The organism is Cyclobacterium plantarum (assembly GCF_011290685.1).
Lineage (GTDB): Bacteria > Bacteroidota > Bacteroidia > Cytophagales > Cyclobacteriaceae > Cyclobacterium > Cyclobacterium plantarum.
This window is the reverse complement of record NZ_JAANYN010000001.1, coordinates 231,325-288,995: the sequence shown is the minus strand read 5'-3', so window position 1 is coordinate 288,995 and position 57,671 is coordinate 231,325. Positions and strand designations below refer to the sequence as shown.

Genomic DNA, 57,671 nt, shown 5'->3' with positions numbered 1-57,671 from the left:
GTAAGAAAAGACACATGATCAGCAAATTATCCGAAATAAACAAAAATGCCCGGTTGGGGGATAACGTCTCAGTTGAAGCTTTTTCTTCCATCCATTCTGATGTGGAAATCGGAGCAGGTACATGGATTGGCTCAAACGTCACCATTTATCCAGGTGCAAGAATTGGAGAAAACTGCAGAATTTTTCCAGGTGCCGTTATTGCAGCCATTCCTCAAGACCTGAAATACAAAGGTGAGGACTCTCTTGTAGAAATCGGTAACAATACGACCATCAGGGAATTTGTAACCATAAACAGGGGAACGGCGGATAAAAAGACCACCAAGATTGGCAATGACTGCCTTTTAATGGCTTATGTACATATTGCCCATGATTGCCTGATACATGACCGGGTAATCATCGCCAATTCGGTGCAGGTAGCGGGACATGTCAATATTGATGATTGGGCATTTGTTGGTGGCAGCAGTGCCATACACCAGTTTGTTAAAATAGGAATGCACAGCATGATTTCGGGCGGTTCCCTGGTCCGGAAAGATGTTCCTCCTTTTACAAAAGCCGCCAGAGAACCTTTGAGTTATGCCGGAGTCAATTCCCTGGGACTAAGAAGAAGGGGATTTGAAGGCAAAACGATCAGTGAAATCCAGGAGGTCTACCGGTATTTGTTTTTAAACAGCTGGAACAACAGCAAAGCTCTGGAGGAAATTGAAATCAACCTTCCTGCCACAAAAGAGCGGGATGAAATTGTCAACTTCATACGCTCATCTGAGAGAGGCGTAATGAAAGGTTATATTCAGTGATATGCTGTCCGTTGAGCTAAAACAGGCTGGGAAAAAATTTCAAAGAGATTGGATTTTTAAAAAACTGGACCTGAGCTTGAAAAGCGGAATGAGAATGGCCATTACCGGAAATAATGGCTCTGGAAAGTCTACCCTGATCAAATGTCTGTCGGCACAGATGCCTCTTACGGAAGGAAATTTGGTATTTTCAAAGGACCAGAATGAAATTTCTCCCGAAGATATATACAAATACCTGGTCATCAGCGCCCCCTACCTGGAGTTACCCGAAGAATTCACCCTCAATGAGTTTTTGAATTTTCATTTTCAATTCAAAAAACCGGAAGGAAATATCGGTACAACAGCACTTTTGAACCTACTTTATCTGGAAAACGCCATTGATAAACCTATTTCTTTCTTTTCATCAGGAATGAAGCAAAGGCTGAAATTAGGAATCTGCTTTTTTTCACAGGCCCCTTTTGTGCTTCTGGATGAACCCACCTCAAATCTTGACGAAAAAGGAATACAATGGTATAGGAAAATGATCACCCGGTTTGGAAAGGATAAATGTATTGTCATCGCCTCCAATGATCCCAGAGAATATGATTTCTGTGAACAAATTCTTCGTCTGGAGGATTATAAAAGGCAAGGTATTATTTGATAAACCCTGGAATTGATTAAATTTACTCCTCTAGTTTGAAAAGTATGAAAGCATTGATGAATTATTTTTGGGTCTTCCTGCTCCTTATGGGATTTATAGCTTGTAATGGAGGAGAAAACGGGGAACCCGAAAAGACAGCCGAAGAGCAAGCCATAGAAAGGCTTACTGGCCCCTCGGGAAGTCAGACATGGACAGTTAGCAACGGAGGTTCAGTCACCAAAGATGGCACAGCGCAAACGAATGAATTTGCTGATTTTGAAATCCGTTTTATTGCCAACAATACAGGAAAATCTTACATTACCGAAAACAGCAATCTGCTGTTTGACACGAATGGGAATTGGGCCTTCGAAGGGGAAAACCTTGATAAGATTATCCTTTCGGGAATCCAGCCTGCTGCCAATAAAGAAATTTCCTTTACCAGAAACCAAAATAACCTGAGATTGGAATGGGTGGTGCCTGCACCACAGAATGCAAGGGTGACAGCCCTGGCAGGATTCTATGTGTTCGATCTTATTTTAATGGAATAACCCAATAAATTAATTTACCCGATAAACCCATGCTCAAATACCTGTTTCTTACTTGCTTCTTTTCATCATCTTTGCTATTTGCCCAGAACAAACACCAGGCTGCTGTAGAGAATGCCGTTTCCGAATTGACTTCAGCCATGGTAGATGCCGATGAATCCCAACTCCAAAAACTGACCCATCCTCAATTGACTTATGGGCATTCCAATGGATTGATTGAAGATCAATCCGCTTTTATTCAAGCACTTACATCCGGAGTATCCAATTTTACCGAAATCAATATTGAGAACCAAACAGTGGATATTTCAGGCAATACCGCATTGGTCAGACATTTCCTGATCGGCCGGACAGACAACAAAGACAGTGAACCCGCCCCTGTCAACCTGGGGGTGTTGACCGTATGGAAGAAAAAGGGCAAAAGCTGGGTTCTTATTGCCCGGCAAGCTTACAAAAGATAAGGATCTGATCAATTTGATGGAAAAAATTATTGTTTGAGCTGCACCAGGGTCACTCCAGACCCACCCCTGTCTGCATGTTCGTCGGAAAAACTGGTAACGGATGACATTTTCCTGATAAGGTTTCTGGTAAGGTCCCTCAAAATGCCGTCCCCTTTGCCGTGGATGACTTTAAGTTCATCCATACCCAACATGTATCCTTCGTCTATAAAGTTCTGAACCAGCTGGAGGACTTCTTCTCCCCTTTTTCCCCTGATGTCCAGATTGGGCGAGAATGCTGCCATTTTACTGGTCGTATCATAAGTTGCCCGTTTCCCCATGGCCTTTTTTTCCTTCTTTAAAGAAGTATTGGAAATTTTTTCCAACCGGCTAATTTTCACATTGGACTTCAGATCCCCCATTAGTATGGAAGCTTGTTTTCCCTTGATCTCCATCACTTCGGCCAGGGCACCGTTGTCCTTTAGCCTTACCTGGTCCCCAACCCCGATGGACCCTCCCAATACCTGTATCGTCTTTGGTTGCGAAACCGCCGGCTTTTCCGGTTGGATGGCAACTTTATGCGCATCAAGATCTTTTCTCAATTGCCGGGTGGCTTCCTGATCTGCCTGAGACTCCTTTATAGATCGGATGGTATGCTCAATTTTTTTATTGGCTTCATCCATCAATAATTTGGCTTGGGTCTTTGCCTCGTTGATGATGTTCTTTTGTTGTTCGTCTAAAGTAGATTTCAGGGAATTGTACTCCTGGAGCCGCTGCCCCAAAAGCCGTTCTTTCCGCTGCGTCTCTGCCATCAGGTTTTCGTATTTATTCTTCTCACTTTCTACCTTCAGTAACAGTTTTTCATACCTTACCCTTGTTTCCCCGACCTGGGCTTTGGCGTGCAGGATTATCTCCGTTGGAATGCCTATTTTACCAGCTATCTCAAATGCAAACGAACTTCCCGGTTTGCCAATCTCCAGCTCATACAAAGGCTCTAACCTATCCACATCATAGCGCATGGCACCGTTTACCATGCCCGGGCTTTTTGAAGCCAGTTGTTTGAGGTTGCCGTAATGCGTAGTGACGATTCCAAAGGCAGCTGACTTATTTAGGGCGATCAGGATGGCTTCAGCTATGGCCCCTCCAAATTGAGGTTCGGTTCCGGTGCCAAATTCATCGATAAAAAACAAGGTGTTTTTATTGGCATGAAGGGTGAAGTACTTCATGTTCATCAGGTGAGAACTGTAGGTACTCAGATCATTCTCTATGTTTTGCTCATCGCCAATGTCGATAAAGATCTGGTCAAATAGGCAGCATTTGGAGTTGGGTTCCATGGGAACCAAAAGACCACATTGATACATGTACTGCACCAATGCCACCGTTTTTAGGGTTACGGATTTACCACCGGCATTGGGCCCTGAGATCACCAGTAGTCTATGATTCGGATCAAGCTTGATAGAGACCGGCACTATGGTCTTTTGCTGTTGCAACAGCGCCATTTCCAAAAGTGGGTGCCTGGCTTTAACCCATGACAGGTCCTTTTCTTTACCCATTGCCGGGTTAACAGCATTGATTTTCAATGCAAACCTGGCCTTGGCACGGATAAAGTCTATCATGCCGAGAAAATAAAATGCCCGCCTGAGTACAGGAATGTACGCCCGGAGTTCATCGGTTAATCTGGTAAGGATTTTCTGCACCTCTCTCCGTTCCATATACTCCAGGTCCTTGATTTCATTGTTGATATCCAAAACCTCTGCCGGCTCCAAATATACGGTCTGACCTGTAGCTGATTCATCATGGATAAAACCCTTGATCCGCTTTTTGTATTCCGCAAGAACAGGGATTACCATCCTACCTCCCCTGACGGTTACAGAGGCATCCTCGGGAGTAAAGCCCTGGGCCTTGACAGATCGGTAAATATGGTCCAAAACTTTCCTAATCCTGTTTTCCTCATAGGCAAGTTGGGTGCGTATAAGGTTCAGCTCCTGAGAAGCATTGTTTTTTATTTTTCCTTTCTCATCAATTACCTTTGCGATACTTTTTTCCAAAGGGATATTTTCCTCCACCATGCCCAACAATTGGTGCAATTGGGGATATTCTTCTTGGTACTTGTAAAAAAAAGAAACGCATCCATCCAGGGTTTTAAGGCCCAGCCTGATCTCATGAAACTCATCCTCAAAAAGAAAAGTCCCCTCTATTTTCGCCTTTTCCAGATAAGGGTAAATGTTGATGAAATTTGATGCGGGAAAAGGGTCTCCGGAAACAAGTATTTGCCTGAATTCGTCGGTTTGTTCCAAAAGTTTGGTTAACAATTTTCTGTCCCTGGAAAAACTTACTTTCCCGACAAAATCAACGCCCAAACTACTGGTACATTCTTCTCTGATCAATTCCTTGATTTTATCAAAATTGATCTTTTCTTCCATGTTTGAAGGATATAATTTCATCTATTCCTGAAAATTTTTCTCTCTTACGGTCAGTGAATCGATAGTCCGTTCGTATAAATACTCCATTTTGGACACGTCTCTCAAATAGTATTCCAGGCTTTCGATATAAACACTATCAGGTATACCATATTTCTCGAAGATTTGTTTTTCCAGAATCGGATACAATACTTTGGAGGAATCGTAAGGAATGGAAAGCGATTGGACAAACCCCTCTGTTAAATGAATATCCACCAAAATATTCACCATCTGATCTTCTGACAAAATGTTTTCGGGTACATCCTTTTCCTGGCAGGAAGCAATAGCAAAAATAAAAGCAAAAGCTAGATAAGTATATTTCACAATCCAAAATTACCTATTTCCTTTTAAAATTGACAATAAGTATAGGCAAAGTCGTTTTATTATTCAATAGAGACTGCTAAATTAGGCCTCTCATTGAGACCGAAAAATGAACCAGCTAATAAAAAAACTCAGAAGGTACGAAATCACCATGAGAAAAGTGGCCAATAGTCACCTTCAGGGTGATCACCAATCCATTTTTAAAGGTGCTGGGTTGGAATTTGACGACCTTCGCCCTTATCAATACGGGGATGACATCAGAACAATTGAATGGAAAGTTTCTGCAAAAGGACACGGCACCTTTGTCAAAACCTTTAAGGAAGACAAAGACCAGGCGGTTTATTTTCTATTGGATATCAGTGGATCACAGGATATAGGTAGCAAAGAAAGGAAGAAAATAGATCTGGGACGGGAAATAGCCGGAGTTTTAACACTAGCTGGTATCCATGAAGGCTCACAAGTGGGGTTAATAAGCTATTCAGACGAAAAAGAAAAAATCATTTTGCCGGGCAAAGGAAGCAGACAGGCCGTTAAAATTATCAAGGGAATCTTTAACCACAAGAATAGATCTTTAGGAACTGACCTTTACGGAATGTTTACTTTTTGTCTGAATCTGATAAAGAAAAGAAGCGTCATCATTGTCATCTCTGATTTTATCGACGAAAATTATGAAAAACCGTTAAAAGCTTTGGCCAATAAGCACGATCTGGTCGTGCTACAAATGACAGACCCTATCGAATCTGCACTTCCATCACTTGGAATCATTCCGGTATTTGATAAAGAAGGAGGAAAAACAACCTGGGTAAACACTGCTTTCGGCGGGTTTTCAAGGAAAATATCCACTTCCTTTTCCAGTGACCGAGTAAAACTAAAAGATTTTTGTAAAAAAAACCAAATCAATTACCTGCAAATAGACACCCAACAAGACATTGTTCTACCTTTAATGGAATTATTTAAGTTGAGAAATAAAACCATGAAGCGTGGATAAAATAACAAAAGTATTTTTCCAGGTGTTTTTTTTGCTGATGCTTGCTGCCGGTGTTAAGGGACAGGATGTAGCGGTAGAAAGCTATTTCCTTCAGGATTCAGCCATGCTGGGTGAACGGGTGGGTTATGTTTTAAAAGCACGGTACCCAAGCGACCTTCCCCTACTTTTTCCCGATTCAACGTATAATTTTGGGGAATTTGAATTTCTGGAGAAACAAACCTTTGCTTCGCTGACCACCGATAGTACGACTCTGGATAGCGCGGTGTACTGGCTGTCCAATTTTTCTTTGGATTCCCTTCAACTTTTCCGCCTGCCGGTTTTTGAAGTCTTGAAATATGACAGTATCAGCCATTTTGCGGAGGCGGCACCTCTTGCATTAAAACTCACCATAGACGAAATGCCGGAAGACCTGGCTTTCCAGCAAAATGACAGCTACCTGAGTATCCCTACGGCCTTTAACTATCCCTACCTGATCATTGGTTTGCTGGCATTGGTGATTTTGGCGGTTTTGGCAGTATATTTCTTTGGAGGAGGCATCAGAAAACGCTGGAAAATTTATCGGGAAAATAAGAAATGGAAACATTTTCTCAACAACTGGGAGCAATCCATGCAAACTTTGGTAGATCAACCCGAAATCCAGGAGGCTGACGAACTTTTGGGACTTTGGAAAGGTTACCTGGAAAATCTTACCGGATTGCCTTACAAGGAATGGACAGCCACAGAAATATCGGAATACCTTGAAAATCCGGACATTGTCAAAGATTTCAGAAAAATAGAACTGATCATTTATGCCAACAGGATAGACGAGCATATCCGGGAGGCCTGTGACAGCCTGCTTGAAGTATCCAGGCAGCAACTGGAAGAAAAAATAGAAAATATTCGACAGCATGGATGACATCTCTTCCTATATCTCATGGACCTGGTTTACGCAGGAAACATTCCGTTCATATGAATGGGAAAATTTTTTCCTGTTGCACCTTATCTGGGCCATACCGCTCATTCTTTTGATAAGAAAATTTATCAAACTGCTTAAAAAACCGGTCCTGGAACTTTCTCTTCCTAAAATGATCTCCAGAAATAATCCATGGACCTACCTGAGACTGATACCATCCTTATTCTTTCTACTGGCGCTATGGATGGTGGTCATTGCGCTTGCCAGGCCGCAGCGCACCAATGAAAAAGTGGAGCAGTATACGGAGGGAATAGACATCATGCTTGTTTTGGATATTTCTGAATCTATGGATTTACAGGATTTTACACCAAACCGCCTGGAAGCCGCCAAAGAAACCGCCATCGAATTTATCAATGGCAGGGTAGCAGACAGGATAGGAATGGTTATTTTTTCAGGAGAGGCCTTTTCCCTTGCCCCGCTGACCACAGATTACGAACTTTTAACAGATCTGGTAGAAAGCATTACCTTTAATATGATGGATGCCAAAGGAACAGCTATTGGCAGTGCCGTTTCCACCGCTACCAACAGAATGAGGGAATCAGAGGCAAAATCCAAGGTAATGGTCCTTTTGAGTGATGGGGATAACAATGCAGGAAATGTAGACCCTGTATTTGCCGCCCAATTGGCGGAGGCAATGGGGATTAAAACCTATACCATTGCTGTTGGAAAGGATGGAATGGTACCTTACGGCACAGATTTTTTCGGAAGACCCCAAATGATCGAAAGTTACCTGAATGAAGAAACCCTGAGAAATATCGCCAGAATAACAGATGGAGAGTTTTTCCGGGCTTCAGATGATCAGGCCCTGGAGAATATTTTTGCCAGGATTGACGAATTGGAAAAAGCTGAAATCATAGAATCCAGATACAAGGAGACCATGGACTATTACCGGCCTTACCTTTTTTGGGGGATCGTATTTTTCTTCTTTTGGATGATTTTAAAAAGTACCTTTTTCAATAATTTCCTATTGGATTAACGGGACATTCCGATACAGGCTCATAGAGAAATCCCGTGCATTTAATGTACGGGATTTCCTTTTGGTGGCTCAATCAACTCATCTCCCAACCAGACCGTACCGGTTCGCTGATGTAAGTATCTGCTTCATCCAAACCTGTAGCTTTCAGGTTGGCTGCATCCCAATGGATTTTCTGGCCTTTCATTCTCAGTGATAAAACACCCAGCAAGGTGATTTCTGTCAAATGGGCCCCGTATTCAAAATTGGCACTGGCAGCAGGACCACCTTTGATAGCATCTACCCAATCCCTGAAATGTCCATTTGACCTGGGGATGGTTTCATCAGGTTTTTTCATACTTTCAGCCAGACTTTCGGGGAAAACATGCGGGACCCGGTCACCACCATTCACGATAACACCCTTATCCCCAACAAATAAAGTCCCACGGGAAGGCCACTGATAGCCAACAGGCAGAGATGGGTGCAAGGGAGGTTTTACTCCTCCTGAATACCAGGTCAAATGAATGGGTTTACCGGTATTGTTGTCTGGAAAATGATAATACCCAATCTCCCCGTAAGGAGCAATGTCCTGATTGCTAAAACCTGCTGGAAAAACCTCTATGGTGTCTGGATAGCCCAGTTCAAAAGCCCAGGTGGCAGCATCCATATCGTGACAGCCAAAATCCCCTAACGCTCCACAGCCAAAATCCCAAAAATCTCTCCAGGTTACGGGGGAATACCATTCATGATAAGGCCTGTCCGCGGATGGTCCCAGCCACAAATCCCAATCAAATCCATGCGGTTTTGGTGTGGCTGAAGTAGGTAAAGCTTTCATTTCAGGTATCCACCGGGAAGCAGGAACCCAGGAATGCGTTTCTTTCACTTCTCCAATGACCCCAGCCCTCAGGTATTCTACCGTTTGCCGGATTCCATCGGTACTATGTCCCACATTTCCCATTTGCGTGGCCAGTCCCGTCTCTTCTGTCAACTTTTTGATCATCCTGGCTTCCCTGATATTATGGGTTAGGGGCTTCTCACAATAAACATGCTTTCCCAGCTTCATAGAAGCATAAGTCACAACAGCATGGGTATTATCAGGGGTGGAACAGCATATGGCATCCAGGCCTTGTTCCTTTTCGAGCATCTCCCGGAAATCCAGATATTCGTTTAGTTTGTAGTTTTTGGTTCTGTCTTCATAAAAATCCTCAACCATTCTTTTCACAGGGCCTCTTCCAGCTATGGACCTGTAGTAAAAGTTGGCCAAATCCCAATACTCTCCCGGATCTGCGATAGCTGTGATCTGCACATCATCCAGTTTCATCAAGTCCAGTGCATTTTGCCGCCCTTTTCCTCCAACGCCTATCATACCTACATTGACCTTGTCACTAGGTGCCACATGGCCCTTACCTCCAAGTACAAACCTGGGGACAATAAAAAATCCTGCCGCACTAAGGGTGGAAGATTTAAGGAAACTCCTTCTGGAATCAGTGTTCTCTACTTTATTTGGTTTATCAAGCATACTCAATTATTCTTTTGTGGATTAAATTTAAAAATCAATCCCTATTCTTCCTAAATTATTTGGTATTCAATAAGAAAATCACCTGAAATCAGAAGCAAGGGCCTAAATCCTGTAGACCAATTCCGCGTTACTGTGAAACAGTTTCCTTTTTTCTTCCATTGACAATGCCTTGGAAAGCGCATAAAAAGAAGTTATCCAACGGTGCAGCGTTTCGGCCCGAAGAAGCACCGGCCAGTCCCCTCCATACATAATTCTATCCGGACCAAAAACCTCCATCACAGTATCGAAATAAGGCTGAATATCCGGCAATTCCCAGTTCCAAGATGTCCGTGTAAGTATTCCTGACACTTTGCAATAAACTCGGTCCTGGGAAGCAAAAGGCATTAAAGCTTTCTCCCATGTATTCCAATCCTGATTACGGATATCCGGATTGACCATATGGTCCAGAATAAAAACCTGCTCCGGAAACTTTTTTACCATATCAAGAAAGTCTCCCAGCTGCTCGTGACCGATATTCACTTCACATACCCAGTGAAAGTTTTTCATCAAGGCTATCCCCTGGAAATAACCGCTATTTCCAGGCATAAAAGACTTTCTAATGCCCCTGACGATATTCCTTTCTGCCATTTTCTCCATGTCTTCCTGAGCAGCCGCTCCTTTTTCCAGGGGAAAATAGGCTACCATGCCTGCAATCTCCGGATTTTTCCCGGATAGCCCCTGTACCCAATCCACCTCCTGCAGGTACTGCTCAGGAGCCCTGCCGCATTCGACGAATACCATTTTTGATACAGGGAAACCTTTTGTAGCCTTTCGGTAATCTGCCAATGAATAATTCTTTTCCAATGGCAGACCTTTTCCCTTTAACCAGGGATAATCCATTTCCGACAGGTCCCAAAGGTGAAGGTGTGTATCCACTACAGGGATATGGGAAGAAAAACTCCTTGCTCCCTCAAAAGAAAAAAGGGATGAGGGCCCCACCGCCAGAGTAGCAGATGCCAGAATCCCTTTCCTAATAAATGCTCTTTTATTCATGCTCCTTCAACACCTAACCAACCGGTATGGTAGGCGTCCCCAATTTAGCAATGGAGGCATCTATTTCCTCCTGGCTCAATTCATGCTGCCTGATTTTACCGGCGAAATAATCATCATAAGCCTTCATGTCAAAATTCCCATGGCCACAAAGGTTGAATAAGATCGTTTTGGAAACCCCTTCCTCTTTACACTTGTTGGCTTCCCGGATAGCAGTGGCTATTCCGTGGTTGGCCTCGGGAGCGGGTATAATCCCCTCTGCCCTGGCAAAAAGCACGCCTGCCTCAAAAATCTCCAGATTGTCATGGGCCTGGGCTTCAATAAGCTGGTCTTTTAGCAATTGACTTACAATCACCCCAGCTCCATGATAGCGTAAACCTCCGGCATGAATAGGTGCGGGGATAAAATCATGTCCAAGGGTGTACATGGGCAAAAGAGGCGTCATGCCTGCCGTATCCCCAAAATCATACCTGAACACACCTCTGGTTAACTTGGGACAAGAGGAAGGCTCACTGGCAATACAGCGGATTTTTTTTCCAGATTCCAGGTTTAACCTCAAAAATGGAAAGGACAATCCGGCAAAATTGGATCCCCCTCCAAATGGAGCTATCACAATATCGGGCAGGTCGCTTCCTGCTTTTTCCATTTGTTTGATGGCTTCCATGCCAATGATGGTCTGGTGAAGTTTGACATGATTTAAAACGCTGCCCAAGGCATATTTTGTATCCGCTCTGGTGGCTGCCATTTCCACTGCCTCGGATATGGCTATACCCAAACTTCCCGGCGAATCCGGATCTGCGGCAAGTACCCTGCGGCCAGCCTCCGTCCTGTCAGACGGGGAAGGATAGACGTTTGCTCCCCAGGTATTCATCATCATTTTCCTGTAAGGCTTGTCATTATAGGAAAGCCTGACCATGTAAACATCACATTCGATTCCGAAGTGCTGGCAAGCAAAGCTAAGGGCACTTCCCCACTGGCCTGCACCGGTTTCAGTGGTAATTCTCTTGATACCCTCCTGCTTGTTGTAATAGGCCTGGGGAATTGCCGTATTGGGTTTGTGAGATCCTGAAGGGCTCACTCCTTCGTATTTATAGTAAATTTTGGCAGGGGTATCCAATGCCTTTTCCAATCCATAGGCCCGGTACATGGGGGTAGGTCTCCAGATGCTGTACATGTTGCGTACCTCGTCTGGAATAGGCACCCATTTATCAGTAGTCACTTCCTGCCTGATCAATGCATCCGGAAACAGGGGTGCCAACGCATCCGGCCCTATGGGTTCCAATGTACCCGGGTGAAGGGGCGGCAAAGGCTTATTGGGCATATCCGCTATAATATTGTACCAATTTTCTGGTATTTCGTTTTCCTCTAAATTAATTTTTCTGATTTTCATTCAATAGTTGTCGTTTTGGATTATTTATTTTGATTGGAAAGACTCTTTATTGGTTTATTTCCAAGGGTACGGTTAAGCAAGTAGGCCGAAACACCCTGATTGTTGATACCCACCAAAAGAATTTTAAGATAAGAAAGATCAATTATTTCCATGGATTTTACATCTCCAATAAAAGACAATCCCGATTCAGTAGAGCTCACATAGGTAAAACCTCCATTTCCATCACCTCTGAATAACTGGCCAAAATTGGCATCCATTACACCCAGCCTCAACCGGGTAGTGTTTTGATTGCCTCCCAAAATAAAATCCAGGTTGCCATCGTCATCAAAATCAAAAATAGAAATGGCCTCAACTGGCGCATATTGTGCTGTTATGGGTAAGTCCCTGACCAGAAACTTCCCATTACTATTCTCAAGATAAACTGTTTTTAGTTCACTTATTATCAATTGGTTAGCACTTTTCAACTGCTCACTTGAAATAATATCATCGATTTTAGCTTCCGAAAAAGAAGCGTAATCGGTAAACTTACTGCGCATACCATACATTTGGTCCAGGAGTTCATCCCTACTCATAAAAGGGTAGGCTGTACCGTTAATGTAATGATTTAAAATCGGATCCACAGACCCATTTCCATCAAAATCCCCATAAACAAGACTCAATGGTTCTTGCTCACTCGCTTTAAGTTGGCTGTTCAGCCCAAAATTACCCACAACCAAATCGAGATCTCCATCATTATCAAAATCCGCAGCTTTGACAGCAGCCCATTTACCTGTTAGAGGCAAATCAAAATAGGCATTGGTAGCATTCTCAAAACCCTCTCCCTGTTGGTTGAGAAAAACACTTATAGGCATCCAATCACCTACCAGTACCAGGTCTTCCCACCCATCTTCATCCAAGTCGATGACCTGGGCATCAGTTATCATCCCGATTGTACTTAGTTCCGGAAAAAGGGTCTCGGTTTTATCCTCAAAATTCCCCAAACCATCATTAAGCAAAATAAATGAATCAGCAGCCTTGGGATATTGACCTGCAACGGCCCTTCCTCCTATGAAAAGATCCAAATCACCATCATTGTCCACATCCATTGCTTTCACAACTGAGCCACTACTGCGAAGTACGGGAAGGGCAGTAGTATTCTTTTTAAAGTTCCCTCCACCCTGGTTGATGTAAAGCCTGTCTTGTAATTCAGGGGAATCCCTTGTAAAATCGTGATAACCCCCATTCACGATATATAAATCAGGCCTTCCATCTCCATTGGCATCAAAAAACAAAGCGTCAGAGGGAGCACTACCACTGTCCTCAGTCAAATCCAAGCCTTGGGATTCTATAAAATTACCATTGGATACCTGAAAAAATAATTTTCCTGGCATACCTTCGGCTCCTCCCACAAAGACATCCATAAAACCATTATTATTTACATCAGCCAATGCCAATACAGGTCCTGTAGGGGAAAGCATATGACTAAGTAAAGGCTGCCGCTTGAAGTCATTGTAACCAGGCTCTGAATGTTCAAAATTGATAGGCGAAACAATGGGAGTAAAGATAGCAGGTTTTTTTTCTGCAACTTGAACAGTCCTGGTTTGAGCCTCTTTTTCATATAAAACCAACAATTTATTGGCAGCAATTCCCCTTACCCACTGTTCCTTGCCCAAGGGCCAAACAATATGTAGGGAATCCACCTGGTCTTTTTGCCCCAAGCCCACATGTATTTTATGGCTGACAGAAGACTGAAATCCTCGGGTGGGTTGCTGCTCAAAATATTGTTGTTCCTGATTCGAATAAACAGTGATTTTTGCTCCTATTCCTGAGGTATTCATTCCCTCTCCCCGAAGCAAAATTTGAAGAAAGTTTGGTGCTTTATTACTCGAAGCAAGTTTGTTTTTGAAGATGCCCGCCGGCCCGTTGAGGTGATTGACAACAAGGTCCAGTGCACCATCATTGTCCAAATCCGCATAAGCCGCACCATTTGAAAAAACCGGATCATCAAACCCCCATTCTGCTGACAAGTCCCTGAAAATGGTCCCTCCGTCATTTTTATACAAATAGTCATGGACCGGTGTGGACTGCATGCTGGTCACCAGGTGCAGTGTATCCGCTTTTTCCCCGTCTCTTGCTTTGCTGAAATAATAATCTCCTTTGTATTTTAAAAAATCCCGGTTGGTATAGTCCCTGAAATACCCATTGCTCACAAAAAGATCCTTCCAGCCATCATTGTCAAAATCAGCAAAAAAAGCCGCCCAACTCCAATCCGTATTGGAAATTCCGGCCAATTGTCCGACTTCACTGAATAATCCTGAACCTTGGTTTACATGCAACATGTTTCGCATGTTTTGGTGATAGAAACCCTCCATAACCATCAACGCATATTGCTCATAATTTTCAGGTCCATACAATAATTTTTGCCGCTTGTTGTCCTCTGGCAACATATCCAAGGTAAAGATATCGGCTTGTCCGTCATTATTGATGTCACTGATGTCAGAGCCCATGGAAAAATAGGAAATGTGTTGCAAATAATCGGTCAGGCTTTCGGAGAAAGTACCATCTCCGTTATTGATATACAGGTAATCGGGTTCAATATAGTCATTGGACACGTAAAGATCAGGATAGCCGTTTCCTGTAATGTCTGAAGCGGCTATCCCCAGACCGAAACCCATGGAATTCCCTATTATGCCTGCCTGTTCGCTAATATCTTTAAAAAAGCCATCGTCATTCCTAAACAATTTGTCACCGGAAAGCTCATTTCGATCTTTTCTTTTTGCATCAAAATCAATTTCATTGATCACCTGGGTATTGTGGTTGAGCAGGTACATGTCCAAATCCCCGTCCAGGTCAAAATCAAAAAATAAAGCTTGTATACTATTGGCAGGATCTGCCAATCCATATGCCTCGGCTGATTCCACAAATGTCCCATCCCTTTTATTGATGAACAATTGGTTTTTCCTGGTTTCAGCTGAGCCCTTACCCGAATAACACACATAAATATCCAGGAAGCCGTCCCCATTGATATCGGCCATGCTTGTACCAGTAGTCCAGGCCTCTTTTCCACCGATTCCCGCAATACGGGTAATATCTTGGAATTTAAAGTCTCCCTGGTTCAAATATAGCCTGTTGGAGGTCATGTTTCCTGTAAAAAAAATATCTTCCAGTCCATCATTATTGATGTCCCCAATTGCCACACCCCCACCATTATAAAAATATTCGTAAGTTAGGATGTTAGAAAATTGATCTTCCTTCAGGTCATTTCGAAATTTGACTCCTGTTTTTCTGCCCGGCAACTTTTCAAAACCCTGGGATAAGGCTCCCATGACAGGTAAAATAATCAACAACAAAATCCCTAAAACCTGTTTTGAACGGTTTTCCATTTTCTCTCTATTGAGTAGTAATGCATTCTCTTTGAGACCAAAGCTGATCCTCATCTTGTAAGTAAATCTACATTTTTTCAGCCGTTAACACAATAGAAGTTGGAGTTGTCAGCCAATTTTCTTTCATCATCCTTGCTCCATGGAACATCTCCTTTGGATTAAGAATTATTCCCAATATTATTTATATTGAGTAGAATTAAGCACATTTTTAACCGATAAAATGAATAATTACAATCCCTTATTCGAAGGTTTCATTTATTTGATAGCCTTTATTACCTGTACTGTATTTTCCTGCCAGGAAAAAGATAAAAGTGAATTGGTTTGGGAAGCCAGTTTTCCGGTCATTGGATCCCAATCCTCTCCCCGTACAGTAGATTTAAACAGAGATGGGGTTTTGGATGTTGTAATGGGTGCCGGGAAAAATGAATTCGAACACAGTGATTATGGTATATTGGCCATAAATGGTGATAATGGAGAACTGCTTTGGAATGCGTCCACAGTGGATCAGGTATATGGGTCAGCCACTTTTCATGATGTTAACAAAGACGGCATTCCTGACATTTTCATAGGCGGCAGGGGACCACACCTCAAAGGTATCGACGGGCAAACGGGAGACCTGATATGGGAGTACGATAGCAGCAATTACCTGGATCACCCCATCTTGAAACACGCCAGGTTTAATTTCAACAACAGTGTATTGGTCCCAGATCAAAATGGAAATGGCATCCCTGAATTACTCATTAGCAATGGAGGCAATGCCAGAGCTGCACCCTTTGAAACAGTGGGACGATATCCAGGAGTCCTGATGGTTATAGACGCGCTATCGGGAAGAATTTTGGCTGCGGACAGCATGCCAGATGGAAAAGAAACCTATATGTCGCCTTTGTTATTGGACAAAGTGGGAAATAATGAAACAATGGTGGTCTTTGGAACCGGTGGAGAAACTATTTCCGGAAGCCTTTTTATCGCAAAGCTGAAAGATTTGATGAACAATGATCTTTCAAATGCCAGGGTCCTGGTGACAGAACAAAACAATGGATTCATCGCCCCCCCTGTCCTGGCTGATTTGGATCGGGATGGTATTTTGGATATCGTCGCCATTTCCCATGCCAGTACCATCACTGCCTTTTCAGGGAAATCATTTGAGGTCCTTTGGCAACAACAAATTTCCGGTACCGAAAGCAGCAATAGCCTGGCGGTAGGTCAATTTACTGCCGATAATATTCCCGATTTGTTTACTTTTGTAAGCAAAGGCGTATGGCCAGAAAATACCGGCTCTATTCAAGTGTTGATAGATGGAAAAACAGGCGCTTTGATAAATAAAAAAGAATTGGGCTGTACCGGCTTTTCTTCTCCGATAGCCTATGACTTGAATAAAGACGGCAGAGATGAGGTGATTTTCAGTATTAATGAATATGATTGTGACCGCGCCATTGATGATAAATCTGCATTTCTTATTGAAAACAAGTTGCTCTTAATGGATTTTAAATCCGGTGAAATTCATATTTTAGACCAATCCAAAGGTTTTAAAAACATATTTTCCACCCCCTGGCTGGGGGATTTGGACGGGGATGGATACCTGGATTTGATTCATTGTCAATATTTCAGTCATACCGATATCTTATCCTTTCTTGGCATGAAAATCAAGAGGATTGATCTCCCTATCACGATCAGGAATAAACCAGATTGGGGAGCCTTTATGGGGTCAGAAGGAAACGGTATCTATCCAAAATAAAGGGGTGTCCGACTGGACACCCCTTAAAATTTATAGATTCTGTTTTCCGTTAACTGTATCAATCAGCTGTGTCCCACCACACCCTGGTGGTGAAAATATCGGGCAATGTAGCCCCAGACTGAAAGTTCTCATTTGTGGCGACTTCCGCTGCAGGATACCTTAGCTTCCTCATGATCTGTCCCTGAGTGACATTTCCGGGATAATTTGTCGGTGTTAATTGAGGATATCCGGTCCTTCTCCAGTCTGACCAGGCCTCCCACCAATTGAAAAACTTACTCACCCACATTTGTTCGCCAATCATTTCCAGGGCAGGCTTTTCCGTACCATAAGGATGTCTGCTAAGATATGCTGCTACTTCAGCATCCGAAATGGCCAGGGACTCATCAAAGGGGGTGTACATCTGCATGGCCCCTTTTACTCCCTCATTGTAATGAGCTTCCGCAGTGCCGGAAATACCTGATCCAATGCCCCTTTCCAATGCTTCCGCCTGTAAAAAGGCGGATTCCGCAAAATTCATCAACATATAAGGGCTGTCTCGCTGCAGCATCAGGTAATTGATTCTGGAATAGGTTTCAACCTGATTAATCGGACCTCCCTCAATTTCCTCCAGGCCAGCAGCATCATATCCATTGGGCATACCTTTTTGTTCCAGAGGATTGGTATTATAGGGTGTCCAGGCCACGGCTGACCAATCAGCAATTCCTCCGCTGATTACCATCAGTCTGGGATCCACCTCGTCTGCTGAAGTGGCATCACCTTTTAACCAATCCACCAAGGTTTCACTTAAATAGCCGGGTTGTCCACCGTCTCCTGGGTAAAATGCCCTGGAGATCCCGTTTTGATTGATCCATAGACTTGGTCCTTCGGACATGGGTACCCAGGCATTGTCATCATTACTTTCCATTACTCCACCGGAAATGGCTTTGGTCACATATTCATTGGCCAACTGCGGAGCCACGTCAGAAACCCTCATGGCCAAACGCAACATCAGTGAATAACCAAACCGCTTCCATTTGTCAATGTCACCGTCATAGATAATATCCGCCCTGGCAAAGCCATCATCAGGATTGGATGTGCTTATGGCTGCTGTAGCCTCTTCCAATTCCTGCAACAGGTGGGGATATATCTCAGACTGGGGATCGTATTCCGGAAAGAATACCCCATCCATACCCTGCAATGCACCAAAATAGGGGATATTTCCGTAAAAATCCGTCAGCCGGTGGAAATTAAGCACCCGCATGATCCTTGCGGCATTTCTGGTATTGATTTTATTCCCTTCATCGTATCCGCCGGGACCTGTCTGCCGGATCACTTCTGAAATATTCTTCAATGCGTCTCCATAGAAAAATTCAAATGGTGCATTGTTGGATTCGAAATTTTCCTGGTATTTATCTCCCGGAGCAATTCCTCCACCCGCATTGGCCAGATGCTGTATAAGGTAAGCGGTCATACCGATGTTGGTCCGCCAGTCAATGTAACGGTTATCACCAGCAGAGCCTCCTGAAGCGGATCCAAGTTGGGCCGCGGTGAACATAAAATTCAGGTCAATTTCATTTACTGCCTGAGGATTGATGTTCAAATCATGCAGATCATCCGTATCACAACCAAAGAGCGTGATACTGACTGCCAAACCAAAAAAGAGAACTTTATTTATAATTTTCATGGTATTTTCCTTTAATGATTAAAACGTTGCCCTAACATTGAATCCAAATGTCCTGGTCTGAGGCATTCCGAAATAATCCAGACCCTGACCATTTCCTGATGAATATCCTGATTCAGGATCTATGTTTTCCACATTTTTCCAAAGTATCGACAGGTTTCTGCCAACAAAGGATAAACTCAAGTTGGTAAATGGCGTTTTACTCATAATTCTTCTTGGGAAATTGTATCCGAAAGTCACTTGCCTTAGCTTAGCAAACGAACCGTCATAGACAAAGTAGTCCTGCACCCTGTTCCCCATCTGATTCCAGTAATTATTGGCTTCACCGGGAGAGAGTGTTTTGGAAAAGGATTCATATATCGGTTGTCCATCTGCTGTGGTACCAGACTGGATCACACCGGAAACGCTGAGTGGCTCCTCTCCTGCCCTTCCCTGTAAGGTCTGCTTGTGCAGTCCCCATTGGGTAAGCCTGACATTGGTACCGGAATACAAATCACCCCCGATTCTGAAATCGACTAAAGCTGAAAGATTAAAACCCTTGAAAGTAATACTATTGTTTATGCCTCCTGTCCAGTCAGGAATACCGTTTCCGATAACTTCCATTTGGTCAGATTGCACCGGGGCTCCATTTTCTTCAAAGACTGGCTGTCCGTCAGGCGATTTTTTTTGCACCCATCCTGCCAGTACACCAAAGGGATAACCGGTTCGGTGTTGCACAAAAACAGTCCTTGTTCTGGGTTCTTCCACATTCAGGATATCGCTTCCCTCTATCAATGAAATTACCTTATTCCTGTTTCTGGCCACATTGAAGGACACATCCCAATTGAAATTATTGGTTCGAATAGGCGAACCTGTGAGTAGAATCTCTACTCCTTTGTTCTCCATTTCCCCCAGGTTAACCAATGTAGAGCCAAATCCTGAAGACCTGGAAACCTGGGCATTCAATTGATCATCCGTACTGCGCTGGTGATAATAGGTGAAATCCAACCCTAACCTGTTTTGAAAAAATCGAACATCAAAACCCACTTCGACCTCCGTCGATAACAAGGGCTTTAAAAACCTGTTTGGAATCGTACCTGCATTGTTTCCCGCTGTGGCAAAAGAGGCCATGGCTACCTGATTACCACCAAAATCAATGGCAGGTGCTCCTAAGAGTGAGTATACATTCTGAATTTGGTAAGGACCCACAGTGGAGTTACCTACTCTGGCCCAGGAACCTCTGATTTTGCCGAAACTCAACCATGAAGGTAGTTCTGTCATGGCATCGGAGAACACGAAACTACCCCCTATAGAAGGATAGGTAATGTCATTAAACTGAGGATCCAAAACCGAGAACCAATCTGTTCGACCGGTCGCTGTTAAGAATAGGATGTTTTTGTAACTGACCTCTGCAGAGCCAAAGACAGAGTTGATTCCCCAGCCGGAATAACCATAGCCAAAATTCCGGGTCACTGTATTGTTGATCGCATGGAAAAAAGGAACATTAAAACCCTGCCCATTGGCCGAGATGGTTTCATCCTCTCTTCTCATCCTATTGGCTCCAATAAATGCATTCAGTCCAAAATCGCCAAATTCCCTGTTGTAGCCCAACATGGCCTCCAGGTTGATTTCATTGACCCTTCGCTCGCTTTCGCTCATACTGCCATTTCTGTCATAGCCGGTTCCCTGAGGGGTCAAAGTGGTACCTCTTCTGGTAAACCAGTCCATTCCCGCCCTTCCTGATAGATACAGGTGATCAGTGATATCGTACCGCAAGGATCCTGAAGTAATGATCCTGTCTCTGGTATCGTCGATAGACAGTTGATGGGTGGAAAAATAGGGATTCTGTCCCCAGGGATCATTCTTCATCAGATATTCCTCCTGCTCGGCGAAACCCCAGGTACTCAGCAAAGCGGGATCGGTACCCACGGGTATGGTTCCTAACCTGTTGGGATCTCCCTTACCCCACTCTACATTGACATTTGGCGGCAGCGAAAAGATGGACTGAAAGGCATTTCCCGGAGAATCCGATAATCTGGGTCTGTTTTTCGTTCTCTCATTGGAGTAGAGTACCTTGGCATCGAAAGTAAGTTTTTTACCAAACTTACCATTCGTGGCTATGGACATATTCAAACGGTCAAAGCCTGCATTGGGGACCACGGAGCTACTCCTCATGTCTGTGGCATTGAAGCGAAAGGTCTGCGCTTCGCTTCCACCGGAAAGTGAAATACTGTTGGTATAGGCAGCACCGGTTTCGTAAAAGCGGTTCCAGTTATCTCCTGCATACACATATGGGCGTTCAACCCCATCAAAATGCATGGAGGTACCTGTGCCCAATCGCTCTCCCCATGCTTGTGCGCCCCAGTCATACCCCTGCCGCACCGTAGTAGGCCTTACAGCGGCACCTGTTATCTGGTCGCCCTGGAACCTACCTGAACCAAACTGGGTCTGTAAATCTGTTTGGTTATTTATCCTTTCAAAGACCACATTGGAGTTGATTTCCACACCAATACCTCTTTGGGCAGTCCCCCTTTTGGTAGTGATCAATATCACACCATTTGCGGCCCTGGACCCATATAGGGCTGCAGCACTCGCCCCCTTCAGTACGGACATGGATTCAATATCATCTGGGTTTACACTGGTCATACCATCTCCCTGGTCCGCTCCTCCCCAGACACCGGCCTGACCAAAATTGGTATTGTCCATGGGAATACCATCAATTACATACAAAGGCTGGTTACCTCCCTGAAGAGAAGTATTTCCCCGGATGATTACCCGGGAGGAACCTGCTGGTCCCGAAGCCACGTTGCTCACATTTACCCCAGCAACCCTGCCGGCCAACTGATTGGCAATGTTGTTTTCACGGGCCTGTGTAAACTCCTCTCCTCCTACTTCAGTGATCGAATATTGTAGTGCCCGGACATTTCTCTCAATTCCCAAAGCGGTAACCACTACTTCAGATAATTCTGCAGCATCTTCTGCAAGGCTAATGTTAATGGTGCTACGGTTACCAACTGTTTCCTCAACAGTTTGAAATCCCAGAAAGGAAAAGACGAGCACCGTCTCAGCACCAGGAACATTCACGCTGTAATTTCCATCCACATCGGTAGCAGTACCGGTAGAGGTTCCTTTAATCAATACCGATACACCAGGAAGCGGCATCCCATCTGTTTGATCGGTCACCGTTCCGGATACGGTTTGTGCCAGAACATTGCCGCTTAAAACGGCCAGCATGCTCAGGCAGACAATAAGTAATAGGTTTTTCATAAACTGATGATTTTGGATTTAAAATGACAATTACTCAAATAGTCACAGCCAAGGTGGTTTATACCAGTGGATATCCCTGAAAATCCATGACTTACAAAATTCAGAATCCGATCTTTTTGTATTCACGGAATTTTCTGTGATCACAGGCAATAACATTTGACAAACACTTAAAATGAGCAATATTTATCGGAAATGTATTATAATTCAGTAAATAATAAAAGAATTGTCATGAATATTTTTTTAGGTATAGAGTTAACAAAAATTACATAAACGGTCATTCAATACTGCTTATGTGTATTTTACCAGTATGGGTAAAAAAAAATAACTATACATATAAGGATCCTCTGTAAACGAATTAAAAGGAAAAAATAACTTGGATTTTTTACAAAAATTAATGGAATAACTTTAATTTTCGGTCACCTGATAACAGGTGTCGTTAAATAAACTATCTTCTGCGGTTTGTACCTAGGATTTGAAACCAATGAATCAGGAACTTTTGGGATATGAAATGATCCTTAAAACGCCAATATCGACAAGTAAAGTAAAAAGACCGGTATGGAAGCATTTTTAGTCCGCACCAGAAAATCAAATACAACTGTCGGATTTTAGATTTGACTGTAAAATACATCTGGATCTTCATGAAAAAACCCTATATGAAAAACAATATTGGGAAAGCATTGGGAAGTTGTAACTGAATGGGTATTACTATAGCTTTTCATTCTTAACGCAATTGTTATGCCTATCCCGGGTTGTTTGTTCCTGAATTTAAGTTTAAGAATGACTGATAAAATAAATTCCGGAAAATTTATTTTTCTGTTTTACAATTGTCAAAATTCAACCTTGTAGCTGATTCCGCTGGTACTGATATTTACCTTGTCAATCCAGGGCTTGAATTTCGCTTTGTTTTTTACCTGAAGGGAGTACAGAATACCATCAAAAACGAGTAAGAAAGCCCCCTGGAGGATGACTGCATTCCCAAATCCAACCAACTGGTCATTTTGCCTTCTTTTTCCCCTCTCCATGAGGTATAATCCTCCGGCCATATAGCCTGCATCTAAAGCTGCATTGAAAAGCAGGATCTTCTCTGTTTTTTGCTGGGCCTGCAAGCTTTTCCACAGACTACCCTCCGTTTGGTGCTTTTTGGCATTGAAATACCCTAAACCAGCGATTGCCAGATTGACGGTATTCCAATACATGTTCATTTGGTGAAAGCCTTTTCTGGCACCTGTTGTCCTTGAGGCCCCAATTCCTCCCCAGACCATGTTACCCAAAGCCCATGAACCCAGAACGAGCATTCCATTGCTTTCAAGTCGTTTTCTTTCCTCGTTAATTTCGGGTATAGAAGATTTATTTTGCGCTTTACATACAAGTCCGGTAAACATTCCGGCCAATACAAACAATGTTTTCAACTTCATTTTTCCTTTATTTACCGCCCTGGGATTATTCCGATTTTAAGATAAATTAATTTTTATCCAAACCAGCTACCTATCAAAAGGTTTATAAGTAGCAATGTACCCGATATACCCATATCTTTGTTTTCAATTCATAAAATTGCTGAATAAAAAGCCGAAATGGAAGAGCCCGACATCATCAATAATTTAGAAAAAACGCTTAGTACTTTCAAAAACCCGGACTGTCGTTTGGTAGCCGTAAGTAAAACCAAACCAATATCAATTTTGGAACAGGCTTATGCCGCTGGTATCAGGGACTTTGGTGAGAATAAGGTACAGGAAATGACCGAAAAAGCAGATCAATTGCCCAAAGACATCCGTTGGCACATGATAGGCCACCTTCAGCGAAACAAGGTGAAATATATAGCTCCATATGTACATCTGATCCATAGTGTGGATTCCCTTAGATTATTGAAGCAAATAGATAAAGAGGGAAAAAAGGTGGAAAGGATTATTCCCTGCCTGCTGCAGGTACATATTGCCAAAGAAGAGACCAAATATGGCTGGGATGAAAAGGAATTGATGGATTTTCTATCTGGAGAGGAAATCAAAACCATGAAAAACATTCATATAGCAGGACTTATGGGAATGGCCACCAATACGGATAATTTGGAAACCATAAGAAATGAATTCAAAGGCTTGTCCCAATTGTTTGATAAACTAAAAAGCATGGTACTTCCTGAACAGGTCCAACTGAAAGAATTGTCTATGGGCATGAGTGCTGATTATCTCATCGCTCAGGATGAAGGCAGCACCATGGTCAGAATAGGTAGTGCTATTTTCGGTGCCCGGAATTATAACTAATCCGTACCCAGAAACGGACGCTAGCGACAAATAAGGCATGATTATATAGTACCGGCCTGGCAGTCAGCTGCGTGATTCTCCTGAAGGCAGGACAAGTGATGACCTTTTAGCTACAAATTATAAAGAAATGAAAACAGAACGAATATTACAGATTGCAGCTGCATTTGGAGCACTGGCTGTGGTTTTTGGTGCCTTTGGTGCGCATGCCCTGGAAACCTTACTTTTAGAAACAGGTAGGCTGGATACTTTCGAAACAGCAGTCAGTTACCATTTTTACCATAGCCTTGCTTTACTTCTGTTGGGTGCACTCACCCATTTATTCCCGGAGAAAAAACGGTTGATCACAAGTGCCTGGTTTTTTATTGCCGGTATTTTAATCTTTTCAGGGAGCCTATACGTTCTTTGCCTTAGCCAGGTGACCTGGCTGGGAGCCATAACCCCTTTGGGTGGCCTGGCCTTTATTTTGGGATGGGTGCTATTATTCTTTAGTTTTGGCAAAGGAAACCAATCATAAAACATGGGCAAAAAAACTTTTCTGGCTATATTAATTCTTTGTTCATTTCAAACTGGTGTTAAATCCCAGGATGCCAGATCGATCATTATCGGGCTGGACCAACTTCTTGGTGAAGGAACATTTTTTGACAATCACCTCACTGGTTTCATGCTCTATGATTTAGATAGCCAGCAAATCCGGTATGACAAAAACAGTCATTTGTATTTCATACCCGCTTCCACTACCAAACTCTTTACCTTTTTCGGATCTTTGATGGTTCTGGGAGACAGCACAACCTTTTTGCGATTCCTGCCCGATGGAAATAAGGTCACCATATGGGGTACGGGAGATCCTTCCTGGAAATATCCTTCCCTGCCCAACCCTAAATTGAAAAGCTTTCTCTCCGATTACGATACAGTCTACTACTCTTCCAGCAACTGGAAAGATGAGGCTTTTGGCTTTGGCTGGCAATGGGATGATTATTATTATTCCTATTCTCCTGAAAAGTCCCCTCTTCCCCTATATGGTAATTTGGTCAACTCAAGAAACGTAAACAACCGACCGGTGATCAGTCCATCTTTGTTTACCGTAGAAACCACCGAAAAACCGGTAAAAAATGTGCAAAGAGACTGGCACAGCAACAGGTTTTTTTACAATCCCAGAACCTACAATGGCCGGGATATCAAGGTTCCCTTTATCATTTCCGAAGATATTTTTGCGGAAATCGCGAGCAAAGATTGGGAAATTCCCGTGTTGTTGTCCGATGAAAAGCTTCCTCCTGATCATTTCATATTGAAAGGTATTCCCACCAAAGCATTGTACAAAGAAATGCTGCTGGAAAGTGATAATTTTATTGCTGAACAGTTGCTTCTCCAAATCGCCGATGAAGTACATAGAGAATTGAACAGCGAAAAGGCAATTGAATACCTAAAAAAAACCTACTTGTATGATCTGCCGGATGACCCTCAATGGGTAGATGGTTCAGGATTGTCCAGGCACAACCTATTTACCCCCAGAACCATGGTAGCCCTGGCGGAGAAAATCTACAGGCTTTTTCCCGATGAGGAACTTTTTAGCATGCTCCCCACAGGAGGACGAACCGGTACCCTCAAATACAATTATCAGGCTCCTGTGCCCTATGTCATGGCCAAGACCGGTACCATCAGCAATCACCACAGCATGGTGGGATTTCTGAAAACCAAAAAAAATAAAATTTATGCTTTTGCATTTATGAACAACAATTACCCCCATAAAGCCTCCGTGGTCCGGAATCAAATGGAAAAAGTCTTGCTTTATATCAGGGATAATTTTTAAATTCTGCCATGAAAAAAAGACAATTTATCAAATCCCTTGGTTTGGGCCTGGGGATTGTGCCCTTTACGGGTTTTACCACCACTAACAAGCCAATCAATCCGGATACCCTATTACCAAAAAAACTTCAGCCTGGAGATAGGGTAGGCCTGGTCAGCCCATCTGCCGCTACTGCTGATATCATGGAATTCACCTTCGCCAAAGAAGCCCTGGAGGCATTGGGGTTAAAGGTGGTCGAAGGGAAATACCTGAGCGAAAGAAGGGGACACCTGGCGGGTAGCGATGCAGAAAGAGCTGCCGATCTGAATGATATGTTTGGAAACAAAAAAATAAAAGCAGTGGTTTGTATCAGAGGTGGATCCGGGGCCGCCCGAATTCTTCCACTATTAAACTATGAGCTGATCAAAAAGAATCCCAAACCCATCATGGGTTATAGCGATATTACTGCCCTGCACAATGCCATCAATGCACAAACGGGATTGATTACCTTTCATGGTCCCAATGGTTCCGGAAGCTGGAACAGTTTCAATGCCGACCAGTTTCGCACTGTTTTCTTTGGTACCGGAGGCACAATCACCTATAAAAATGAATTGGAAGAAACCGATGACCTGGTAATCAAGAAAAACCGGATCAGAACCATCCACCCTGGAAAAGCAGAGGGAGATCTTGTAGGAGGCAATCTTACCGTACTCACTGCACTGGCCGGCTCACCTTACCTTCCCGACTTCAAAAACAAGATATTATTTTTGGAGGATATAGGGGAAGAGCCTTACAGGATAGACCGAATGATGAGTACCCTGATGCTCATGGGCGTTTTCAGGGAAATCCGGGGATTTGTTTTTGGACAATGCACAGATTGTGATCCCAGCGGCGGCTATGGCAACCTTACCCTGGACCAGATTTTGGACGATTACCTGCTGCCACATAAGATACCCGCATTCAGGGGGGCAATGATCGGCCATGTACCCAAGCAGTTCCTGCTACCCTTTGGTGCAAAAATGTCCATGGATGCCAACCAGGGAATACTGGAAACCAGGGGAGCCATTTTCCAGTAAACCATCTTATGAACCTGTTTGATCCTGAAACCAAAATATGGGCACACATTATCCTTTCCTTCAGTAGTTTAATTTTCAATTTTTCCTGTGTAATTCAAGATAATATGCCTGAAAACATCCCAAAAACCAATCCAGAATTCAATTCCGGTGAATATAGTTACCTGGCTTTAGGGGACAGTTATACTGTAGGTGAAGGAGAAGTCCCGGAATTTACCTATCCGATGCAGGCAGGACGCATGCTGAAAAATGAAGGCATTCATTTCTCTGAAATTAAAATCATTGCAAAAACTGGCTGGACCAGTGGGGAATTGCTGGCCGAATTAAAGGCTAAAAACCTGAAAACAGGAAGCTTTGATTTTGTCAGCCTACTGATAGGGGTAAATAACCAATACCGGGGACTTGCTTTGGACCAGTTTAGGGATGAATTGAAAGAATTGATAACAATAAGTCTGGACCTGCTCAATGAAAATTCAAATCGACTGGTGTTGATTTCCATACCGGATTGGGGGGTAACGCCCTTTGGCCATTCCAGCCCACAGGAGAAAGCTGATATTTCCCGGGAAATTGATGCCTTCAACCAGGTAGTAAAACAGCAGGCGGCTGATTTCAATATCCCCTATCTGGAGATCACCGAAAGCTACAGGTCTATCGGAGGCTTTGCTGACCATGTAGTGGGGGATGGACTGCATCCCAACAGACACATTTATGCACAATGGGCCAGCTCTTTGACCCGCATCATCAAGCAAGCCATCCACCAATAAGCTAAAAAAACCTGTCCAAGATAAACTTGGGCAGGTTTAAAATTCAATTAATAAGATGTAATATTATTTGGTCCCTTTGGGAAGTACATTGGATATCATGGAAACTTTTTCAATGGGTTCACTTGCATTGGAGTAAATCCGAACCACACTATTTTGTTTTCCCATCTTTCCTGCGGAGTTAAAAGACACCTTGATTTCTCCTTTTTTTCCCGGTGCAATGGGTTCCTTGGGCCAACTGGGCACCGTACATCCACAAGTTGCAGCTACATTTGAAATGACCAAAGGTGCTGTTCCGGTGTTTTCAAATTTAAATACGTTTTCTACCTTGTCTCCCTGTGTGATGTCTCCAAAATCCTTGGAAGATTCCTCAAAGGTAATCACAGGTCCATCTGCTGTCTTTTCCTGAGCCATTGCCAGGGCCGTACTCAAGGCAAGGGCCAATGCGAATGTCAATAACTTTTTCATAGGTATTAGATTATTAATTTAAAATTTCTCTTTCAGTATGCATTAAATGAAAAAACTGGGATGAAAGTTCACCATGTACAGTTCTTCCTTTGCCCGGGTCATTGCCGTATACAACCACCTTACGTAATTTTTATCAATTTGCCCCTCCTTCAAATAGCCCTGGTCTACAAACACTGCATCCCACTGTCCCCCCTGTGACTTGTGACAAGTGAGGGTATAGGCATATTTTACCTGAAGGGCATTCAAATAAGGATCCTTTTTTAAAGCCTCCCTGATTTTGGTTTTACTACCCAAATCCAGGTAATCTTCAGACACCATATTGTACAATTCCTTCCATTGATCATGGCCCAAAGCCGGTAATTCTGAATGCAAAGTATCCAATATTACCCTGGCCTCAAAAGGCAGCTCTTCGGGATAATCAATCAGTCTCAATTCCAGTGTAGCAAACCTCAGGCCATAAAGTTCCTCAAATGAACGAATTTTAAGTATTTCAACAAAATCCCCATTGGCCAAAAAACTTACTTTTTGGGATTCCTCCATGTAAGTATAGTTATTTTTTACGATCATTAGCCGGTCTCCTGCACTCAATTCGTCTTCATGATAAAAAATAGCATTCCTGATGTACCTGTTGTACTGCACCGCAGCCTTATTGGATCGGGTAATGATCATGGTATTGTCTAGTCCAAATTTATCGTAGGCATACCTCAAGCCATCCTCAAGCCTCTCCCCTGTCATCCGGTAAAAATCAGTATAGCCTTTTGATTTGAACGTTATTTTCGGAATTTTTGCTGTCACCTGCTCTCTTAATGCGGTGGCATTGGCCAGAATTCCAGAATCCAGTTGCTGCCGGGTAACCACTTTCAATACGGCTTCCTGAACTTCAAGCTTGAAATTCCTTATCAGGTAATCCTTGTCCAAAGCCGGGCTGTCTTCGCTTCCTACAGGAGGGAGTTGGGCCATATCTCCGATGAGCATCAATCTGTTTTCGGGGTTTTGAAAAACAAAATTGATCAGATCTGCAAGCAGGGATTTACCCGAGGATCGGTCATCGGAAAGCATGGAAGCTTCGTCAACAATAAAGACAGATTTATGGTAGTAGTTTTTTTGTACTTCAAAACCATACAAGCCATCAGCGGCTTTTTCCTGAGGGCGGTATATGATTTTATGTATGGTGTATCCCGTTTTTCCCGCGTAAGCGCTCATCACTTTGGCTGCCCTTCCTGTAGGGGCCAGCATTACAGGTCTGAGTCCATATTCCGGCAAAATACGGACCAGGGCTGCCAGAGCCGTGGTTTTGCCTGTTCCTGCAAAACCCTTCAAAATAAAAGCAGAGGCCGATGCTACCTTTTCCTTTAAAAAATCATTCATGGCTTCAAAAAAAACCTGCTGATCCACAGTAGGATTGTGGGGGAATATTTTCCTGATCTTTTCGGAAGGCTTTGAAATGGCTTGGTTATCTTTACGCATCTGTTGCGAAACTAAAAGGAAAATGCCTAACATAAAAAAGGACATCACAGATAATTTCGGGAACCGGCTTAGGGCCAGGGTAAATGGTCTTTTAATTCAGGAAGATAAGGTTCTTATGATCAAACACCGCATGGGAAGTGGCAAATCATTTTGGAATGTGCCGGGAGGGGGCATGAAATTCGGCCAGAATGCCAGGGAAAACCTGCAGCGGGAATTCCTTGAGGAAACCGGCCTTGGCATTGAGGTGGGAGAATATTTATTCGTACATGAGTTTCTATCTCCACCCCTGCATGCTATCGAACTTTTTTTTGAGGTTTTCCAAAAAGAGGGAGAGTTGATTTTGGGTTACGATCCTGAGTTAGGTGATGAGCAGCAGTTGATAGAGGACATCCGATTCCTGAGTCTGGATGAAATCAAATTGATCCCTCCTGATGAAAAACATGCCGTCTTCAGAAGAATTAATTCCCTGAATGATGTAAGAATATGGAAAGGATATTTTAATTTTGAAAATAATTGCATAAAATAGCATTCTAAAACAAACCATCAATTCTTAGTATTAATTTAATTAAGCCTTAAAGATATTTAAAATGACGTTGAGTAAGATTTTATCGATTGTATTTCTTCTGGGAGCTTTGGGCCTTGGATACAGGTTGTATTTGGGAGTGGATGAAGTAGTTGAAGAAGAAAAAATGCTTGAAAGAACTGAAGAAAGGATCATTGAAAAGCTGGAAATGCTGCGAGATGCCCAAATTGCTTACCAGGCTACCAAGGGGGAATATGCCTCAAACTGGAATGACCTTAAGGAATTTATTGAAGACGGCAGAATTTATATTGTACAAAGAACAGAAACTACTGAGCTTCTGGAATACGGCAAAGAAGAAACCACAGTAACAATTGATACCCTGGGGTCGGTAAATGTTCAAGATTCCCTTTTCAACGAAAACAAATATCCTGAGTTCAATCTGGACCTTTTGAATGTAGTTCCGGGATCAGGTGGAAAGACCTTTGAGTTTTTCGCAGATAAAATCGAGAGAAGCAACAGGGAAATCGCTGTATTTGAAATCAGGGATCCGGCTCCGATCAACCCTGATAGAAGAAGAAATAACAATGAAAAGGCTTTGAGGGTGGGTTCCAGAACGGATTCTTCTACCTCAGGAAACTGGGAGTAAGCTTGTCAGGAGAAACCAATCATATCCAGAGTAAATTCATTAGCGATAGATTTGATGTGCAGGACATATCAAATCTATCGCTTTTCTTATATGAAAGCCTGTTGACCGTGATTGCTCACCGTCAATCGGATCAGTCTGTAATAGCTGCCAACATTTATTCCCTTCATGAAGAAGAAGCCCTTGAAAAAATCGTTGGCAGTGATGAATTGATCAATGCCTCCAACACCTCCGGCAGGTTATACCTCCACCATCAAAGGTTTACCCTTGTGCCCGGGATTTTATTTAACCCTGCCCATAGTGCCCTTTATCTGAATTTTGCCACCAGGGTAAATCCCGAAAAAGACGAAGTCATCTATTCCGGAATCTCTAATAACAGCATACAGGTACTTGGCGCGGCAGACAAGGGCCTCCTCAATATATTGGACAGCAGACTGCCCGAAATGGAAACTTCCCATGGAGCAGCCCATGTGCTGGATTATTTTCTCCACAACAACAAAGACTTGCTCAAACAGGAGATTTTTATCCACACCGCACCAAACAGCATGTATATTGCAGGATTCAAAGATGGGGAGCTAATGGTGTTTAACAGGTTTATTGTGCATGAAGAGCAAACACTTTTGCGGTACCTGTTTATTGTCCTTCAACAGTTGGCATTTGACCAGGCCCATTGTAAGATCAGTGTTTTCGGAAATCTGGATTGGGTTCATTCTTCCCTGGAAAATCTTCAGGGTTTTTTCAAAAATATCCAGCAGAGCAGTCCTACTCAAAATATTACGTATCAAAAAGGCACTGAAAACTTAAAAAACACCCAGCTTTTAGAGGCTTATTGGCTTCAGCAACATTCCATCCGATGAAAAAAACAGCACTTTTTCCTGGTTCTTTTGACCCCTACACCAAAGGACACCATGATATTGTTCTCAGAGGCTTAAACATCTTTGATGAAGTCATCATCAGCATCGGTCACAATACCACCAAAAAAAACCGGTATTTTGACATTGACCTGATGGTAGGGAAGATACAATCCATCTATACCGGGATGCCCAATGTAAAAGTTGTGATTTACAACGAACTTACTTCCTCGCTGGCCAAAAACCATCAGGCCAGGTACCTGCTCAGAGGGCTTAGAAACACCACTGATTTTGAATACGAAAACACCATCAGCCAGATGAACCGGTACCTGAATGAGGAGTTGGAAACCGTTTTTCTCATTACTTCTCCGGAATATGCTGCCATCAGCTCCACTATCATTCGGGAAGTACACCGGTATGGTGGGAATGTGGATAAATTCCTTCCCTACAAAGTCTGATGAATGGCTGGATGAAGCCTTAAAAATCGCTTGTACAAATAGCGCATCGAAGGGTAGGAATTGATCAACGCAACTTTTGCATCCTGGTGATTTAACCATTTCACATCCAGGATACCCTCCTCTGTTTGGGGTTTCATTTTGGCATCAGTCAAACAGTCCATGCTGTACCAATAGGTCTTTTTCAAAATACTTTTCCGGTTTTGGGTGTAGGTATGCCAGGTCTTACAAATAGGCTCCTTGATTCTAACCTGAATATTACATTCCTCTTCTACTTCCCTGACGGCGCAAATAGCTGGAGATTCTTTTTTTTCAAATTTACCCTTGGGCAAATCCCACTTGCCCAGTCTGTATATAAACAATATTTTATCTTCTTTGGTCACCAAACCTCCTGCTGCCTTGATGATCAAAAACCTGCTCTTGATAAATTTTTTCAGGGCCTTCTTTTCATTGGTTACCAGAGTAATGCTATCCAGGTTTTTCAATTTCCTGGTCCTCATCAGATAAAGTAGGCGAACAATAATATCTTTAGATGGGTTTTTTATCAGTACATCGTCATGAAAATCAATTGTTGCCGGTAATTCTGATGGGTTATCATAAACGCATTCGAAAGATTTCTTTGGCAAAAAATCCAGGGAAGCTACCAAATCCAAAGGCTTGTCATTAATGAATATTTTCATAACCAAGGCTAGTTTTTCCAAAAATGCATTTTTTTTTCAGGCCCTACAACCATCAGTAAACATTATTTGGTTAATTTTAACCTATGGAAATTTATGAACCCAATACTGCTTCCCTCATTTCCAAAAAACTGCTGGAAATTAATGCCATCAAACTTTCTCCTAAAAATCCCTTTTCCTGGGCTTCCGGCTGGAAATCCCCTATATACTGTGATAACAGACTTTCCCTGTCTTATCCTGAAGTGAGAAAACTCATTCTTGAGAAATTGACAAAAGCCATTCAAACCCACTTCTTAAACATAGAAGCGGTGGCAGGAGTCGCAACCGCAGGAATCCCCCAGGGGGTTTTGATTGCTGACAAACTGGATATTCCTTTCGTTTATGTGCGCTCCAAAGCCAAAGGTCATGGCATGGAAAACATGATTGAAGGTAAAATATCCCCGGGTCAGAAAGTAGTGGTGGTCGAAGACCTGGTTTCAACCGGAGGTAGCTCCCTGAAAGCCGTAAGGGACCTTAAAAATGCCGGGTTTAATGTTTTGGGAATGGTTGCGATTTTTACCTATGGCTTTGATCTGGCCAAACAAAATTTTGCCAGAGAAGGTGTTAAACTGATTTGCCTGAGTGACTATGACTCCATGCTGCCTCAGGCTTTGGCCAAGGGTTACATTTCTGACCATGACATGGTGGCCTTAAAAGATTGGAGAAATGGACCTGATACCTGGAAACCATAAGCCCTGTTGTCTCTTCAAGCATTGAACCGGGAAAAATCCGGAGCGTATTTTCCATCATTCAAGCGGTGCCATGCCACTGGCTTCCATTCCCAGAAAGGCCTGCTTTCCTCACGGGATACCTTTTGGTGGAACCAACTACTGAAACAAATTTGTAGATAACTGCTCCTTAATTCATTCCATACGATTGTTTTGCTCCCTTTTTTCCATCAGCCCCAATCCGAACAAGGCAAAATCGTATTTTACCGGATCTGCAGGGTCCATATCCCTAAGGTTTCGGGTAAGCTCCATGGCTGTCTGCCAGTCGGTTTGTTTTCTCTGGATCAACCCAAGCTTTCGGGCCACCCTATCCACATGCAGATCACAGGGACAGACCAACTGGGCGGGCGAAATGGTATCCCAAATCCCAAAATCAACGCCATTGTTGTCCTTTCTTACCATCCAGCGTAAAAACATATTTATCCGCTTGCATGCTGCCTTTCGTCTGGGGGTTGCCACATGTTTTCTGGTCCTTTGCGGAGCATGGGGGGCATCAAAAAAATATTCGTGAAAATTATCCAACAATACCTGCATGACATCCTGGTCTGCTGACAGACCTTTGGTAAAGGCTGTTTCCAGACTATCGTGCTTCCTGTAGTACCTGGTGAAAAAATCAATAAAATAAAGGGTATCCACATCATTAAAAGTACGGTGCTTGAAATTCAGAAAAGGTTTGAGGTCCTCTTCAGAATGATGCAACATGAATTGATGGGGGCTGTTGTCCATCATTTTCATGAGTTCAATACTTTTGTTGATAATTGTTTTTCGTTGGCCCCAGGCCAATACAGCAGCAAAAAACCCGGCAATTTCAATGTCCTGCTTTTTGCTGAAACGATGGGGAATGGAAATGGGGTCAACCGCAATAAATTCAGGGCGGTTATACAAAAACACCTTTTCCTCCAAAAAATCTCTCAATTCCTCCATCAGGCAATGGCCACCTTCAATTCTCCGCCCTGGGTACCATCAAACCATTTTAAACATAAAAATTCTTCCTGTTTATCAGAGATGTGCCAATCAAAACACTTGATGTGTGCCAATTTGGTCAGTTTATCCGTCTCCGGCTGATACAGGCAAATGTCAAAATCCGGGATCAGGGCCAGGTCCGTGGTATTCCATTTTTCCAATAACCATCCTTCCTTAAGCACATTCACTTTTTTCCCAAAAACATGATCTTCAATGACAGAGGGTATACCATCTCTTCTCCTCAGTTGGTAACATTCGGGACCAAAAATAATTTGTTTGTATAGCTTCCCTTCGATCAGGTCGGATTCTCCCGACAGCCTTTTCCAGGTGATTTTTCCTTCATGCTTTGGTTCAGATCTGCTGAATTTGGCCAGAAAAGAGGATATCCATGAAAAGAAATAGGTAATACCGATAAATAGCAGCCCAAAAGTGGCCAAAACCGGGTAGGTTAATACAAAAATAGCATTCCAGATAAATTTGAAGAACCGGTGGAAGAAATTTTCGAATGTACTCATCGTGTGCAAAGGACAAAGTCAAAATTAATTCAAATTGCCCAGACTAACAAAGTTGGCCTGCCAGATAGCAAAAAATTCGCTGCCTCTGGTTTAATTTTGAACATTATCAACGGATTTCCGTACCTTTGCAGGCTGAAAACACCAAAGTGCCATGAACCTAACTCAAGAGATTGCCAAAAGAAAAACCTTTGGTATCATCGCCCACCCCGATGCCGGTAAAACTACGCTAACAGAAAAGATGCTGTTGTTTGGAGGTGCCATCAAAACTGCCGGAGCTGTGAAGTCAAATAAAATTGATACAGCCACTAAATCCGACTGGATGGAGATTGAGAAACAAAGAGGTATCTCTGTGGCCACATCAGTGATGGGATTTGAGTATAAAGGACAGAAAATCAACTTGCTGGATACGCCAGGCCACCAGGATTTCGCAGAAGACACTTACCGCACACTCACCGCCGTAGATTCGGTCATCATGGTCATCGACTGTGTCAAAGGAGTAGAGATTCAGACCGAAAAATTAATGGAAGTCTGCCGGATGAGAAAAACCCCGGTCATCTGCTTTATTAATAAACTGGATAGAGAAGGACAGGATCCCTATGACCTGTTGGACGAGGTAGAACAAAAACTAAACATACAAGTGAGACCCCTCTCCTGGCCCATTTCCATGGGGAAATCCTTCAAGGGAGTATATAACCTTTATGACAAGCAATTGAACCTTTTTACCCCCAGCCAGCGTAAAGTAAGCGATGACAGGATTGTCATCGAAGACCTGAATTCAGGAGAACTGGATGAGATGATAGGAAAAAGCCTGGCGGATCAACTCAGGGAGGATGTAGACCTGATTGAAGGGGTTTATCCTGATTTTGACCCAAAGGAATACCTAGAGGGAAAAGTTGCTCCTGTATTTTTTGGCTCGGCGGTCAATAATTTTGGCGTAAAGGAAATGCTCGATACTTTTATACAAATAGCCCCCGGCCCAAAAAGCAGGCAGACCGAAGAGCGGGAAGTAAATCCGGATGAAGATAAGTTTACCGGTTTTATTTTCAAAATCCACGCCAATATGGATCCAAAACACCGCAATCGTATTGCCTTCCTGAGAATTTGTTCCGGGAGGTTTGAGCGAAACAAACCTTACAATCACGTAAGAGGACCCAAAGCCCTTCGCTTTTCCAATGTCACCTCCTTTATGGCCCAGGACAAGGAAATCATTGAAGAGGCTTTCCCGGGTGATATTGTAGGCCTGTACGATACCGGAAATCTTAAAATAGGAGATACCATTACAGATGGGGAAAACCTGCAGTTTAAGGGCATACCCAGTTTCTCTCCTGAAATTTTTCGCGAGGTGGTCAATAAAGACGCCATGAAAACCAAACAGCTGGACAAAGGTTTACAGCAGTTGATGGAGGAGGGTGTGGCCCAATTGTTTACCTTTGAAATCGGGTCCAGAAAAGTGGTAGGTACAGTAGGACAATTACAGTTTGAGGTAATCCAATTCAGGCTTAAAAACGAATACAATGCCTCTGCTGACTTTGTTCCAATGAATTTATACAAAGCCTGTTGGATCAAAAGTAAGGATAAAAAGAAACTGGAAGAATTTGTCCGGTCGAAGCAAAGGCACATTGCCAAAGATAAAGATGGCAAACTGGTATTTATGGCCGAAAGCAAGGCTTGGTTGCAGATGGTTAAGGATAATTTTCCAGACATCGAATTCCACAATACTTCAGAACTTTAACCCTAAAGGTTAGCAGGAAAATGAAAAAACCGTTTAATGTTATTTTTGAGGACAACCACCTGTTGGTAGTCAATAAATCTGCAGGCATACTGGTGCAGGGTGATAAAACCGGCGATAAGACACTGACAGATTATTGCAAGGATTACATAGCCAATAAATACCAAAAGCCCGGAGCTGTATTTTTACATCCTGTGCACCGGCTGGACAGGCCGGTAAGTGGGATCGTGGTATTTGCCAGGACTTCCAAGGCATTGGAGCGAATGACAAGCATGTTTCGAAAAAGGGAAATCCATAAAGTCTATTGGGCCATAGTCAAAAAGAAACCCCGGGAAGAGATGGCCAAGCTGACTCACTGGCTCGTAAAAGACAATGAAAAGAATATATCCAAAGCTTTTGATAAGGAGGTTCCCGAATCCAAAAAATCGGAATTGAACTATAAAAGAATGGGCAAACTCAATGACCACTGGCTGTTGGAACTTCGTCCGATCACAGGGCGACCCCATCAGTTGAGGGTGCAATTGGCCGCTATAGGATGCCCGATAAGAGGTGATGTCAAATACGGCTTTTCCAAAGCCAACCCTGACCTGAGCATTAACCTGCATGCCTTTCATTTGGTTTTCATTCATCCGGTAAAAAAAGAAAAAATATTTCTGAGGGCCGCATTGCCGGAAGAACCGTTTTGGGAACAGTTTTTGGAGTTTGAAAACGTCAAATCAAGTGACCGCCACCTGGACAGCACCTTCAGTGGGTAGGTTGTAAAAGTTAGGATTACTATGCTAAAGAGATCGATTTTTATTTTGGGGCTGATCCTTATCGGATCATTTTCGGTCCTTGGCCAGGAAAAAGGCGTTTTTTGGAAAATATCAGGCAATGGACTGAGTGCTTCCTCCTACCTTTTTGGCACCATCCATCTGATCTGTGAACAAGACTTTGCCATGAGTGAGCGGGTAAGTGACAAACTGGCCCAGTCCAATGCACTTGTATTGGAAATTGATATGGATGATCCCTCTCTGCAAATGGCCTTGATGGCCAATATATACAATGAGGATGGACAAAAAATCACGGATTTTCTTTCTGAGGAGGAATACCAGGAAATCCGGACATTTTTAAAGGAAAGAACAGGCATGGACATGGACATGCTCAAAACAATGCGGCCCATGGTGCTGATGTCCCTTATATATCCCAATCTACTTGAATGCGAAACAAAGGCATTTGAAAGTGAACTCATGGCACTGGCCAAAACGAATGACATGGAAATTGTAGGTTTGGAGTCCGTCAACGATCAGCTATCGCTTTTTGACCTTATCCCGCTGAAGGAACAATACCGGAGTTTTTACACCTATGCCGACAATATTGAAAAAGGGAAAAGAGAATTTAAAAAACTCATCGCCTCTTACAAAGAAGAAGACATACTGGCACTTTTGGAATTGGTTTCGGAAAGTCCGGAATATAAAGATTATCAGGAAGTACTCCTGGACCAAAGAAATTTAAATTGGATTGACCCTATGGCCAGAATGATGAAAAAAGGATCGATGTTTTTCGCTGTCGGTGCCGGACATTTGGCCGGGGATACCGGGCTGATCCAACTGCTTAAAAAGGAAGGTTACTCCCTGGAGCGTTTGAACCTGTGATTTTTTTTCAGTGAATCCTTGTTTACGAAAAAGTCATAAATCCCCCAGACACTTATTACCAACAGAAAAACAATAACGATATACTGCCAGGAGGCTGTTTTGGCTTTGAATGCCTGTTGAATGTCTCCTGCCAATGCCCCGGTAAGAAAAGCCAGGAACGTTCTGGGCAGCATGCCCAATAACCCAAACCATAGCACCCTTTTCAGCCCAGTATCCATCAGGGCAAAAACCAAATTTGATACGGCAAAGGGTATTACCGGGCTTATCCTGACAAAAAATATCAGCCAACCCATGCGGTCTTTTTTACTTTCTATCATGGCTTTGGCCTTTGGATAAGGCTTGAGCAACCATTCCAGGCTGTTTTTCTCCAAAAACCGCCCGGACTGATACCCGATGGCGCTACCCAGGGTATAAGCCAAAACCAAAAATGGAAAAGCTGTCCATCCAAAAACAAAACCACTGACCACCGAAAAAAAGGTAGTCGGGACCAATGCCAAACCCATCATCAATGCCCCTATAAAACTATAGGTTAAGGCTGTTTCAAATTGAAGAATAGAAGGAATGTCCAAATTGCTCCAATTTTTGTACAGCCATCGGACCAGGAGCAAGGCTCCAAGTGAAGGAACAATTCCCGCCCAAAAAATTGCGGCTAAAACCAGTGGGTTTCTGCGATAGATAACAGAGAAATGCTTGAAAATAGGCGGTTTTTTACTCATCTTTGGACAAAGCTAAAAAAAATCCCAACTTTAATTCAATCAAGTCTGATCAGGATGCAATGAATTCAATCCTGATCAGACTTGATTGTTGATTTATTCTGTCTATATATGAAATTTGGAACCAAAGCGATTCATGCAGGTATTAAACCTGATCCAAGTACCGGGGCCATCATGACTCCAATTTTTCAAACCTCCACTTATGTGCAAAAGTCACCCGGTGATCACAAGGGTTTCGAATATTCCAGAACGCAAAATCCAACCAGACAGGTCCTGGAACGAAACCTTGCCGCCCTGGAAAACGGAAACCATGGTTTGTGTTTTGGATCCGGTATGGCGGCCATAGACTGTATCCTCAAACTGCTCAAACCCGGTGATGAGGTCATCAGTACAAACGATTTGTATGGAGGCACCTACCGGATTTTCACCAAGGTCTTTTCCAAGTACGGCATCAAATTCCATTTTGTCAATATGGAGGACAGTACACAGGTGGAGTCCCTGATCAATAAAAACACCAAACTTATTTGGGCAGAAACGCCTACCAACCCCATGATGAATATTATCGACATCCGGGCACTGGGTAAAATTTCAAAAAAATACGGGGTTCTGCTTGGCGTAGACAATACCTTTGCCACCCCCTTCCTTCAAAACCCCCTGGATGATGGGGCCGATATTGTGATGCATTCTGTTACCAAATATTTGGCCGGCCACTCTGATGTGGTGATGGGGGCCATAGTGGTAAAAGAGGACAAGCTTGCGGAAGAGCTGGCATTTATGCAGAATTCATGCGGGGCGGTTCCCGGCCCCCAAGATTGTTTTTTGGTCCTCAGGGGGATCAAAACATTACATCTGAGGATGGAAAGGCACAGTCAAAATGGTAAAACCATAGCCGCTTACCTTAAAAATCACCCCAAGGTAGATAAGGTTTATTGGCCGGGATTTGAAGACCATCCCAATCATTCGATTGCCAGAAGACAGATGCGGGATTTTGGTGGAATGATATCCTTCACACTGATCAATAACAGGCTGGAGGACGCAATTAAGGTGTTGGAAAAGTTCAAGGTTTTCGTGTTGGCAGAATCATTGGGAGGAGTGGAATCTCTCTGCGGGCATCCTGCCAGCATGACTCATGCCAGTATACCGAGGGAAGAAAGGGAAAAAGTCGGGCTTTCTGACTCTTTGATCAGGTTAAGCGTGGGCATCGAAGATGCGGAGGATCTTAAAAAAGACATCTCCAAAGCATTGGAAGCCGTCTAATGAAGCATTTTCACAAATAATTGCCTGCACTTGTCTTCGATCTTTTGTGTCAGGCCCCTGTGTGTTTTCTGAATCTGAGTAAGTACCGCATGGTATTTTTTACTTACCTTCTCTTTTTTAGCCAGGTAGTTGCCCAAATGCTGCAGCAGCAGCTGGTTTTTATGCCAGGCAACCATCTCCTCTTCCAATAAAATGATCTGTTCGTGAACCAAGGGAGTGAAAATGGTATTTAATCCAATATTCAACCGGGTTTTTTCCAGACAGGTTACCTTTTTTATTCCTTTAAAAATATCATGAATGGATTGGGGGTCAAGTTTGGTCTTGGCATCAAAAGAAAAGTATTCTATTTCTTCATTGATAATCTGGGTCATGGCTGTATTGATGGTCAATATAGACAAGCCTTTGGCGTATTGGAAGACATCATGGTACAAATTTTCCCAGTCCTGCGGCGGTATGGATAAGATAATTTCGTATACATGGGTATAGATACTTTTTTTATCCGCTGCAATGGCCTTTCCATATTCCGCATAAAGGCCTTTGTTATCCCCAAAATGCAGGTCATAGCCCTCCTGGATCATTTTGATGTGCTGCACCTTACGGAGCTGCTTGTACAATTCCTTAAATGGCCCAAAGGACTGGTTTACACGTTGCTTTTCCTTGAAATTGGCACGATCTAACACCAACAAAAACACCCTGATAAAAAACAACTGATCTTCGAGTTCAAGGGCTTTTTTGGACCTTATTTTTTTTGAAAGTTCGCCAAATACGGCCTTGCCGGCATCATAATACCTGTCAAAAGCCTGCATGATCTGCGGTAGGGTGGATGCCATGGCTATTCATGAATTTTTACAGTCGTCGCACCATAGCCAAAATTGGTTTTCTGGCTGTCTTTGAAATATTTGATCCCATTGAGTTGACTTAAGAAACGATGTATTTCCTTTCTAAGTACCCCATTGCCTATACCATGGATGAAAGTGATTTCGTCCATACCGCTGGCCAGTGCATCATTCAGGTTTCTTTGAAAAACCTCCATTTGCAATTGCAGCATCTCGCTGTTACTCATTAAATCATGTTCGCTGCTCAATTTTTCTATATGAAGATCTATGGATGCCGGAGGCCGTTTAACCTGCAAATGAGGATAGGATTCTTTTCCGGCTGGATTTAATTCCTCATTCAATTTTTTAACATTCAAGGCCTTCTCATGGTCGTTTAGCTGAAACAGGAATCCCTCCTTGTCTATTACAGGAGCCTTGCCCTTGTGTTTAAAAAAATTATTGGCTTTAAACTTTACTTTTCTCTCCGTGGCCTGTTCCTGCGGCTCAAACTTTTTATTGAGGGGCAGCAACATGAATTTCATGGCAGGCCATTGCTCAAAATCCTGAAGCATTTTTTCCGTAATCTTTCGAAAGGACTGCGGCTGAATGACTCCAGCATCAATATTTTTGGCCTGGTTCCCGGAGAGCTCCTCCACCGAAAACAAGTATTGCTTTTTGGTATGGTTGATCAGGATCAGGTCATGTATCTGGTCATTATAAGGAACATAAGCCAGAAAAATACCCGCAGTTTTGGAGGAAGGGTCGGTTTTCCTGACCGGCTGTATATAGCTTTCCTTCTCCCCTTCCTCCCCCCTGTTGAAGTACTCCTTTTCGGCCGCATCAATGACCACCACCTCCGATTTCAGGGCAGGAATCCGAAAACCATCTTCAATTTCTATCTCCACCTGTCCTCCGGAAGACAGCCTGGTGATGACTCCTTCTTCCTTGCCATGCAGTAACCTTACTTTGTCTCCAATATTCATACATCAAATTTACCAAATAGAAAGGGGAAATCCACAAATAAAAAACGCCCGAAAGCACTTATCGTAGCCAGGTTCAATATTTATTTTTCATTTTGTTCCAAAGTTAATTGTTGGAGTTTCTTTACTGTTTTCCAATTTCGTGTTGTTGCTTTTACTTTTAGTTTACTTTCTAAAAAGCCATTGTTAAGCTTTGTTTTTCCGTATCCATTTGGACAATACAGGTAAACAGCATTTTGAGTAAAATGGATCTCTTCGGCAGGCGCTTTCTTTTCCAGTATACTTTCTTTGCTAAACGGCATTGGATTGTCCGCCAAAAAGGTGACATGTAAAAATGAACTGTCTTTTAGATCATCCTTTGCAAATGGATTTTTCCCGATGATGATTTCTAATGTTTTGACATTTAGTACAATTACCGGAACTTCAAAGCCAAATTCAGTTTCTATTTTTGATGAGATTATCCTTTCAAGTTCTTTGGGGTCATTCTCTGCTGAGCAGAAAATGACATTCCCGCTTTGGATATAGGTCTTTATGTCTCTAAAGTTGAGGTTTTCATACAACTTTTTCAAAGCGTCCATCTTGATGAGTTTCTGTGCGCTTACATTTATTCCTCTTAAAATTGAAAGGTATGTTGTCATTTCTGGTTTGGTTTTTTAGGGCTGGTTTCTGCCTGCCGTTTACGCCTCGGTATAAGGGCTATTGCCTGGGATTGCGATTAACTTTGCATGTCCTTTTGTTGGATTTTATTTCATTCGTCGCTATGTCATTTTTAAATAAGATTTAATGGAATTCAGCTTGGAGTCGGCGGAAATTCTTCAGCATGCTCCTCAAACTCCTTCAAAACGCCCAAAGATACTGATTTTCATGGACCCGGGTGTTTGTACAACTAAACGATTGTTGAGGAATGATTAACAGGTTTTAAAAACAATATTATTGTTAAATATAACACCTGTTCCCAAGATTCAAACTTGAAGCTATAGTGGTCATGGACTATTACTTTCAAGTAGCCTGACAAAATGAAACAATCCGTGTAGGTGGTCGATGTGATCGGGAGCGGTGTTGCCGGCAAAAGCCAGAATTTAAAATTTCCCCTGAGTGGATACTCCCAGCTGCTGCATTCCCAGAGGCCCCTCCCTGAGTACCGGTTCCCTTCGGGTGCCAGTGGCTTCCAACAGATAATCGGCACACTCCGTAGTGCTTACAAAAGTTCCGGGAAAGATGCTGCTGTGCGTAAACACAAATATTTTGGATCCCATAACTGCATCGGCTGCCAGCTTTTTAAAGACAGCAAGGTCCTCTTCGTCTATTTGTCCTCCATTTGCCATGGGGGTTTGGGCGGGAACATAACTAGCGTGGAGTCCATCCAGCAAGAGGACACCAGCAATGAGCTCATAATTCCTCGTTTTCAGGATGGCACGAACGGCTCCATATCCTGCACTGAAACCCGAAAGGTAGATTTTCCGGATGGGATCGGTTAAATTCGCAGGAAAAATAGAAAATATCCCCCAGATTTTGAAAACCAAGAGGATATTTAAATTTTTGGGAAAGCTTTAAATGGAAGGAACAAAAAACTTTCCTTGATCATTAATTTCAACCTGCGTTAAGTCAAAATGATGAATCCTACTTTATTTTACCCATGAAATCCTTTTGATATTTCTTTAATAATACCCTGGTGATTACAGATATTATAGTGGCCTGTATGATACATAAATAAAATTCTAGTTGTGAATAATCAAATGTACCAAAGGGCATTAACCACATAAATACCACCGACATCCAAATGATATCAAAAGGAAGACTAAATATAATTTTTACGACAGATTTCATTTTTATTTTTTTAACGAAAACAACTTCCTAAAAGCTCCGCTCCTGCGGTCATAAATGCTCCGGATATAAACCCAGTTGCTCCTCCCATCACAGCTCCACCAACACAACCTCCTGCTACTCCAAAAGGACCTGCAACCACACCGCCGGTACATCCAATTTTAGCTCCACCAATTGCTCCGGCACCTGCACTTAAAACAGCCCCTAACCAGACATTCCTCATGTTAACCGAACACCCTAGTGTTTCGATTTGGTCGTTATTATCAGGAATCAATTTGTCTCTCATTTTTTCTATTCCATCATTAAGAATAAATTCGGAAAAGACAATGGTACCTGAAGTAATGCTTAAAAGCGAAATCTTTTCTTCATAATTTAAATTTGAATCATTAATTATCTCATTTTGGAAAGAAATTGCAACATTTTTTGAATGTTGAGGGTTGTTTGAAAGTTCCAAATCATTGATAAAGGGAATCAATATTTCCTCCTGATGTAAAGAAAAGATTTTACTTTCAAATAACATGTTATTATTAATTCTTGCTTGAATGTTGTTATTAGGAATAAATTTCTCCAACTCGTGAATAAATTTACGTTTCACTCCATTTTCTAAAACCATTTGATCCTTATCCATCACTTTCAAAATACCCATAACAAATTCCTCTTGATTAAGGTAAGGTTCATTTTGCTTAGTTTTAGAATTTTTATTTTCGAGGGCTTCTAGACCTATATCAATACTTTGTACGTACAAAGATTTAAGGTCCTCGATTTCATTTAAATAAGAATGCGTTGGATTGCTAATTTCCTTATGTGAAGCTTCGAAATTTTCACACGAAATTAATAATATTAGGCAAATGCAAAATTTTATGCTTTTCATTTTGTTTGTAAAATTTATTGAATTTGACCATAAATAGCCATAATTCGAAAAATAATCTCCATTTGAGGAAGAGTTTACAATACAACCTGACATTTACACTTACAACTATTAATAAAACCCAAGGATGAGGGCAAAACAATTATCAGGCAGATAAATTAATGGCCTAATTCAAGGTTTAAAATTTAATTATAGAAAATTATTATCCGTTGAAACGGAACCGGTATCTAAATAACTGGCTTAAACTAATACCCTAATTAACAGCTGTTTACAGATTAAATATATTTGATATTTTTTTATAATCAAAAATATTTTGTAAAAATATTGGCGAGGAATAGATTAACAGTCCAGATTAGTTTTAAAACAACTAAAACCCCCACCTCCCAGATATTTTGCATTTTAAGGATTTGTAAGTCTCCAATGGAACCGCCAAAGCCCGTTCCTCCAGCCCTGTTCAGGTAATGGTAGGTAGGGTTCAGGTTCATTCCCTTGGAAACTAGGGTCAGTTAATTAGTGGAATGGTCAATGAGGATGAGAAAATAGCCTGACAAAATGAAACAATCCGTGCAGGTGGTCGATGTGATCGGGAGCGGTGTTGCCGGCAAAAGCCAGAATTTTAAATTTCCCCTGAGTGGATACTGCCAGCTGCTGCATTCCCACAGGCCCCTCCCTGAGTACCGGTTTCCTTCGGGTGCCAGTGGCTTCCAACAGATAATCGGCACACTCCGTAGTGCTTACAAAAGTTCCGGGAAAGATGCTGCTGTGCGTAAACACAAATATTTTGGATCCCATAACTGCATCGGCTGCCAGCTTTTTAAAGACAGCAAGGTCCTCTTCGTCTATTTGTCCTCCATTTGCCATGGGGGTTTGGGCGGGAACATAACTGGCGTGGAGTCCATCCAGCAAGAGGACACCAGCAATGAGCTCATAATTCCTCGTTTTCAGGATGGCACGAACGGCTCCATATCCTGCACTGAAACCCGAAAGGTAGATTTTCCGGATGGGTTTTGTTACCAGATTTTTTACGGCCAGCAGGAGGGAATCAAAGGTTTCGGGACTTGCTAATGGCGCACCATAGGCACTGGAGCCATTCCCTAAATTTACCGCCACCGCTACCCAACCTTCGTTTTCATCCACTGCATGGGCCACCACGTTTTCGCTTCCGTGAAAATGAATCAACAGGTTTACCGAATCCCGGGAAGTAGCATTTCCCATCAAAAGCAGCGGGTCTTTTTCAAAAATGCCAGTTAGGGGGATTTTCTTTCCTTCAAAGCCCGATCCGTCTACCCTTTCGTGGGGGCGAATGTATTCCTCCATGGGTGAGGGATTTTGTGCCATCATACTATTTTTATTGGCGACTTTACAGGAAAGGCAGAGCAATAGCACAGAAAGGAATAGATGTCGAGGCATGGGGTTTTCTGAAAATTTCCCTGCCAAATAACTAATAAAACTGCCAGGTGTTTAAAATCTGGCGGGTTTTCATTTCTGGGATTTACTTTATTTATTTTTTTGGTTTCCAACTGCCCAGTTAGCATTATGTCAATTGTTTCCAAAAACAACCAGGTTCAATCCGGCACCCAGTTGACCACATCGAAATTTTCCAATGCCATCCAGAGGAAAAAAAAGGCATAAAGCAGCAACAACATCCAGCTTTCCCATTTTTTGAGATAGAGACCCGTGCGTAAAAAGGCAAACAACACGATGGTTCCCAGGGTGAGAAAAAGCATCATGGGAACAGCTACCGAAAAATTCACAATCGAAGATCCGGCAATAAGAATGCCTGCGGGAATGGCTATCAGTAAATCGAAAATATTACTGCCCAGTACATTCCCAATACTCACATTGCCTTTTCCGGCCCTGGCCACCCGAACACTTACAAATGCATCTGGTATGCTGGTAGCGGCAGCCACTACGGTTACTCCCCAGAAAAAATTGGGTGTCTGGAAATAGTCGCCAAAAAAAATTGCCGATCGCAGCAATCCTTCTACCCCCGCAACAATCAATACCAAACTGCCCAGTAATTTCATCCATTCTTTTCCTATACCTTTTTCTTTCACTGGTTTATGGGAGTTTTCCTTCATTTCCTTTTGAAATTCCTTGGTGTCTTGTTGCTGTAAAAACAGGTATAGTAAATACAGCGTTATTGGGATAAGCGCTATACCCCGTGTGATTTCTCCTTCAATTTGATTTGATGCTACCGGATAGTAAATAACGGCGATGGAAAAAGTCAATAAAAGAACGGCTACAGAGGTGATATAAAACTGGGCATCCTTATACACCAACATACTGTCAATTGAAATTTTGCCGGCAAGGACCCCTGACAGGCCGGGTATAAAAAGGATATTGAAAATGGCTGAACCTACTATGGCAGCAACACCCAGGTCAAACTCACCGTGTATGAGTGTGGAGACTACGGTCGTGGAAAGTTCCGGAAAGCTAGAACCAACGGCGGTAATGATGGTACCCTGAACCAGGGGCGGTAATTGGTAGTATTTGGATAGTGATTGGGCCGATTTTTCCAAAAGTCCGCTGGCCTTCCATACTACAGCGGAAGCAATGATTACGATTCCTATATATAATAAAAGACTTTCCAAATTTCACGCACTTGAAATTGACGACCAGGCTTGAAAAACCAATAGGGGTAAATTGAGCGTTTTCTTCAGCTTTCCGGTATTTGTCGTTTTGGAATCTGACATTTTTAGTGGTTTGTTAAGAAACCTCAAATAAAATACCAAAGTCATAAGTATAAAAATAAGTATCTTTAGGAATAGGTTAGTTGAGAATGGCTCCGGTTGCCTGCCTGGCGGCAGACAGGCCCGCAGTCTCCAAGCAGAAGACCTTTAACTACCCTATAATCATTTGATTTAAAAAAATTTAGTATCGTTCAATTATTGTTATTTGACACGCTTCATAGAGAAAGCCTATAAAAATTTAGGAATGTGAAATTCCTTATATCCTGTATTTATTCTTTTTATAACATTTGAAGTTTTAACCGGTTGCGATTTCAATAGTCCCGGTCCGGAGGATCATGAAGAACATCAGAACGAACCCTATGAAGGGTTGATCACGGATTTTCAGGGTCCGACATATGCTGACGATCATACCCCTATTATGAACTGGAGTGATCGTTCCATCTGGAACCTGGCAAATGTTCATGACCCAATTGTGATAAAGGATGATGACTATTTTTACTTGTATCAGACAAATGCCTCCTATGGAAATGTTCATGAGGCTGGTGGGAATTAACCCGCCTGGCGCTCCAAAGACCTGGTTAACTGGGAGTATCTTGGCGATATCTTTGATTCTGATCCACTTTCACCCGTTGGAACGGTCAACTTTTTGACCTATATTCACCATTCAAGGCACACACATGCTGCATAGAAAATAGATAAAATATCCGTAAATTCAGGGTTTTAACTTGTATCAAACACTGTGCTTAACAGAAAGTTTGGTGCTTCGCAATCGCCTAATTTCACGTATTAATCGTTAGCTGTAATGTTTGCCTGGCACCCCAAAATGAATCGTTACTATGAATAAGAAAAGAAGAAATTTAGTGCGAAGCGCAGCATTTGCACCGATTTTATTAGGTGCTCACAGCCTTTTCGCAAGCCCATTGATTAAACCCTTAGCCCCGTCCAGATTACAATATAGCATCAATGCTTATTCGTTCAATTCCTTGCTAAGAAGTGGCGAAATGACATTTTTTGATATGATGGAATTTGCCGCTACACTTGGTTTAAATGCGGTTGATTTAACAGGCTATTATTTTTCTGGATATCCTGAAATACCAGATGATAAAACATTGTTTCAGTTAAAGAAGAAAGCATTGCAATTAGGGTTAAATATTTCATGGACAGGGGTAAGGAATAACTTTGTAAATCCGGATAAAACTTCAAGGGCGTCTGATATTGAATTGATAAAAAATTGGCTGCAAGTATCATCAAAACTTGGAGCTTCCATTATGCGCATTTTTGCAGGCAATGGAAAACACGAAGGATACTCCAGAGAGGAGGTGAAAGAATGGATGGTGTCAGATTTTAAAGCCTGTGCCAGATATGCTGAAGAAACAGGCGTTATGGCAGGCATGCAACACCACAATGATTTTTTATACGAAGCTGATGAAATTATCGATATTTTAAAAAGAGTAGACTCGGATTGGTTTGGATTAATTTTGGACATTGGTAGTTTAAGAAAAGGCGATCCGTATAAAGAAATTCAAAAATTGGCCCATTATGCAAATTATTGGTTTATTAAAGAATTGGTATATGTGGATGGGATTGCGGAACCTGTTGATATGAAAAAGATTGCAAAAATATTAAACGACGTAAATTATACCGGTTACATTTCTTTCGAAAGCTTGACGGATGGCGACCCCAGACAAATTGTAACTTCTATGTTTAATGATTTTAGAACAGCGTATGAAAAGCTCTAAAATCAAACCAATCAGCGCATTTAATTCAATTTCATAGAGAAAAGAGGGTTTACTGAAGCGGGTATCAGTAAACCCTCTTTGACTGATTAGAGGTCAATAAATTATTAATACGGTTTATTTGTACCTTGCAGTAACCACATTCGTGAGCGGGTATCATCATTGGTTGGCACCTGTACAAACTCTGATTTTTCCAATCTCTCAACAGCCTCCTTGTATTTAGCTACATACTGAGGATCGGGAGGGGTAGGTGAATCATAATGATACCTAATAGGAATTGCAGGCTGAGCCCCATCATAAGGAGGTACTAAATCCGGATACCCAGTTCTACGCCAGTCAAACCATGGCTCGGGTCTGAAAAACATGGATATGTATTTTTGAGTCATAATGCGCTCATGCTCATTGGTTGCCTGGTTTAAGTCAATATCTTCCTGACTGTAAAATTCATTAAAATCAAATCCTCCCACGTAATCACCAAATATTCCCCATTCATCCATAGAAGCTTCAATAGCTTTTTTATAATGACCTTCTGCATCACTGACACCAAATGCCCCAATAGCTGCAGCTTCTGCCAATATAAATTCAACTTCAGAATAGGTGATAATATTCATGCCAACATACTGATTTGCATTTTGATAATATATATCGCTAAGACGACTATTAAACGGAGTAGTTTTGGGCTCAACTGAGGTTGCTTGAGGACCGGCATTATAGGCTGTCCATGAAGCCTGACTACCAACCGGCAATCCAACGTACAGACTTGTATCCAGTTCATCATAGCCGTTTGGGTAGGGCAATACTTCAATAGGGAAAGTCTGTCCTAGCGGATCTGTGTATTGGATCGTAGTTGCGGCTGCAATATCTCTATCCCATTTTTTTTCAACAGGTCGTAACCACCTATACAATCTTGGATCATTTTGATCTCTCAATGAATTAATAAAACCTAAGCCCATTCTCCTGGCATATGTCAGTTCAGAAGCCCTAAATGGTCCGCCGCGAAAAGAAGTAGCTGCAGAATTTCCTAGATAATCCAGCACAGCATTGTCATCACTACTTGTGAAAACATTTTGAGCAGCATCTTGGAACTCAGCATCTAAATCAATACTTAATTCATTTCTTTTGTTATTTAACAACAAACACATCCTGATTCTGAGAGAATTAACAAACTTTACCCATTTGTCTTTATCTCCATCATACAACAAATCATACCCATCTAATACAGGGACTTTAGATCCGGGAATCCCTTCAATCATATTTTTTGCTGTTTTCAAATTGACCAGCAGGGTTTCATAAATCTCTTTCTGCTGATCATATTTTGGAAAAACAATTTCTTCTTCCAGCTGATTGGTTTCTGAAAAGGGAACATCACCATAAATCTTAGTAGCTAAATCTATAAGTCCAGCCTGATATACCAAAGCTACAGCCTCCGTAAAAACGTTTCCTTGCTCAACACTAAGGTCAGACATGGCTTGCACATCTACTAAATTAGAGTAGATTGTTCCCCAAGGACTACTTTGTCCCGGCGTCCAATACAGCGCATTTAATTCCTCCGATTTATATCCATCACCCACTTGGTAATACTGCAACAAGGAAGGAATCCTTGAATCCCAATAACCAAATTCACTATACGTATTAGCAAAATTATAGGTGCTTGTAGTTAATAGAAAGTTTGGATCTACTTCGTTTACATCATTGGGACTTACATTCAATTTATCAAAATCAATACATGAGTTTAAAATTGGGATGAATGTAATGGATACTATTATTATTATAATTTTCTTCATGATCAATAGTTATTATAATTAAAACCCAACAGCTAATTTCATACCGATACTACGGGTACGTGGAATCACAGAGTAAAACTCATACCCCGGTTCATTCCTATTTCCTCTGGCGGTGTAAGCCGTTTCAGGATCGATGAATACATTGTGTTTTGTCCACATAAATAAATTTTGACCGAGCAGCGATAAAGACATATTTTGCAGGTTTATTTTATTTACGATAGCTTTAGGAAACCTATAGGTAATTGATACCTCTCTTAACTTTACATAAGTTGCGCTGTACAGATTAGCTGATGCGAGGTATCTATCAGCTCCCTTTTGGGCGTTATAGGGACTTAGCCATATGGTTCCCGGACCTCCAAAATTCTCAATATATCCTCCTTCGCCATCTTCCCTAACTCCTACAGCAAAACTGGCATCATTTACATAAACTTTTTCCCCATCAGCATTGATATAGCTTCTGGCTTCTCGTTGCTGCTCGTCTTGCCAGGGAAAACCACCATATTCAGCATCTCGTCCTCCAACCCATTCATGTGAAAATTTCTCAGGGTTATCTTTAATTTGCTGTACGATGTCTACATTGGGGTCATAATCCACGCTTCCATTAATATATTCCGGAAATCTACCATCGTTCTTTCCTTGCCTCAACGTCTCCGAATAGAATTCTCCTCCTGATCTCCAATCAATAACTGCGGAAAAACTAAAGTTTTTATATTGCACATTAGGGTTTATGCCCAATATAAAATCAGGGTTGTAGTTTCCAATTTTTTCAAAATTCTCAGGATTTTGATCTCTTTCAGGCTTACCATTGCTATATATGATGGCATGACCATAGTACTCAGAGTTTGGATCTTCCACTTTAAAATAGGGGGCTTGATAAATATCTCCTACCTGATCTCCTGGATAGGTATAGAAATAAGCGTACCCTTGGCTATACCCAAAGTATTCGACTCCATCAGCTAGCTCTACAATGGTAGTTCTATTTCTAGTGAAATTTAACCCTAAATCAAATGAAAAATCCTGTTGCTTAATGACAGCGGTACCTAGCGTGATGTCCCAGCCATTGCTTCTTACCAATCCGGCATTGATCAGTTTGCTGTTTGCCCCAGAAGTAATTGGAGTACTAATGCCAAGTACCTGATTTTTATTATCCATCGTATAATAGGTGGCATCTAGGGTTAATCTGTTATTAAACAAAGACAAGTCAACTCCAATTTCTTTCGACGTAGCTATTTCAGGTTTTAGTTGCGCATTTTTAGCAACCTTGTCAATACTGGCTCGTTTGGTATCTCCCCAATCTGCACCAAAATTATAATATCTTTGAAGCTGATAAGGATCTACATCATTTCCCACCTGAGCATATCCTGCACGAATCTTGGCGAGGCTAACCCAAGCTGGCATCGCAAACATTTCATTTACCAGCACACTTAAAGAGGCTGAAGGGTAAAAATATGAGCGGTTTTCTTTTGGCAATGTACTGGACCAATCATTCCGGGCCGTTAGGTCAAGATATACCGTATTTTTATAGCCAATAGAGGTTTGGCCAAAAAGGCTGTTCACTTTCTTTTTACTCAAAAAGTTGGTGTAAATTACCGAACCCGGACCTCCATTACTAATGGTATACAAGCCTGGAATAACCAGGTTAGTTGTCGAATTATGAATATTTTCCTGGTAGTTGTATCTAAGCGTTCCACCAGCATTGGCCTGTAGGTCAAAATCTCCAAAAGTTTTATTATAGGAGAAAATACCCTCCCAGTTTTGCTCCCTAAAACCGGAATTTTGAATATCATAATTTCCTTTTCTTGAATCAACGGTATCCCATGGCCTTTGATTAACTGCTCGTTGGTTTAATTGACTTCGTAAGTATCTTGCTGTAAAGCGCAGGTCTTTAGCAAACTCCCAGCCTACCTGTATTTTAGTCATTGCCTGTATGCGATCAAAGCTAGTGGTGGCCAACTCTTGCATCAGGTAAGGATTGTTCCACCTTTCTTTCCAGCGCGTTTGGACAATACCCTCCTGGTTAGGCATCCACCATGTTTCCGGATTACTATAAAGGGCCATGTCAACTTGCGGTCCAACGGTTAGAATGGCTCTTGTCGGCGTGAGAAAACTTCTATATGTATTAGGCCTATTACCCGAGCTTGACTCATTTAAAGACGTCATCACCGTCACCTCCAGATTATCAGTCAGGTTCATGGTTCCATTGACGCTGATATTATTCTTTTTTAAATCTACATTCGGCATAATGCCTTTGTTAAGGTAGTTACCCAAAGAAACGCGAAAATTGGCTTTGTCATAGTTACCGTTAACCCCCACATTGTTTACCTGTGTCCAACCGTTTTGATAAAAATTTTGCTGACGATTTATATTGTTTTCATGAGAAATCAACTCAGCGGGACTATCCTGGTTTCTTTGTTGTGCAATAAAACCATTGTCTAACTTTGGTCCCCAAAATTCGTAGGCATCGTTTTCAAATACAAAGGCACCTTCCTGCCCTGAAGCAAACTCATTTTGAACAGGAAGGTATTGATAAGGATTGTCAACAATAAAGGAAGAATTGAAATCCACCCCTAACCCTTTTTCCTTACCGGAACCTGATTTCGTCGTAATTAGTACTACCCCATTCGCCGCACGTGAGCCATAAAGAGCCGCAGCACTAGGTCCTTTTAATACTGACATTGATGCTATGTCTTCTGGGTTAATGTCTGAAATAGCATTGCCAAGGTCAGCCTGATTAAATAGGTTATCAGTAGAATTGTAAACGGGCACACCATCAATAACGAATAAAGGTTGATTGTCTGAGTTTAAAGATGAGGCTCCTCTAATAACCATATTCATAGAAGAACCTTTAACTCCGTAGGTTTGAGAAATCTGTACACCGGCTATCTTCCCTTGCATTGAGCTAAGTACACTAGCCTGTGGCGTTCTATTTAAATCCTCCCCATCAACTGTTCCTACCGAATACCCCAATGATTCTTTCTCACGAGAAATACCCAGTGCAGTAATAACCACCTCCTTCAACCCAACTGCAGCTTCAGACATTGTAATGTTGAATGTTGACTGGGATCCAATCATAACTTCCTGTGGTTGATACCCTATGTAAGAAAAATTCAAAATTTCCGTATCCCTAGGAATGGTAAGTGAAAATTCCCCGTCTAGATTCGTAACGGTACCTTGGGAGGTGCCTTTTGCTAAGACCGCAACACCAATCAAAGGGAGACCTTCGGTATCGGTTACTTCACCGGTGACGGTTTTTTGCTGAGATTGCCCGATGTTTGTACCCTGCGCATAGGAAATGGTACTGAGGAACATCGCAGAAGTTGTTATTAATATTAACAAACATAATTGCCTAACCCACATGGTATTGCGGGGAAGATTTACAAAATCTTCATAAAATCGTTTTTTTTTCATTTTTTTTCATTTTTAATAAAATTGGATTGAAACCGAGTTCTGTGTGTTTTTTCTTATCCCGGCTTTTAATACTGCTCGATACTTTTTTCGTTTTATCCTGTGGACATAGTGCTCTGGGTTTTGGGTTTACTAAAATTTAATTGAGTTAGTGTGATAGGAAAATTTTATGGATCGGGTGCTTTTCCCATCCTCCTTTATCTTATACTACTAGAAATGTTAGTAAAATCGTTAATTTAGGTTTGCGGGAGCAGGCAAAATATTGCATACCTCTCCATCAAGGCTTGAATAATATGGGCGTGATAAGTAGTTGGTAAAAATTTTCCGTTTTATACTGGTTTACCCGAACCAGTGTAGCGAATTCACTTAATAATAGTTCTTTATTGCCACGTCACTATTCAACATTGCTTATTCTGTCACCGGAAACTCGGAAAATAATGAGGATGACAGCATTTCTTGAATCTCTATACCGACTTGCAATTTCCCACTTGCCAGATGCCAACAGACAAAACCAGTCTTAACGGGAAAACAATCCTGAAATCCAAGTATGACAAACATTTAGACTTCTTTCTAAGAATTTATTTCTTAAATGATTAATATAGATTTTTTTTATGTATTTAAAAAGCATTTTTTTTAGGAATCAAAACATAAAAGGATGGTTCCTTTTTGCATTATAAATTAAAGTAAGATAGTATTAAAATATTGTAATATAATATCTAAAAATAAGTCTTTATTTTTGTATGCCTGTAATTAAAATTAGATAACAATAAATAATTAATAAAGTAGTGAAAAATAATAATTTGATGATGAAATGCGCATTATTGATATTCAATGAAAATATATTGTCTATTTAGGTTTTATTAAGACAAGTCAAACGTTTAGGGGATATGCTATTAGGAAGTAATTGTTAGCAATTAGTTGAAAGTAATTTGCAAAATTCATGCAGATCAAAAAACAGAAATCAATACTATGAAGAAAAGACTGTTATTGGTAGTAATTTATCTGGCGTTCATAAGCCTCGGGTTACCAGATTCCCTGCTTGGTGCGGCCTGGCCTTCAATGTTTAAAAGCTTAAACGTACCTATACATTTTGCTGGTATTATATCAATGATAGTCGCTTCGGGGACGGTTATATCCAGTTTATTTAGTGCCAGGTTTATACAACGTTTCGGTGTTGCAACAATAACAACCATTAGTGTTTTGATGACCGCTCTTGCCCTTTTAGGGTTTGAACATTCGGAAAATTTTATTTTCATCTGCTTTCTGGCTATTCCTCTAGGTTTGGGCGCTGGATGTGTAGACGTGGCACTGAATAATTATGTGGCACTCCATTTTAGGGCGATTCACATGAACTGGTTACACTGTTTTTGGGGAGTCGGAGCGGCTATTGGCCCTATCCTAATGGCAAGGTATTTAGCAATGGGGCAATCCTGGACAAAAGGATACAGTACGGTAGGTTGGGTTCAAATGGGCTTGGTCATTATTTTGCTAATGTCAATTCCATTATGGGTCAGAAAACAGAAAAATCAAAATGACGCCGACGATTCAAAATCTAAGTTCCCGTTAATAAAACTACTTTCGATACCGGGAATCAAGTCATCTTTGGCAGTTTTCTTTTGCTATTGCACGATTGAAGCAACCTTCGGTCTATGGGGTGCAAGTTATCTCGTTTTGGTAAGGGATTTTAAGGCTGAAGATGCCGCGAAATTTGTGGCCATATACTATGCAGGCATTACAATTGGGAGATTCATTTCTGGTTTCGCTTCATTAAAAATGAACAATCAAATTCTGGTTAAATTAGGCCAGGGATTAATCTTAATAGGGATATTGACCCTTACTTTGCCATTCCAAGCCACCATCTTACCAGGCTTTTTTTTAATAGGTTTTGGTTGTGCACCTATATTTCCCAGCCTATTGCACAATACGCCACACAATTTTGGAAAAACTAATTCGGAATCAATTATGGGTTTGCAAATGGCTTCCGCCTACATTGGCATAACAATAATGCCATTTGTCTTTGGAAAACTTGCTTCCTATATTGGATTCTCATCTTTAATTTGGTTTTTGATTATCATTCTAGCCATAAAAATTTCCATGAATATGGACCTGAATAAAAGAGTTTTGACTAAAAACTACCGCCAATAACTCAGCTTTCTGACGGCTGGTGGGGGAAAGGCCATTGAAATTTTCGCCACCCATGGAATACCGCAATGCGTCCAGGTGTTGTTCTTTTCGGGATCATTGTGGAAACTGAGTCGCTTACTCGTGTCTTCCGTTTGACCTACGTAATACTTGTTGATGGTTTTCAGAATGAAGAATATATCTATAATGCTGATCCACACTTTGGCATAAAAAAAACCTGCCATTGGCAGGTTTTCGCTCCTCCTCTTGGGCTCGAACCAAGGACCCTCTGATTAACAGTCAGATGCTCTAACCAACTGAGCTAAGGAGGAATAATCGTCTTTTAAGGCCGTTTCCTTAATTGAGATGCAAACATAACAGGTTACTTATTTTTTTCCAAATAAGGCTGCCTGGATTTTTCATAAATTTTATTTGCTGTAAATCTATAGGTTCAATACCAGCAACTTAAAGTTTACGCTGGCAAACGCTGGCCTGGGCTTTACCCATCTTGAAACAGCTATCCATTGCTTTTATGGGATTTTTTAAATGCAAGCCTTTTTTTTACCTGAAAAAAGTATAAATTTACCAATCCAAACTTAAAAGGGGTGTTCATTTATTTCTTTTCTAATCTCGGGGTGTAGCGCAGTCCGGTAGCGTATCCCGACACAGGTCGGGAGGTTCGTGGGTTCAAATCCCAGATTAAAATTGAAATAATGAATAATAATTAATAAATCTCGGGGTGTAGCGCAGTCCGGTAGCATATCCTGACATAGGTCAGGAGGGTCGTGGGTTCAAATCCCAGATTAAAATTGAAAAAGTGATTAATAATTAATAAATCTCGGGGTGTAGCGCAGTCCGGTAGCGTATCCTGACATAGGTCAGGAGGGTCGTGGGTTCAAATCCCAGATT

The 57,671-nt window shown here is 42.0% G+C and carries 50 protein-coding genes and 1 tRNA gene (1 of these 51 running past the window's edge); 25 read left to right on the top strand and 26 right to left on the bottom strand.

Annotated features, from left to right (window positions below):
• The 5 genes in view from G9Q97_RS01230 to G9Q97_RS01210 are tightly spaced (at most 44 nt apart) and all read left to right on the top strand, a layout consistent with a single transcriptional unit that may run on beyond the window.
• Positions 1-18 carry the 3' end of a bifunctional UDP-3-O-[3-hydroxymyristoyl] N-acetylglucosamine deacetylase/3-hydroxyacyl-ACP dehydratase gene (locus G9Q97_RS01230; RefSeq protein ID WP_166142339.1) on the top strand. It extends 1,377 nt beyond the left edge of the window, so 18 of the gene's 1,395 nt are visible here — the last part of the coding sequence; its start codon lies beyond the left edge, outside the window; it ends in the stop codon at positions 16-18.
• On the top strand, positions 15-794 hold the full coding sequence (gene lpxA, locus G9Q97_RS01225; protein WP_166142337.1) for an acyl-ACP--UDP-N-acetylglucosamine O-acyltransferase: 780 nt from the start codon (positions 15-17) through the stop codon (positions 792-794). Before G9Q97_RS01230 ends, lpxA begins: the two co-directional genes overlap by 4 nt.
• A gap of 1 nt (position 795) precedes the next feature.
• Positions 796-1,431 carry an ABC transporter ATP-binding protein gene (locus G9Q97_RS01220; RefSeq protein WP_166142335.1) on the top strand — a complete coding sequence of 212 codons (636 nt, stop codon included), beginning with the start codon at positions 796-798 and terminating at the stop codon, positions 1,429-1,431.
• Positions 1,432-1,475: 44 nt separating this feature from the next.
• The gene (locus G9Q97_RS01215) at positions 1,476-1,958 is read left to right on the top strand and encodes a hypothetical protein (RefSeq protein ID WP_246255313.1); all 483 of its coding nucleotides are present in this window, start codon (positions 1,476-1,478) and stop codon (positions 1,956-1,958) included.
• Positions 1,959-1,987: 29 nt separating this feature from the next.
• A complete protein-coding gene (locus G9Q97_RS01210) occupies positions 1,988-2,413 on the top strand; it encodes a nuclear transport factor 2 family protein (RefSeq protein ID WP_166142333.1) in 426 nt (141 codons plus the stop codon).
• A gap of 26 nt (positions 2,414-2,439) precedes the next feature.
• On the opposite strand, the gene G9Q97_RS01205 is transcribed toward G9Q97_RS01210, so the two are convergent.
• Both G9Q97_RS01205 and G9Q97_RS01200 read right to left on the bottom strand, forming a co-directional pair.
• The gene (locus G9Q97_RS01205) at positions 2,440-4,833 is read right to left on the bottom strand and encodes an endonuclease MutS2 (RefSeq protein WP_166142331.1); all 2,394 of its coding nucleotides are present in this window, start codon (positions 4,831-4,833) and stop codon (positions 2,440-2,442) included.
• Positions 4,834-5,172, bottom strand: coding sequence for a DUF4296 domain-containing protein (locus G9Q97_RS01200; protein WP_166142329.1), 339 nt, complete (start codon positions 5,170-5,172; stop codon positions 4,834-4,836).
• A gap of 106 nt (positions 5,173-5,278) precedes the next feature.
• Here G9Q97_RS01200 and G9Q97_RS01195 point away from each other — a divergent pair, with 106 nt between their 5' ends.
• The 3 genes from G9Q97_RS01195 to G9Q97_RS01185 are packed head-to-tail and all read left to right on the top strand — an operon-like array spanning position 5,279 to position 8,085.
• The gene (locus G9Q97_RS01195; RefSeq protein ID WP_166142326.1) at positions 5,279-6,157 is read left to right on the top strand and encodes a DUF58 domain-containing protein; all 879 of its coding nucleotides are present in this window, start codon (positions 5,279-5,281) and stop codon (positions 6,155-6,157) included.
• The gene (locus tag G9Q97_RS01190) at positions 6,150-7,052 is read left to right on the top strand and encodes a hypothetical protein (RefSeq protein WP_166142324.1); all 903 of its coding nucleotides are present in this window, start codon (positions 6,150-6,152) and stop codon (positions 7,050-7,052) included. The genes G9Q97_RS01195 and G9Q97_RS01190 overlap by 8 nt, the downstream gene beginning before the upstream one ends.
• Positions 7,045-8,085 (top strand): vWA domain-containing protein, encoded by a 1,041-nt coding sequence (locus G9Q97_RS01185; protein WP_166142322.1) that lies wholly within the window; start codon positions 7,045-7,047, stop codon positions 8,083-8,085. Before G9Q97_RS01190 ends, G9Q97_RS01185 begins: the two co-directional genes overlap by 8 nt.
• 73 nt (positions 8,086-8,158) lie before the next feature.
• Here G9Q97_RS01185 and G9Q97_RS01180 read toward each other — a convergent pair whose 3' ends face one another.
• The 4 genes from G9Q97_RS01180 to G9Q97_RS01165 all read right to left on the bottom strand — a co-directional run bounded on the left by G9Q97_RS01180 (position 8,159) and on the right by G9Q97_RS01165 (position 15,361).
• Positions 8,159-9,580, bottom strand: coding sequence for a Gfo/Idh/MocA family protein (locus tag G9Q97_RS01180; protein ID WP_166142320.1), 1,422 nt, complete (start codon positions 9,578-9,580; stop codon positions 8,159-8,161).
• Between the two features lie 102 nt (positions 9,581-9,682).
• Positions 9,683-10,612: an amidohydrolase family protein gene (locus G9Q97_RS01175; protein ID WP_166142319.1), complete on the bottom strand. Its 930-nt coding sequence runs from the start codon at positions 10,610-10,612 to the stop codon at positions 9,683-9,685.
• Between the two features lie 13 nt (positions 10,613-10,625).
• On the bottom strand, positions 10,626-11,999 hold the full coding sequence (locus G9Q97_RS01170) for a TrpB-like pyridoxal phosphate-dependent enzyme (protein WP_166142317.1): 1,374 nt from the start codon (positions 11,997-11,999) through the stop codon (positions 10,626-10,628).
• Between the two features lie 20 nt (positions 12,000-12,019).
• Positions 12,020-15,361, bottom strand: a complete 3,342-nt coding sequence (locus tag G9Q97_RS01165) for a VCBS repeat-containing protein (RefSeq protein ID WP_246255312.1) — start codon at positions 15,359-15,361, stop codon at positions 12,020-12,022.
• 220 nt (positions 15,362-15,581) lie between these two features.
• On the opposite strand from G9Q97_RS01165, the gene G9Q97_RS01160 reads away from it, so the two are divergent.
• The gene (locus tag G9Q97_RS01160) at positions 15,582-17,096 is read left to right on the top strand and encodes a PQQ-like beta-propeller repeat protein (RefSeq protein ID WP_246255311.1); all 1,515 of its coding nucleotides are present in this window, start codon (positions 15,582-15,584) and stop codon (positions 17,094-17,096) included.
• Positions 17,097-17,154: 58 nt separating this feature from the next.
• On the opposite strand, the gene G9Q97_RS01155 is transcribed toward G9Q97_RS01160, so the two are convergent.
• The 3 genes from G9Q97_RS01155 to G9Q97_RS01145 all read right to left on the bottom strand — a co-directional run bounded on the left by G9Q97_RS01155 (position 17,155) and on the right by G9Q97_RS01145 (position 23,417).
• Positions 17,155-18,759 (bottom strand): SusD/RagB family nutrient-binding outer membrane lipoprotein, encoded by a 1,605-nt coding sequence (locus G9Q97_RS01155; RefSeq protein WP_166142315.1) that lies wholly within the window; start codon positions 18,757-18,759, stop codon positions 17,155-17,157.
• 18 nt (positions 18,760-18,777) lie between these two features.
• The gene (locus G9Q97_RS01150; protein ID WP_166142313.1) at positions 18,778-22,002 is read right to left on the bottom strand and encodes a SusC/RagA family TonB-linked outer membrane protein; all 3,225 of its coding nucleotides are present in this window, start codon (positions 22,000-22,002) and stop codon (positions 18,778-18,780) included.
• A gap of 827 nt (positions 22,003-22,829) precedes the next feature.
• Complete coding sequence (locus G9Q97_RS01145; protein ID WP_166142311.1) at positions 22,830-23,417, bottom strand: DUF6992 family protein; 588 nt, start codon at positions 23,415-23,417, stop codon at positions 22,830-22,832.
• A 156-nt stretch (positions 23,418-23,573) separates the two neighbouring features.
• On the opposite strand from G9Q97_RS01145, the gene G9Q97_RS01140 reads away from it, so the two are divergent.
• From G9Q97_RS01140 to G9Q97_RS01120, 5 genes are all read left to right on the top strand, one after another.
• A complete protein-coding gene (locus G9Q97_RS01140) occupies positions 23,574-24,257 on the top strand; it encodes a YggS family pyridoxal phosphate-dependent enzyme (RefSeq protein ID WP_166142309.1) in 684 nt (227 codons plus the stop codon).
• 127 nt (positions 24,258-24,384) lie between these two features.
• Entirely contained in the window at positions 24,385-24,771 is a 387-nt protein-coding gene (locus G9Q97_RS01135) for a DUF423 domain-containing protein (RefSeq protein ID WP_166142306.1), read from the top strand.
• 3 nt (positions 24,772-24,774) lie between these two features.
• A complete protein-coding gene (locus G9Q97_RS01130) occupies positions 24,775-26,064 on the top strand; it encodes a D-alanyl-D-alanine carboxypeptidase (RefSeq protein WP_166142304.1) in 1,290 nt (429 codons plus the stop codon).
• A gap of 8 nt (positions 26,065-26,072) precedes the next feature.
• Entirely contained in the window at positions 26,073-27,116 is a 1,044-nt protein-coding gene (locus G9Q97_RS01125; RefSeq protein WP_166142301.1) for a S66 peptidase family protein, read from the top strand.
• An 8-nt stretch (positions 27,117-27,124) separates the two neighbouring features.
• Positions 27,125-27,877 (top strand): SGNH/GDSL hydrolase family protein, encoded by a 753-nt coding sequence (locus G9Q97_RS01120; RefSeq protein ID WP_166142299.1) that lies wholly within the window; start codon positions 27,125-27,127, stop codon positions 27,875-27,877.
• A 63-nt stretch (positions 27,878-27,940) separates the two neighbouring features.
• Here G9Q97_RS01120 and G9Q97_RS01115 read toward each other — a convergent pair whose 3' ends face one another.
• Both G9Q97_RS01115 and G9Q97_RS01110 read right to left on the bottom strand, forming a co-directional pair.
• Positions 27,941-28,342, bottom strand: coding sequence for a DUF1573 domain-containing protein (locus tag G9Q97_RS01115; protein WP_166142298.1), 402 nt, complete (start codon positions 28,340-28,342; stop codon positions 27,941-27,943).
• A 42-nt stretch (positions 28,343-28,384) separates the two neighbouring features.
• Positions 28,385-29,809: an ATP-dependent DNA helicase gene (locus G9Q97_RS01110; protein WP_166142296.1), complete on the bottom strand. Its 1,425-nt coding sequence runs from the start codon at positions 29,807-29,809 to the stop codon at positions 28,385-28,387.
• Positions 29,810-29,831: 22 nt separating this feature from the next.
• Between G9Q97_RS01110 and G9Q97_RS01105 the strand changes: the two genes are divergently transcribed.
• The 4 genes from G9Q97_RS01105 (at position 29,832) to coaD (ending at position 32,284) form a co-directional block, all read left to right on the top strand.
• Positions 29,832-30,335, top strand: coding sequence for an NUDIX domain-containing protein (locus tag G9Q97_RS01105; protein WP_166142294.1), 504 nt, complete (start codon positions 29,832-29,834; stop codon positions 30,333-30,335).
• Between the two features lie 61 nt (positions 30,336-30,396).
• Entirely contained in the window at positions 30,397-30,978 is a 582-nt protein-coding gene (locus G9Q97_RS01100; RefSeq protein ID WP_166142292.1) for a hypothetical protein, read from the top strand.
• A 2-nt stretch (positions 30,979-30,980) separates the two neighbouring features.
• The gene (locus tag G9Q97_RS01095; RefSeq protein WP_166142290.1) at positions 30,981-31,832 is read left to right on the top strand and encodes a DUF3822 family protein; all 852 of its coding nucleotides are present in this window, start codon (positions 30,981-30,983) and stop codon (positions 31,830-31,832) included.
• Positions 31,829-32,284 (top strand): pantetheine-phosphate adenylyltransferase, encoded by a 456-nt coding sequence (gene coaD / locus G9Q97_RS01090; protein ID WP_166142288.1) that lies wholly within the window; start codon positions 31,829-31,831, stop codon positions 32,282-32,284. Before G9Q97_RS01095 ends, coaD begins: the two co-directional genes overlap by 4 nt.
• Here the strand turns inward: coaD and G9Q97_RS01085 are convergent.
• Positions 32,272-32,961, bottom strand: coding sequence for an NUDIX hydrolase (locus G9Q97_RS01085; protein ID WP_166142286.1), 690 nt, complete (start codon positions 32,959-32,961; stop codon positions 32,272-32,274). The genes coaD and G9Q97_RS01085 overlap by 13 nt on opposite strands.
• Positions 32,962-33,044: 83 nt before the next feature.
• On the opposite strand from G9Q97_RS01085, the gene pyrE reads away from it, so the two are divergent.
• Positions 33,045-33,689 carry an orotate phosphoribosyltransferase gene (pyrE, locus tag G9Q97_RS01080; protein ID WP_166142284.1) on the top strand — a complete coding sequence of 215 codons (645 nt, stop codon included), beginning with the start codon at positions 33,045-33,047 and terminating at the stop codon, positions 33,687-33,689.
• A gap of 171 nt (positions 33,690-33,860) precedes the next feature.
• Here pyrE and G9Q97_RS01075 read toward each other — a convergent pair whose 3' ends face one another.
• Entirely contained in the window at positions 33,861-34,649 is a 789-nt protein-coding gene (locus G9Q97_RS01075; protein WP_166142282.1) for a TIGR02757 family protein, read from the bottom strand.
• Complete coding sequence (locus G9Q97_RS01070) at positions 34,649-35,203, bottom strand: hypothetical protein (protein WP_166142280.1); 555 nt, start codon at positions 35,201-35,203, stop codon at positions 34,649-34,651. The genes G9Q97_RS01075 and G9Q97_RS01070 overlap by 1 nt, the downstream gene beginning before the upstream one ends.
• Before the next feature lie 151 nt (positions 35,204-35,354).
• On the opposite strand from G9Q97_RS01070, the gene G9Q97_RS01065 reads away from it, so the two are divergent.
• Genes G9Q97_RS01065 through G9Q97_RS01055 form a run of 3 tightly spaced genes read left to right on the top strand, consistent with a single transcriptional unit; the run spans position 35,355 to position 38,566 of the window.
• Positions 35,355-36,935 carry a peptide chain release factor 3 gene (locus G9Q97_RS01065; protein ID WP_166142278.1) on the top strand — a complete coding sequence of 527 codons (1,581 nt, stop codon included), beginning with the start codon at positions 35,355-35,357 and terminating at the stop codon, positions 36,933-36,935.
• Between the two features lie 20 nt (positions 36,936-36,955).
• Positions 36,956-37,687 (top strand): RluA family pseudouridine synthase, encoded by a 732-nt coding sequence (locus G9Q97_RS01060; RefSeq protein ID WP_166142276.1) that lies wholly within the window; start codon positions 36,956-36,958, stop codon positions 37,685-37,687.
• Positions 37,688-37,708: 21 nt separating this feature from the next.
• Entirely contained in the window at positions 37,709-38,566 is an 858-nt protein-coding gene (locus tag G9Q97_RS01055; RefSeq protein ID WP_166142274.1) for a TraB/GumN family protein, read from the top strand.
• Here the strand turns inward: G9Q97_RS01055 and G9Q97_RS01050 are convergent.
• Complete coding sequence (locus tag G9Q97_RS01050) at positions 38,539-39,282, bottom strand: TVP38/TMEM64 family protein (protein ID WP_166142272.1); 744 nt, start codon at positions 39,280-39,282, stop codon at positions 38,539-38,541. The genes G9Q97_RS01055 and G9Q97_RS01050 overlap by 28 nt on opposite strands.
• 108 nt (positions 39,283-39,390) lie before the next feature.
• On the opposite strand from G9Q97_RS01050, the gene G9Q97_RS01045 reads away from it, so the two are divergent.
• Positions 39,391-40,536, top strand: coding sequence for a cystathionine gamma-synthase (locus tag G9Q97_RS01045; protein WP_166142270.1), 1,146 nt, complete (start codon positions 39,391-39,393; stop codon positions 40,534-40,536).
• Here the strand turns inward: G9Q97_RS01045 and G9Q97_RS01040 are convergent.
• The 7 genes from G9Q97_RS01040 to G9Q97_RS01010 form a co-directional block, all read right to left on the bottom strand.
• Complete coding sequence (locus G9Q97_RS01040; RefSeq protein ID WP_166142268.1) at positions 40,533-41,366, bottom strand: hypothetical protein; 834 nt, start codon at positions 41,364-41,366, stop codon at positions 40,533-40,535. The genes G9Q97_RS01045 and G9Q97_RS01040 overlap by 4 nt on opposite strands.
• Positions 41,367-41,368: 2 nt before the next feature.
• Positions 41,369-42,334 (bottom strand): Smr/MutS family protein, encoded by a 966-nt coding sequence (locus G9Q97_RS01035; RefSeq protein ID WP_166142266.1) that lies wholly within the window; start codon positions 42,332-42,334, stop codon positions 41,369-41,371.
• A gap of 80 nt (positions 42,335-42,414) precedes the next feature.
• Positions 42,415-42,969, bottom strand: a complete 555-nt coding sequence (locus G9Q97_RS01030; protein WP_166142264.1) for a DUF1697 domain-containing protein — start codon at positions 42,967-42,969, stop codon at positions 42,415-42,417.
• A 441-nt stretch (positions 42,970-43,410) separates the two neighbouring features.
• Positions 43,411-43,854 (bottom strand): hypothetical protein, encoded by a 444-nt coding sequence (locus tag G9Q97_RS01025; protein ID WP_187357695.1) that lies wholly within the window; start codon positions 43,852-43,854, stop codon positions 43,411-43,413.
• 314 nt (positions 43,855-44,168) lie between these two features.
• Positions 44,169-45,026, bottom strand: coding sequence for a hypothetical protein (locus G9Q97_RS01020; RefSeq protein WP_166142262.1), 858 nt, complete (start codon positions 45,024-45,026; stop codon positions 44,169-44,171).
• A 519-nt stretch (positions 45,027-45,545) separates the two neighbouring features.
• On the bottom strand, positions 45,546-46,433 hold the full coding sequence (locus G9Q97_RS01015; protein ID WP_166142260.1) for a hypothetical protein: 888 nt from the start codon (positions 46,431-46,433) through the stop codon (positions 45,546-45,548).
• A 155-nt stretch (positions 46,434-46,588) separates the two neighbouring features.
• Complete coding sequence (locus G9Q97_RS01010; RefSeq protein ID WP_166142258.1) at positions 46,589-47,617, bottom strand: sodium:calcium antiporter; 1,029 nt, start codon at positions 47,615-47,617, stop codon at positions 46,589-46,591.
• Between the two features lie 935 nt (positions 47,618-48,552).
• Between G9Q97_RS01010 and G9Q97_RS01005 the strand changes: the two genes are divergently transcribed.
• On the top strand, positions 48,553-49,455 hold the full coding sequence (locus G9Q97_RS01005; protein ID WP_166142256.1) for a sugar phosphate isomerase/epimerase family protein: 903 nt from the start codon (positions 48,553-48,555) through the stop codon (positions 49,453-49,455).
• A 104-nt stretch (positions 49,456-49,559) separates the two neighbouring features.
• Here the strand turns inward: G9Q97_RS01005 and G9Q97_RS01000 are convergent, their stop codons facing one another.
• Together G9Q97_RS01000 and G9Q97_RS00995 are read right to left on the bottom strand one after the other, a co-directional pair.
• Positions 49,560-51,236, bottom strand: a complete 1,677-nt coding sequence (locus G9Q97_RS01000; RefSeq protein WP_166142254.1) for a SusD/RagB family nutrient-binding outer membrane lipoprotein — start codon at positions 51,234-51,236, stop codon at positions 49,560-49,562.
• A gap of 18 nt (positions 51,237-51,254) precedes the next feature.
• Positions 51,255-54,644, bottom strand: a complete 3,390-nt coding sequence (locus G9Q97_RS00995; RefSeq protein WP_166142252.1) for a SusC/RagA family TonB-linked outer membrane protein — start codon at positions 54,642-54,644, stop codon at positions 51,255-51,257.
• A gap of 966 nt (positions 54,645-55,610) precedes the next feature.
• Between G9Q97_RS00995 and G9Q97_RS00990 the strand changes: the two genes are divergently transcribed.
• Positions 55,611-56,786 (top strand): MFS transporter, encoded by a 1,176-nt coding sequence (locus G9Q97_RS00990; protein WP_166142250.1) that lies wholly within the window; start codon positions 55,611-55,613, stop codon positions 56,784-56,786.
• Here the strand turns inward: G9Q97_RS00990 and G9Q97_RS00985 are convergent.
• On the bottom strand, positions 56,774-57,007 hold the full coding sequence (locus G9Q97_RS00985; protein ID WP_166142248.1) for a GIY-YIG nuclease family protein: 234 nt from the start codon (positions 57,005-57,007) through the stop codon (positions 56,774-56,776). The two genes, G9Q97_RS00990 and G9Q97_RS00985, sit on opposite strands and share 13 nt — an antisense overlap.
• A 13-nt stretch (positions 57,008-57,020) precedes the next feature.
• Positions 57,021-57,094: transfer RNA gene (locus G9Q97_RS00980), tRNA-Asn, on the bottom strand.
• Positions 57,095-57,671 lie beyond the last annotated feature (577 nt).

Coding starts and splice junctions, on each gene's coding strand:
- lpxA (WP_166142337.1), top strand. CDS start 15: ATGATCAGCAAATTATCCGAAATAAACAAAAATGCCCGGTTGGGGGAT.
- G9Q97_RS01220 (WP_166142335.1), top strand. CDS start 796: ATGCTGTCCGTTGAGCTAAAACAGGCTGGGAAAAAATTTCAAAGAGAT.
- G9Q97_RS01215 (WP_246255313.1), top strand. CDS start 1,476: ATGAAAGCATTGATGAATTATTTTTGGGTCTTCCTGCTCCTTATGGGA.
- G9Q97_RS01210 (WP_166142333.1), top strand. CDS start 1,988: ATGCTCAAATACCTGTTTCTTACTTGCTTCTTTTCATCATCTTTGCTA.
- G9Q97_RS01205 (WP_166142331.1), bottom strand. CDS start 4,833: ATGAAATTATATCCTTCAAACATGGAAGAAAAGATCAATTTTGATAAA.
- G9Q97_RS01195 (WP_166142326.1), top strand. CDS start 5,279: ATGAACCAGCTAATAAAAAAACTCAGAAGGTACGAAATCACCATGAGA.
- G9Q97_RS01185 (WP_166142322.1), top strand. CDS start 7,045: ATGGATGACATCTCTTCCTATATCTCATGGACCTGGTTTACGCAGGAA.
- G9Q97_RS01180 (WP_166142320.1), bottom strand. CDS start 9,580: ATGCTTGATAAACCAAATAAAGTAGAGAACACTGATTCCAGAAGGAGT.
- G9Q97_RS01175 (WP_166142319.1), bottom strand. CDS start 10,612: ATGAATAAAAGAGCATTTATTAGGAAAGGGATTCTGGCATCTGCTACT.
- G9Q97_RS01170 (WP_166142317.1), bottom strand. CDS start 11,999: ATGAAAATCAGAAAAATTAATTTAGAGGAAAACGAAATACCAGAAAAT.
- G9Q97_RS01165 (WP_246255312.1), bottom strand. CDS start 15,361: ATGGAAAACCGTTCAAAACAGGTTTTAGGGATTTTGTTGTTGATTATT.
- G9Q97_RS01160 (WP_246255311.1), top strand. CDS start 15,582: ATGAATAATTACAATCCCTTATTCGAAGGTTTCATTTATTTGATAGCC.
- G9Q97_RS01155 (WP_166142315.1), bottom strand. CDS start 18,759: ATGAAAATTATAAATAAAGTTCTCTTTTTTGGTTTGGCAGTCAGTATC.
- G9Q97_RS01150 (WP_166142313.1), bottom strand. CDS start 22,002: ATGAAAAACCTATTACTTATTGTCTGCCTGAGCATGCTGGCCGTTTTA.
- G9Q97_RS01145 (WP_166142311.1), bottom strand. CDS start 23,417: ATGAAGTTGAAAACATTGTTTGTATTGGCCGGAATGTTTACCGGACTT.
- G9Q97_RS01140 (WP_166142309.1), top strand. CDS start 23,574: ATGGAAGAGCCCGACATCATCAATAATTTAGAAAAAACGCTTAGTACT.
- G9Q97_RS01135 (WP_166142306.1), top strand. CDS start 24,385: ATGAAAACAGAACGAATATTACAGATTGCAGCTGCATTTGGAGCACTG.
- G9Q97_RS01130 (WP_166142304.1), top strand. CDS start 24,775: ATGGGCAAAAAAACTTTTCTGGCTATATTAATTCTTTGTTCATTTCAA.
- G9Q97_RS01125 (WP_166142301.1), top strand. CDS start 26,073: ATGAAAAAAAGACAATTTATCAAATCCCTTGGTTTGGGCCTGGGGATT.
- G9Q97_RS01120 (WP_166142299.1), top strand. CDS start 27,125: ATGAACCTGTTTGATCCTGAAACCAAAATATGGGCACACATTATCCTT.
- G9Q97_RS01115 (WP_166142298.1), bottom strand. CDS start 28,342: ATGAAAAAGTTATTGACATTCGCATTGGCCCTTGCCTTGAGTACGGCC.
- G9Q97_RS01110 (WP_166142296.1), bottom strand. CDS start 29,809: ATGCGTAAAGATAACCAAGCCATTTCAAAGCCTTCCGAAAAGATCAGG.
- G9Q97_RS01105 (WP_166142294.1), top strand. CDS start 29,832: ATGCCTAACATAAAAAAGGACATCACAGATAATTTCGGGAACCGGCTT.
- G9Q97_RS01100 (WP_166142292.1), top strand. CDS start 30,397: ATGACGTTGAGTAAGATTTTATCGATTGTATTTCTTCTGGGAGCTTTG.
- coaD (WP_166142288.1), top strand. CDS start 31,829: ATGAAAAAAACAGCACTTTTTCCTGGTTCTTTTGACCCCTACACCAAA.
- G9Q97_RS01085 (WP_166142286.1), bottom strand. CDS start 32,961: ATGAAAATATTCATTAATGACAAGCCTTTGGATTTGGTAGCTTCCCTG.
- pyrE (WP_166142284.1), top strand. CDS start 33,045: ATGGAAATTTATGAACCCAATACTGCTTCCCTCATTTCCAAAAAACTG.
- G9Q97_RS01075 (WP_166142282.1), bottom strand. CDS start 34,649: ATGGAGGAATTGAGAGATTTTTTGGAGGAAAAGGTGTTTTTGTATAAC.
- G9Q97_RS01070 (WP_166142280.1), bottom strand. CDS start 35,203: ATGAGTACATTCGAAAATTTCTTCCACCGGTTCTTCAAATTTATCTGG.
- G9Q97_RS01065 (WP_166142278.1), top strand. CDS start 35,355: ATGAACCTAACTCAAGAGATTGCCAAAAGAAAAACCTTTGGTATCATC.
- G9Q97_RS01060 (WP_166142276.1), top strand. CDS start 36,956: ATGAAAAAACCGTTTAATGTTATTTTTGAGGACAACCACCTGTTGGTA.
- G9Q97_RS01055 (WP_166142274.1), top strand. CDS start 37,709: ATGCTAAAGAGATCGATTTTTATTTTGGGGCTGATCCTTATCGGATCA.
- G9Q97_RS01050 (WP_166142272.1), bottom strand. CDS start 39,282: ATGAGTAAAAAACCGCCTATTTTCAAGCATTTCTCTGTTATCTATCGC.
- G9Q97_RS01045 (WP_166142270.1), top strand. CDS start 39,391: ATGAAATTTGGAACCAAAGCGATTCATGCAGGTATTAAACCTGATCCA.
- G9Q97_RS01040 (WP_166142268.1), bottom strand. CDS start 41,366: ATGGCATCCACCCTACCGCAGATCATGCAGGCTTTTGACAGGTATTAT.
- G9Q97_RS01035 (WP_166142266.1), bottom strand. CDS start 42,334: ATGAATATTGGAGACAAAGTAAGGTTACTGCATGGCAAGGAAGAAGGA.
- G9Q97_RS01030 (WP_166142264.1), bottom strand. CDS start 42,969: ATGACAACATACCTTTCAATTTTAAGAGGAATAAATGTAAGCGCACAG.
- G9Q97_RS01020 (WP_166142262.1), bottom strand. CDS start 45,026: ATGAAAAGCATAAAATTTTGCATTTGCCTAATATTATTAATTTCGTGT.
- G9Q97_RS01015 (WP_166142260.1), bottom strand. CDS start 46,433: ATGCCTCGACATCTATTCCTTTCTGTGCTATTGCTCTGCCTTTCCTGT.
- G9Q97_RS01005 (WP_166142256.1), top strand. CDS start 48,553: ATGAATAAGAAAAGAAGAAATTTAGTGCGAAGCGCAGCATTTGCACCG.
- G9Q97_RS01000 (WP_166142254.1), bottom strand. CDS start 51,236: ATGAAGAAAATTATAATAATAATAGTATCCATTACATTCATCCCAATT.
- G9Q97_RS00995 (WP_166142252.1), bottom strand. CDS start 54,644: ATGAAAAAAAAACGATTTTATGAAGATTTTGTAAATCTTCCCCGCAAT.
- G9Q97_RS00990 (WP_166142250.1), top strand. CDS start 55,611: ATGAAGAAAAGACTGTTATTGGTAGTAATTTATCTGGCGTTCATAAGC.
- G9Q97_RS00985 (WP_166142248.1), bottom strand. CDS start 57,007: ATGGCAGGTTTTTTTTATGCCAAAGTGTGGATCAGCATTATAGATATA.